This window comes from Spirosoma utsteinense (assembly GCF_014282275.1).
Classification (GTDB): domain Bacteria; phylum Bacteroidota; class Bacteroidia; order Cytophagales; family Spirosomataceae; genus Spirosoma; species Spirosoma utsteinense.
Window position 1 is genome coordinate 1 of record NZ_VFIA01000021.1, and the last position, 57,671, is coordinate 57,671.

General features: G+C 51.4%; 47 protein-coding genes, 1 tRNA gene and 2 pseudogenes (1 of these 50 running past the window's edge). 18 read left to right on the top strand and 32 right to left on the bottom strand.

Annotated elements, in window-relative coordinates:
- Nucleotides 1–105: 105 nt before the first annotated feature.
- The 4 genes from FH603_RS16650 to FH603_RS16665 form a co-directional block, all read right to left on the bottom strand.
- Entirely contained in the window at nucleotides 106–579 is a 474-nt protein-coding gene (locus FH603_RS16650) for a hypothetical protein (protein ID WP_186738674.1), read from the bottom strand.
- Between the two features lies 1 nt (nucleotide 580).
- On the bottom strand, nucleotides 581–2,578 hold the full coding sequence (locus FH603_RS16655; protein ID WP_186738675.1) for a hypothetical protein: 1,998 nt from the start codon (nucleotides 2,576–2,578) through the stop codon (nucleotides 581–583).
- Between the two features lie 139 nt (nucleotides 2,579–2,717).
- The gene (cas6, locus tag FH603_RS16660; protein ID WP_186738676.1) at nucleotides 2,718–3,566 is read right to left on the bottom strand and encodes a CRISPR-associated endoribonuclease Cas6; all 849 of its coding nucleotides are present in this window, start codon (nucleotides 3,564–3,566) and stop codon (nucleotides 2,718–2,720) included.
- An 89-nt stretch (nucleotides 3,567–3,655) separates the two neighbouring features.
- Nucleotides 3,656–4,306, bottom strand: a complete 651-nt coding sequence (locus FH603_RS16665; RefSeq protein WP_186738677.1) for a WYL domain-containing protein — start codon at nucleotides 4,304–4,306, stop codon at nucleotides 3,656–3,658.
- 39 nt (nucleotides 4,307–4,345) lie between these two features.
- Between FH603_RS16665 and FH603_RS16670 the strand changes: the two genes are divergently transcribed.
- Nucleotides 4,346–4,585, top strand: coding sequence for a hypothetical protein (locus FH603_RS16670; protein ID WP_186738678.1), 240 nt, complete (start codon nucleotides 4,346–4,348; stop codon nucleotides 4,583–4,585).
- 394 nt (nucleotides 4,586–4,979) lie between these two features.
- Here the strand turns inward: FH603_RS16670 and FH603_RS16675 are convergent, their stop codons facing one another.
- Together FH603_RS16675 and FH603_RS16680 are read right to left on the bottom strand one after the other, a co-directional pair.
- Nucleotides 4,980–5,627 carry a GDSL-type esterase/lipase family protein gene (locus tag FH603_RS16675; RefSeq protein ID WP_186738679.1) on the bottom strand — a complete coding sequence of 216 codons (648 nt, stop codon included), beginning with the start codon at nucleotides 5,625–5,627 and terminating at the stop codon, nucleotides 4,980–4,982.
- 174 nt (nucleotides 5,628–5,801) lie between these two features.
- Entirely contained in the window at nucleotides 5,802–7,118 is a 1,317-nt protein-coding gene (locus tag FH603_RS16680; RefSeq protein WP_186738680.1) for a UDP-N-acetylmuramoyl-tripeptide--D-alanyl-D-alanine ligase, read from the bottom strand.
- Between the two features lie 90 nt (nucleotides 7,119–7,208).
- Here FH603_RS16680 and FH603_RS16685 point away from each other — a divergent pair, with 90 nt between their 5' ends.
- Together FH603_RS16685 and FH603_RS16690 are read left to right on the top strand one after the other, a co-directional pair.
- The gene (locus tag FH603_RS16685) at nucleotides 7,209–9,452 is read left to right on the top strand and encodes a T9SS type A sorting domain-containing protein (RefSeq protein ID WP_186738681.1); all 2,244 of its coding nucleotides are present in this window, start codon (nucleotides 7,209–7,211) and stop codon (nucleotides 9,450–9,452) included.
- A gap of 113 nt (nucleotides 9,453–9,565) precedes the next feature.
- Nucleotides 9,566–9,928, top strand: a complete 363-nt coding sequence (locus FH603_RS16690; protein WP_186738682.1) for a hypothetical protein — start codon at nucleotides 9,566–9,568, stop codon at nucleotides 9,926–9,928.
- A gap of 42 nt (nucleotides 9,929–9,970) precedes the next feature.
- Here FH603_RS16690 and FH603_RS16695 read toward each other — a convergent pair whose 3' ends face one another.
- From FH603_RS16695 to FH603_RS16730, 8 genes are all read right to left on the bottom strand, one after another.
- Nucleotides 9,971–11,584 carry a sensor histidine kinase gene (locus tag FH603_RS16695; protein WP_186738683.1) on the bottom strand — a complete coding sequence of 538 codons (1,614 nt, stop codon included), beginning with the start codon at nucleotides 11,582–11,584 and terminating at the stop codon, nucleotides 9,971–9,973.
- 97 nt (nucleotides 11,585–11,681) lie between these two features.
- Nucleotides 11,682–13,244 (bottom strand): sensor histidine kinase, encoded by a 1,563-nt coding sequence (locus FH603_RS16700; protein WP_186738684.1) that lies wholly within the window; start codon nucleotides 13,242–13,244, stop codon nucleotides 11,682–11,684.
- Between the two features lie 861 nt (nucleotides 13,245–14,105).
- The gene (locus FH603_RS16705) at nucleotides 14,106–15,551 is read right to left on the bottom strand and encodes a TolC family protein (protein ID WP_186738685.1); all 1,446 of its coding nucleotides are present in this window, start codon (nucleotides 15,549–15,551) and stop codon (nucleotides 14,106–14,108) included.
- Nucleotides 15,544–18,747, bottom strand: coding sequence for an efflux RND transporter permease subunit (locus tag FH603_RS16710; protein ID WP_186738686.1), 3,204 nt, complete (start codon nucleotides 18,745–18,747; stop codon nucleotides 15,544–15,546). The genes FH603_RS16705 and FH603_RS16710 overlap by 8 nt, the downstream gene beginning before the upstream one ends.
- Before the next feature lie 24 nt (nucleotides 18,748–18,771).
- Nucleotides 18,772–19,854, bottom strand: coding sequence for an efflux RND transporter periplasmic adaptor subunit (locus FH603_RS16715; RefSeq protein WP_186738687.1), 1,083 nt, complete (start codon nucleotides 19,852–19,854; stop codon nucleotides 18,772–18,774).
- 56 nt (nucleotides 19,855–19,910) lie between these two features.
- A complete protein-coding gene (locus FH603_RS16720; protein WP_186738688.1) occupies nucleotides 19,911–20,201 on the bottom strand; it encodes a hypothetical protein in 291 nt (96 codons plus the stop codon).
- Between the two features lie 307 nt (nucleotides 20,202–20,508).
- On the bottom strand, nucleotides 20,509–21,864 hold the full coding sequence (locus FH603_RS16725) for a HAMP domain-containing sensor histidine kinase (RefSeq protein WP_186738689.1): 1,356 nt from the start codon (nucleotides 21,862–21,864) through the stop codon (nucleotides 20,509–20,511).
- Between the two features lie 101 nt (nucleotides 21,865–21,965).
- Nucleotides 21,966–22,637, bottom strand: a complete 672-nt coding sequence (locus FH603_RS16730; protein ID WP_186738690.1) for a response regulator transcription factor — start codon at nucleotides 22,635–22,637, stop codon at nucleotides 21,966–21,968.
- A gap of 272 nt (nucleotides 22,638–22,909) precedes the next feature.
- Here FH603_RS16730 and FH603_RS16735 point away from each other — a divergent pair, with 272 nt between their 5' ends.
- From FH603_RS16735 to FH603_RS16750, 4 genes are all read left to right on the top strand, one after another.
- Nucleotides 22,910–24,835 (top strand): tetratricopeptide repeat-containing sensor histidine kinase, encoded by a 1,926-nt coding sequence (locus FH603_RS16735; protein WP_235985482.1) that lies wholly within the window; start codon nucleotides 22,910–22,912, stop codon nucleotides 24,833–24,835.
- 37 nt (nucleotides 24,836–24,872) lie between these two features.
- Complete coding sequence (locus tag FH603_RS16740; RefSeq protein ID WP_186738692.1) at nucleotides 24,873–25,508, top strand: response regulator transcription factor; 636 nt, start codon at nucleotides 24,873–24,875, stop codon at nucleotides 25,506–25,508.
- A 136-nt stretch (nucleotides 25,509–25,644) separates the two neighbouring features.
- Nucleotides 25,645–26,496, top strand: a complete 852-nt coding sequence (locus tag FH603_RS16745; protein WP_186738693.1) for a DUF4190 domain-containing protein — start codon at nucleotides 25,645–25,647, stop codon at nucleotides 26,494–26,496.
- 81 nt (nucleotides 26,497–26,577) lie between these two features.
- Entirely contained in the window at nucleotides 26,578–27,009 is a 432-nt protein-coding gene (locus tag FH603_RS16750) for a putative periplasmic lipoprotein (protein WP_186738694.1), read from the top strand.
- Between the two features lie 307 nt (nucleotides 27,010–27,316).
- Here FH603_RS16750 and FH603_RS16755 read toward each other — a convergent pair whose 3' ends face one another.
- Nucleotides 27,317–27,502 (bottom strand): hypothetical protein, encoded by a 186-nt coding sequence (locus FH603_RS16755; protein WP_186738695.1) that lies wholly within the window; start codon nucleotides 27,500–27,502, stop codon nucleotides 27,317–27,319.
- A gap of 423 nt (nucleotides 27,503–27,925) precedes the next feature.
- The gene (locus FH603_RS16760; RefSeq protein WP_186738696.1) at nucleotides 27,926–29,485 is read right to left on the bottom strand and encodes a T9SS type A sorting domain-containing protein; all 1,560 of its coding nucleotides are present in this window, start codon (nucleotides 29,483–29,485) and stop codon (nucleotides 27,926–27,928) included.
- Between the two features lie 920 nt (nucleotides 29,486–30,405).
- Between FH603_RS16760 and FH603_RS16765 the strand changes: the two genes are divergently transcribed.
- On the top strand, nucleotides 30,406–32,133 hold the full coding sequence (locus FH603_RS16765) for an FG-GAP-like repeat-containing protein (protein ID WP_186738697.1): 1,728 nt from the start codon (nucleotides 30,406–30,408) through the stop codon (nucleotides 32,131–32,133).
- A 643-nt stretch (nucleotides 32,134–32,776) separates the two neighbouring features.
- Here FH603_RS16765 and FH603_RS16770 read toward each other — a convergent pair.
- Entirely contained in the window at nucleotides 32,777–32,953 is a 177-nt protein-coding gene (locus FH603_RS16770; protein ID WP_186738698.1) for a hypothetical protein, read from the bottom strand.
- 190 nt (nucleotides 32,954–33,143) lie between these two features.
- On the opposite strand from FH603_RS16770, the pseudogene FH603_RS29270 reads away from it, so the two are divergent.
- Nucleotides 33,144–33,350: pseudogene (locus FH603_RS29270) on the top strand (IS5 family transposase); the annotation flags it as partial.
- A 327-nt stretch (nucleotides 33,351–33,677) separates the two neighbouring features.
- Here FH603_RS29270 and FH603_RS16780 read toward each other — a convergent pair.
- Nucleotides 33,678–33,750, bottom strand: a tRNA-Thr gene (locus FH603_RS16780).
- A gap of 85 nt (nucleotides 33,751–33,835) precedes the next feature.
- Between FH603_RS16780 and FH603_RS16785 the strand changes: the two genes are divergently transcribed.
- The 6 genes and pseudogenes from FH603_RS16785 (at nucleotide 33,836) to FH603_RS16805 (ending at nucleotide 39,914) form a co-directional block, all read left to right on the top strand.
- Nucleotides 33,836–35,809, top strand: coding sequence for an ABC-F family ATP-binding cassette domain-containing protein (locus FH603_RS16785; RefSeq protein WP_186738699.1), 1,974 nt, complete (start codon nucleotides 33,836–33,838; stop codon nucleotides 35,807–35,809).
- Nucleotides 35,810–35,930: 121 nt separating this feature from the next.
- Nucleotides 35,931–37,178 (top strand): type IX secretion system plug protein, encoded by a 1,248-nt coding sequence (locus FH603_RS16790; protein WP_235985488.1) that lies wholly within the window; start codon nucleotides 35,931–35,933, stop codon nucleotides 37,176–37,178.
- Between the two features lie 204 nt (nucleotides 37,179–37,382).
- A pseudogene (locus FH603_RS29275) lies at nucleotides 37,383–38,380 on the top strand (carbamoyltransferase family protein); the annotation flags it as partial.
- Between the two features lie 282 nt (nucleotides 38,381–38,662).
- A complete protein-coding gene (locus FH603_RS29280; protein WP_425326520.1) occupies nucleotides 38,663–39,244 on the top strand; it encodes a carbamoyltransferase C-terminal domain-containing protein in 582 nt (193 codons plus the stop codon).
- Between the two features lie 130 nt (nucleotides 39,245–39,374).
- Nucleotides 39,375–39,524, top strand: coding sequence for a DUF5989 family protein (locus tag FH603_RS16800; RefSeq protein ID WP_186738700.1), 150 nt, complete (start codon nucleotides 39,375–39,377; stop codon nucleotides 39,522–39,524).
- 9 nt (nucleotides 39,525–39,533) lie between these two features.
- The gene (locus tag FH603_RS16805; protein ID WP_186738701.1) at nucleotides 39,534–39,914 is read left to right on the top strand and encodes an SxtJ family membrane protein; all 381 of its coding nucleotides are present in this window, start codon (nucleotides 39,534–39,536) and stop codon (nucleotides 39,912–39,914) included.
- Nucleotides 39,915–39,974: 60 nt separating this feature from the next.
- On the opposite strand, the gene FH603_RS16810 is transcribed toward FH603_RS16805, so the two are convergent.
- The 3 genes from FH603_RS16810 to FH603_RS16820 form a co-directional block, all read right to left on the bottom strand.
- On the bottom strand, nucleotides 39,975–41,147 hold the full coding sequence (locus FH603_RS16810) for an SGNH/GDSL hydrolase family protein (protein ID WP_186738702.1): 1,173 nt from the start codon (nucleotides 41,145–41,147) through the stop codon (nucleotides 39,975–39,977).
- Between the two features lie 380 nt (nucleotides 41,148–41,527).
- Nucleotides 41,528–42,628, bottom strand: a complete 1,101-nt coding sequence (ychF, locus tag FH603_RS16815; protein ID WP_186738703.1) for a redox-regulated ATPase YchF — start codon at nucleotides 42,626–42,628, stop codon at nucleotides 41,528–41,530.
- A 217-nt stretch (nucleotides 42,629–42,845) separates the two neighbouring features.
- Nucleotides 42,846–43,172, bottom strand: coding sequence for a DUF3276 family protein (locus FH603_RS16820; RefSeq protein WP_186738704.1), 327 nt, complete (start codon nucleotides 43,170–43,172; stop codon nucleotides 42,846–42,848).
- 270 nt (nucleotides 43,173–43,442) lie between these two features.
- Here FH603_RS16820 and FH603_RS16825 point away from each other — a divergent pair, with 270 nt between their 5' ends.
- Both FH603_RS16825 and FH603_RS16830 read left to right on the top strand, forming a co-directional pair.
- Nucleotides 43,443–43,883, top strand: a complete 441-nt coding sequence (locus FH603_RS16825) for a septal ring lytic transglycosylase RlpA family protein (protein ID WP_186738705.1) — start codon at nucleotides 43,443–43,445, stop codon at nucleotides 43,881–43,883.
- A 136-nt stretch (nucleotides 43,884–44,019) separates the two neighbouring features.
- Nucleotides 44,020–44,931 carry a DUF58 domain-containing protein gene (locus tag FH603_RS16830; protein ID WP_186738706.1) on the top strand — a complete coding sequence of 304 codons (912 nt, stop codon included), beginning with the start codon at nucleotides 44,020–44,022 and terminating at the stop codon, nucleotides 44,929–44,931.
- A 100-nt stretch (nucleotides 44,932–45,031) separates the two neighbouring features.
- On the opposite strand, the gene FH603_RS16835 is transcribed toward FH603_RS16830, so the two are convergent.
- A complete protein-coding gene (locus FH603_RS16835) occupies nucleotides 45,032–46,492 on the bottom strand; it encodes a TlpA family protein disulfide reductase (protein ID WP_186738707.1) in 1,461 nt (486 codons plus the stop codon).
- 98 nt (nucleotides 46,493–46,590) lie between these two features.
- Here FH603_RS16835 and FH603_RS16840 point away from each other — a divergent pair, with 98 nt between their 5' ends.
- The gene (locus tag FH603_RS16840; RefSeq protein ID WP_186738708.1) at nucleotides 46,591–47,370 is read left to right on the top strand and encodes a YdcF family protein; all 780 of its coding nucleotides are present in this window, start codon (nucleotides 46,591–46,593) and stop codon (nucleotides 47,368–47,370) included.
- A gap of 138 nt (nucleotides 47,371–47,508) precedes the next feature.
- Here FH603_RS16840 and pfkA read toward each other — a convergent pair whose 3' ends face one another.
- The 10 genes from pfkA to neuC form a co-directional block, all read right to left on the bottom strand.
- Nucleotides 47,509–48,483: a 6-phosphofructokinase gene (gene pfkA, locus FH603_RS16845; RefSeq protein ID WP_186738709.1), complete on the bottom strand. Its 975-nt coding sequence runs from the start codon at nucleotides 48,481–48,483 to the stop codon at nucleotides 47,509–47,511.
- Nucleotides 48,484–48,690: 207 nt separating this feature from the next.
- A complete protein-coding gene (locus FH603_RS16850; protein ID WP_186738710.1) occupies nucleotides 48,691–49,449 on the bottom strand; it encodes a glycosyltransferase family 2 protein in 759 nt (252 codons plus the stop codon).
- 55 nt (nucleotides 49,450–49,504) lie between these two features.
- Entirely contained in the window at nucleotides 49,505–50,758 is a 1,254-nt protein-coding gene (locus FH603_RS16855; protein ID WP_186738711.1) for a glycosyltransferase, read from the bottom strand.
- Nucleotides 50,755–51,561, bottom strand: a complete 807-nt coding sequence (locus FH603_RS16860; protein WP_186738712.1) for an FkbM family methyltransferase — start codon at nucleotides 51,559–51,561, stop codon at nucleotides 50,755–50,757. Before FH603_RS16860 ends, FH603_RS16855 begins: the two co-directional genes overlap by 4 nt.
- 77 nt (nucleotides 51,562–51,638) lie before the next feature.
- A complete protein-coding gene (locus FH603_RS16865) occupies nucleotides 51,639–52,481 on the bottom strand; it encodes a class I SAM-dependent methyltransferase (protein WP_186738713.1) in 843 nt (280 codons plus the stop codon).
- A gap of 131 nt (nucleotides 52,482–52,612) precedes the next feature.
- Nucleotides 52,613–54,112 (bottom strand): lipopolysaccharide biosynthesis protein, encoded by a 1,500-nt coding sequence (locus tag FH603_RS16870; RefSeq protein WP_186738715.1) that lies wholly within the window; start codon nucleotides 54,110–54,112, stop codon nucleotides 52,613–52,615.
- Between the two features lie 226 nt (nucleotides 54,113–54,338).
- A complete protein-coding gene (pseB, locus tag FH603_RS16875) occupies nucleotides 54,339–55,358 on the bottom strand; it encodes a UDP-N-acetylglucosamine 4,6-dehydratase (inverting) (RefSeq protein ID WP_186738717.1) in 1,020 nt (339 codons plus the stop codon).
- 119 nt (nucleotides 55,359–55,477) lie between these two features.
- Nucleotides 55,478–56,176, bottom strand: coding sequence for an acylneuraminate cytidylyltransferase family protein (locus FH603_RS16880; RefSeq protein ID WP_186738719.1), 699 nt, complete (start codon nucleotides 56,174–56,176; stop codon nucleotides 55,478–55,480).
- A complete protein-coding gene (locus tag FH603_RS16885) occupies nucleotides 56,173–57,216 on the bottom strand; it encodes a nucleotidyltransferase family protein (protein WP_186738721.1) in 1,044 nt (347 codons plus the stop codon). Before FH603_RS16885 ends, FH603_RS16880 begins: the two co-directional genes overlap by 4 nt.
- Nucleotides 57,200–57,671 carry the 3' end of a UDP-N-acetylglucosamine 2-epimerase gene (gene neuC, locus FH603_RS16890; protein ID WP_235985484.1) on the bottom strand. Its footprint extends 641 nt past the window's final position, so only the last 472 of its 1,113 coding nucleotides appear in the window; the start codon falls outside the window, past its right edge; it ends in the stop codon at nucleotides 57,200–57,202. Before neuC ends, FH603_RS16885 begins: the two co-directional genes overlap by 17 nt.

Consider the following 57,671-nt stretch of genomic DNA (forward strand, 5'->3'; position numbering starts at 1 on the left):
GCCGCCGTGCTGGAAGAGGTTCATTATTTACAGGCTGATCGCAAACGCATCCGTTGTTTTTTTCGCAAAAAGGAAATCGCTTTCTTCACAGACTAATTCACGGATCTATAACACGCGCTTCCCGCGAATACCTTTAAGAATAGAACATTTGAACGGCGATGTACGCTGAACACTTTCAGCTTTGGTCTTTGTAGGTGCTTCATCTTCGTCTTCCTCGTCACTTGCCGCAGATTTGTCATTTCCACCACTACGCATATAGCCGAACAAGTCGTCTTCAGGGTACGCAATTGGGTCGAGAAGCGTAGAAATTTTGTTTGTCGTTCCCTTTTTAGAGACACCGATAGCCTGTAGGTCGCTGGGCGTCCAGCTATTTTCTTCATTAGAGGTATTCCGGAGCCAGCGACGCCATGCTTGCGCCGATACATAGGGCACTTTTTCCCGTCGACCGTTGATCATTTCCTCAAATACTTTTGGAACAACTTTATTGCGATCTTCGCCAGCACCCAAGCCAGCACCATTCAAGAAAGCGGCCGTGCCGTCGATAACTAGAGCACCCGTAATGTTATTAAGCGTTGCCATATTAAACTGTTGTAGGGATAAGTGTTAATTGGTGATAGAATTGATTTAATAAATACTCTAGAACAAAGCGAGTAAATGAGTGATTGTATCGACCTGTATAATCGTACAAAATTTCTTCAGCAGAGAGTGATGGCGCAAAGGACTGACCTGTTAAATTGTTAATTGTTTTAGCCATGCTTTCGCTAACCGTATCTAGCCACTGCACAACCTGGAAGCTATCATGACGCATGGGAATCAGCACATGCTGTCGAAACTTCTCTTCATCCATTTTGCCTTTACTTCGTCCGTCACGATAATACATTATGTATTCATTAGCGAAATCGCGTAGTTTATTCAGATAAGCTGTTTGCTCAATACTCGGAGCAGGAAGCAGATTCGTGGTCTGAGTATCTAATCTTGGGAGTGGTTCATTAGAGTGGTAATTGAGATAAATACGTACGACGTCCCGTAAGCCATAGGCTGTTTGCCGGTTCTCCGAATCAAATAATAATGCGCAGATTATATCCAAATCATAGAACCTGCTACCCTCACGAATTAATAATGGCAACGGATTTACTTCCTGATATCGAGACCCTACCCAACGGCTGGAATAGTTGCGTTTATCTTCACCTATCACCTGAAAGAACAGATTAGCAGCTTGCCCAACAGCTTGAGTTGATACGTTGGGAATGATGGGCGTAGCTACGTCATCTTCGACCGATAACGTTGAATAATAGAAATGAACCATTCGATACATTCGACTAATGGTACTATCTATCGGAATTCTATCAGGAGAATTTAGGATTGAAATATGATGCGCCCAATGCCACTCCTTTCGGCTCGCGGCTCCTACTAATGCTTCATAAACCATGCTTTTGTATAGGGCATAATCGCTGGTTGGCGCATCCGTTTTGCTTAAAAACTTGTGTTGATTTTTATTCCATTCTTCTTTGCCTAGTAGGTAAGCAATATATTTGGCATAGCCGAGTCTTTCTCCATTTCCAATCAACTGTTGATAAGCTTCATAGAAACGAATAGATACACCCTCTGAGTTTTTGTTGGGATAAAGACCATAAAAATCAAGGTGCCCTTCCAAGCTTTCTAAAAAGTCAGACTGAAGTTTGGAGTTTTTCAGAATAGTTTCCAGCGTTGGGCGCAGGGAAGGATTTTTGTAGAGACTGCGGAGGTCATGAATAAGCTGATTTGGAATACGATCAATTTCACAACTAGCTCCGGTGCCTGAATTTGTAAAACACCACAGATTGAAAGCTGTGATGGCATCGTCGCGTTCTTTATCAGCAAGAATAGCTAACGCCCTAAGTAAATAATGACCTTTCGTAAAATCCTTGATATTATCGACTGGTGAGTTTGCCGAACCCGCTGTTATCTTGCTTTTTATCAACGAAACGTGGTCAGCAATTAACCGTTTGGATAAATCCTCGTTAGATGCGTCAATAAGGAGAATACCACCTTTGTAAAGTACCGCAGACAAAGGCAAAAACTGCATAATAGCTAAACAAGCCGGATGTACCGTAATCGCATACTTAGCCTGTGGTAATGCCTGAGCATCTGATCCCAAACCACCTAATAATGGAAACCAACACCTATTTACAGTTTTGTCTTTCCCGCCAATCTTACTAGCGGGAAAGCCCACCTTACGGAGTGTCTGTTCATAAAAAATTTCAAATGTTGTCTTAAATCGTAGCCCTGATAGTTCACAGGTATATGGACCTTCATTTTCTGCATTTGACAAAATACTGGTGATTAGTTGCTTGTAAATGGCCTCACCAAACTCTTTGTCATTGAACAATGGTCCATTCTTTGAGAAAAGCATTGTGTAGCTTTTCAGCCGCTTGTTCAGGCCTGTGAGCGTGTGCAATCCGTCTTGGTATGGATCATTGAACAGTTTAAGTAACGAATCAGCATCAACAGAACTAATTCGCTGCCCCGCCAACGCTTCGATTGTTTGCAGTGCGTTATTGAGCATGGCACTGCCGGTATAATCTCTAAAAATTGTCATCTATTTAGGGGAGGATAGTATGAATAGCTCTTTATGAATGAAGTTTATTTATTTTTGTCACTAAGCAAGTCGGCTCAAGTACTAAAACTCAGCTCAAGTTGGGGGTTGCATTAGCACGGTTTTGAGAGGGCTTGCTTTTTTATTTTACCCCTACACACCCAAACCCTTCGGCGTTATACCGCCCCACGCCCGCCAAAACAGCCAGTTCCAGTAACTCGCTCGGGCCGCTTAACTCAAACATGAAGCCGTAATAGCCTCGCACCTTTGTCTCCTCCCGCGATCCTTCCTTAATCGTTACTAATCTTGACTTGGGCTGAGCTGCCTGGCGGCCTGCATTCGCCAGTAGCCGGTAGGTTAGCGAACCGGCGTCTATACTATCGGCAGGAGCCTCGCCTGCTGGTACGGCTGTTTGTATGCTGCTGTATTTTGCTAGTACGTTCGAGACAAGCAACGGCCCAAACTGCTCGTCGGACGGATGCAGGTATTGATCCATTCCCCGCGCATCTTTCTCGGCAATTACCACCGGCGATAAGGTTCTGAGCTGCACTGTTTGGCTCCTGATCTCTACCGGTACGGCTTCTACGCGCTCAATAATGAACTCTGCCCGGCCTGGATTGGCCCGGCCTGGATTGGCCCGGTGTTTAGGCGAGGCAATCACACAGCGCTGGTCCTGAAACAGGCCCATGATGAAATGCTGGGCGGCTGTATCGACATAGAAACTAACTACCCACTCGATATGGGGCGAGTTGATCCACAGGCCACCCGCTTTCATATCCAGCCGCGCATTGGGCATGATCAGATCCGAAAAGGTGAACAGCTTAAACCGGCGGGTGCTCGAAAACTCATAGCCTTTCCCGTGCAGAAAGTCGGCGTATTGCTTATCGGCGTCGGCCAGTACGGCATAGATGAACGCACTGAGTCGATACGCGTAATTGAACGGAACCAGCGTCTGGCTGGCAACAGGGCGTAAGGTTAGTCGAAATTGCATACGTAGTTACGGGTGGATAGGCCAACGAAGCAGGCCGCTTACTGATTAATAAAACGAAGTACGAAAAGGTGAGTGACAACTTGTGTCGCTCAGAAAATGAACTCCGTCACCCGTTTCTGTAGATACGTTCGAAAGTCATCGCTACGCACAACGGCTACCTCTCCCGGCAGGCCCAGCACAAACCGGCCAATGCCCCGCCAGTCGCGTACGAGGCCCTGCCAGCCGTACCGGAAGGGCGATTCGCCGGGGCGCTCGTAGGTATTGGGCCGAGCGGCCGGGTACTCTTCAATAAGCAGACAGTAGGCCCGATGGGAGAGATGAAGGTCGACGGGAAGCCAGCATGGGCCGGTCCAGTCGAACAAGTCCTGAACCGTGTTGGAGGGGTACTGACCGGCGGGGTGGTCGGTCAGCGCGATGGCTTCGATGCGTTTGGTCTTGAATATCTTGACCGTATCGGAAGCTGGTTCGTAGGCTTCCAGCGTAGCGTAGCCGTCGGTAAAGGCGAGGGGTTCTACCAGGCGGTCGCTGATGGTGTTGGAGTTGGCGGAGTGATAGCGAAGCAGCCGAACCTGAACCCGGTCCCGAATACCCTCGGCCAGTTGACCCACCACCTGAGCCTGATGAATGTTGGTGAGGCCGTCGGCCAGGGGGAGGAGGGTGCTGCTGAGAAAGAGTTTTTGCCGTATGGCGGTCAGTAACGGATTCGACATGGCTACGCCCGTCAGCGCCTGCCGAATCAAATCGGATTCTTCTTCGGTGAGCGCACCGGACTGGGCCGAATGGTGCCCGGCCAGAAAATAGCGGTTGGTGGCGGGATGCGAATCGATGGAGTAGCCTACTTCTTCCAGAAAGTGAATTTAACGGTAGACCGATCGGTCGGTCAGATCCAGGGACTCGGCCAGTTGGCTGACGGTGCGGCCCGGCTGCTGGTTGAGGAGCCGGAAGAGTTTAAAAACGCGAAGAAGTTTAGCCTGTGGAATCAAGATCGTTCGGTGGGACAGCAGCATACGGGGAAATGAATATTGCCCTCATATGTACGTGTGCATTGATCTTGTAATGGTATTGCTTTCAGCAGGTAGATGCAAGCTTTAGTATACAATCATTTAGTAAACGGTAAATTAAAGGGGATTAGATAATACGGCACCTAAATATCACTATCAGGCGCTTCGCTGGCTCCATTTCGGGCAAGTCGATGTGTCAGGTCTTATGTATGATTATTGACGATAGACGATAACCACTACCAGGGGCTTTGCCCACTGGCAGGGTTATTCGCGCACCCTGCCAGTGGGCAAAGCCCCTGGTAGTGGTCACACTCTTGCCGGGCGGGTTGTCGGTCGCGGCAGCAAGCCCTATGCGTAGCCCTTGGTAGTGGTCATCGTCTGCGTAACGGGTATCGGCAGGACGGGTAGCTTTTTACTTCAGATACGGTTTCAGCACCGGTGCCCACAGCTGGTAGCCTTTTTCGTTCATGTGCAGGCTGTCTGGCCGGAAAATTTGGCTCAGGAGTTGACCGTTGGAACCAAGCATGGCCGGCCGGATATCGACGAACTGCGTATTGGATTTCCTAGCCAGGAACCGGCGAATGAGCCGGTTAGCTTCGTCCATGGCAGGCCAGAACTGCCGGCGTGATGGGCTGAGCTTGATGGACAGAAAGGTAAACGTTGTTTTAGGGGACTTTTTTCGGACGTACCGGAACAGATCGACGAAGCGGGCATAGGTTTGCCTGGCGGTCTGTTTGCCGGTGGCGATATCGTTTTCTCCGGCGTAGAGTACGATTTGTTTGGGCTGATAGCGAATGATGACCCGGTCGGCGAAGTGGCGCACATGACTGAGTTCGGAGCCGCCGAAGCCACGTTTCAGTACTACTTTTTCCGGGAAGTAGGACTGTAGATTATTCCAGTATACGATCGATGAGCTGCCGGTGAAGAGAATGGCATTGGCAGGGGGCGGGCTTTGCCGGTCCTGGTTTTCAAACGCCTGAATATCTTTTTCGAAGGGATAGGACTGGCCAAAGGCACGAACACCAATGGTAAGCAACACAAGGCAGGCAATGTATCTCATAACCTATGAAGAAGTTCTATTGCGTCGTTTACTCTGAACAGATTCAGAGTTACTAACAGAATGCTGTAGTATCCTGGACGGCCACGTCCGGGTGTAAATAGTTTTTTCTTGCCCGGACGTGGCCGTCCGGGATACTGTAGCATCCTGCCAGAAATCCTAAACAGGTTCTCTATTCTATAAGAACGGCACGACACTTTCGAGGCCCATTCCGCGCGATCCTTTGACCAGAATATGCGTATCGGTCATGGGGTGATCCATAAGCCAGTTGTGGAGCGAAAATTTGTCGGGAATATAATAGGCCTGCGGCAGTGACGTGAGCGCATGTTTCATATCCTGGCCGGCCAGGATCACCACGTCGAAGTGGCATCCGGCAATCAACTGACCCAGGGCCGCGTGTTCGGCTTCACTTTCGTTACCAAGTTCATACATATCGCCCAGAATCACCACTTTTTTCGTAGCGGGTGTGGCGGCAAACTGCCGGATAGCAGCCGTCATCGAACTTGGATTGGCGTTATAGGCGTCCAGTAAAATGGTGTTGGTGCCTTTTACGATCACCTGTGAGCGGTTGTTGGTAGGATTGTAGTCGGCAATGGCGCGATTGGCTTCGGCGGGCGAAACGCCAAAATACTGCCCAATGGCCAGGGCCGCCAGCATGTTCTCGAAGTTGTAGCGGCCGGGGAGGTGGGTGGTCACGTCCTGATCGTGGGCCGTATCGCGGTATACCACCACCGGCGACTCCTGAACGAGGTGAACAGGTTCGCCCGGGTAGAAAATAGCCTCGGCAAAAGTGGTTTCAGAACGGATCGTCTTTAGCCGTTCGCGGTACATGGCCGTCAGGGTTGTGTCGCGGGAGTTGATAAAAACGGTTTGGCCATGCTGCGCCAGGTAGTCATACAGTTCACCCTTTCCTTTGCGAACCCCGTCGATGCCACCAAACCCTTCGAGGTGGGCTTTTCCAACGTTCGTGATCAGGCCATGCGTGGGCTGGGCAATGGAGCAGAGGAGTTCGATTTCTTTCTGGTGGTTGGCGCCCATCTCGACAACGGCAATCTCATACTGTTCCGTGATGGCCAGCAGGGTTAGCGGTACCCCGATGTGATTGTTAAGGTTGCCAACGGTAGCATAGGTGCGGTAGTTTTTGCCCAGAACGGCCGCAATCAACTCTTTGGTCGTCGTTTTTCCGTTCGAACCCGTCAGGCCCACCACGGGAAACGTAAAGGTCTGGCGGTGGTGCCGGGCCAGCGCCTGCAAAGCCAGCAGCCCATCCGAAACGAGCAGGCAGCGTCCGCCCACGCCCCGGTCGGCCACATCAGGATCATCGACAAGGGCGTAGCGGGCACCGGAGGCCAGCGCCTGCTCGGCAAAGGTATTCCCATTGAAGGTGTCGCCTTTCAGGGCCACAAACAGGCAGTTGGGCGTAATCCGGCGCGTATCGGTCGACACGCCCGTACATTCCAGAAATTTAGAATAGAGTTGTTCGGTTGAAAGCATCACAAACGGGAATGTTCGTCGTTGTAAGAGTAGCGTTCCTGTCCGGTATCCTGTTGGGGCCGGATCGCTATTGGAACCCCTCAAAGATAGATGAAAAAGGCGTTTACGCTCATTGGCTGGCTGCTTGCCGTTGGTGTCTATGCCCAACAAACGGCGACAAGACCCTTTTCTTTTCAGTACGACCAGCGCCCGGCTGTTAGCCTGGAGGGCCGAACACTGCTCAATCCGTGGGCTGGCGGACTGAACGCGACCCAGTACTCGACCATGCGGCTCAACAGCGATGACCGCGATGATCTGGTCGTGTTCGATCGGACAACCGACAAAGTCAGTACGTTCGTCGCCATCGATAGTCCCACCGGCAAGGGGGTTGCCTGGCAGCACGCACCTGCTTACGAGGCCAATTTCCCGGTGGTCTACAACTGGCTGTTGCTGGTCGATTACGATGGCGATGGCCGAAAAGATCTGTTTACCCACGGATCGGGCAGTATGCGCGTCTTTCGCAACGAATCGCAGAATGGCCAGGTTGTGTTCCGGTCCGTAGCCGACCCGGTTATGACAGAAGGCTACAGCAGCCGACTGCCGCTTTACGTAGCCGGTACCGACTTGCCCGCCATTCTGGATTATGACGATGACGGCGATATCGACGTGCTGACATTCGACCCAACCGGCGACCAGGTGGCCTATAATCAGAACATGAGCGTCGAACGAACCGGCCGGAAAGATGGACTCGACTTTAAGCGTACCTCAGGTGTATGCTGGGGACATTTTAAGAAAAACTTCTGCAACGACTTCACCTTCGGGCTGGAATGTGGGGGCGAGTTAGGTCAGGCGGTTCCCGGCGCGAAGCTGGCCAGCCCGTCGCCCAACGCCCGTCCGCTGCATTCGGGCAACACGCTGACCGTACTCGATACCGATGGCGATGGCAACAAAGACCTGCTGTTCGGGTTCGTCACCTGCTCCAATCTGGCCCGCGTTCGCAGCGGTGGTCCCAACACCAGCAACGCCAATTTTACGGCCTTCGACAGCCTATTTCCGGCCCGTAATCCCATCGTGTTTCCTGCTTTTCCGGCTACCTTTCTGGAGGATGTCGACGGCGACGGTAAGAAAGATCTGCTGGCATCGCCCAACATGACGGCCAACGAGAACCAGGCTTTCGATTTCCGGGCGTCGGGCTGGTTGTATACGAATACGGGCACCAGCCAGGCCCCTACCTTTCAACTGGTTCAAAAGGATTTTTTGCAACACGACATGCTCGATCTGGGCGAGGGGGCGGCCCCGGCGCTGGCCGACCTCGACGGAGATGGCGATGTGGATTTGCTGATTGGGTATGCGGGTGCCCGAACCGCTACCTGGTACCGGGCGGGTCTCTGGCAGTTCGAAAACAAAGGCACAACCCAGGCTCCGTCGTTCGTACTCGTCACGACCGATTACCTGGGCCTGACCGCATCCATAGCGCTGACCAATGTGCTGCCTGCTTTTGTGGATGTCGATGCCAACGGTAGCCTGGACCTCGTCCTTACGGCAAACGGCACCGAAATGCGGGTTTTTCTCAATACGGCCCCCAAAGGCGCGGCTGTTCAATACAATGCGGCAACGGCTATTCGCTGGCCTACCCCCGACCGGATGATTCCGGGCGATCTGCCCACTGTGACCGATGTAGACCGCGATGGTAAACCCGACGTGCTGTTGGGTAAAAGTGATGGTACGATCCATTACCTGCGCAATGCGGGAACGGTTGCCAGTCCTACGTTTCAACTGCAGAACCAAAGTTTCGGGGGTTTCCCGCTCGACCGCTTCACGGGTGCCCGATCGCTGGTTATTGCCGACCTGAACGGTGATCAGAAAAACGAATTGCTGGTGGCAACCAACAGTGGCCAGCTGCGGGTCTATCAGTTTCCTAACCCGATCGATCAGTCGCTGGTGCTGCTCGATTCGCTGACAGCTACGGGGGTACCGGGCAAAGGACTTGTCGCCGGTATGGCCGATCTCGATGGCGACCAACTGCCCGACCTTATGGTAGGCAGCGTAACGGGGGGGCTTCGCTACCTTAGAAACACGTCCCAGAAAGTGGTTATTACGAGCGTGACAGAAGAGCCTGCCGGACCCTGGGTATTTCCTAATCCAACGGAACGGTACATGACCGTCCGTGCGCCCCATACCGGTCGTATCGAACTGCTCTCGCTTTCGGGACAGCAGATGCTGAGCGGCCAGGTGGTTCAGGCCGATACAGAAACGACCATCGACCTGGGCAACCTGCCTGACGGCACTTACCTGCTAAGGTTATCGGCCGACAACCGGCCAGCGCAGGTGCAAAAGGTAGTTGTCTGGAAATAGTATTTTCCTGAAACACTTCCCTGGGACTGGCGTTTTACAGACGGTAAGCGAATGGACCGTGTCAAGTCTTTTTGTCTGCCGTTTATAGACTAACATAGCAGAAACCCAACGTCATGGAAAATAACAATAACGCCGATCAGCAGCCCGCCGACCAGTCGGGTGGACCACTGGAGGGGATGTCGCCCCAGAACACCAATATGCCCGAAAACAATGACGAGATGGATTCGATCGTGTATGCGGGTCTGGGCGTCAACAACGAACCCGATGTCATGAACCCGGGCGATGACGAAGCGACGGACACGCTTCTATACACAGATACGGCCACCGCTATGCACGCAACAGACGGTGTATCCAACGACGAAGACCTGGACGATATACCCGAAGATTTGCTAAGCGACGATTTGTCGGATGATGAACTCGATAACGAAATCACGGAACTCGCCCAAGAGGAAGACGAAAGTAACGAGCGGTATTGACGGTGCGTCGGAAGGAGGTGATTGGATACGATTGGTGTTCGATCAATAACTATCCATCAAGCTTTCCAGTGACAGGGGAGCGGTCTCGTCGGGGAGGTAGATCGTAAAGGTAGCGCCCTGACCCAACTGGCTGTGGGCATTCAGGTAACCGTTGTGGTTTTCGATCACCTTCTGTACAATGGCCAGCCCAATCCCTGTGCCCAGGTATTCGCTGCGGGTGTGTAACCGCTGGAAGATGGTAAAGATACGGTCGAGGTATTTCTCATCGAAGCCAATCCCATTGTCGCTGATGCTGATAGCGAAAAAGGGCCGGTTCTGGTCAGATGCAGTTACTTCCTGGCCGGGTAGTGTACTGATTTCATGACCCGGCAAACGCTGGCAGTCGATCCGGATATGCGGCCGGGGAGGGGTTTCGCCGTCTCCATTTTCAGGGCCTTTTACGAATTTCAGAGCGTTGCTTACCAGGTTCTGCAAGAGCTGCTGTAACTGCGTTTCGTCACCCAAAACAAAGGGGAGCGACGTCACCTCAAGGTCAGCCTGTTTCTCCTCAATAGCAGTTTCCAGGTCGCTTAAGACCAGCTGAAGGAGACGCTGCAGGTCGACCTGCTGGAAGGGTTGCTTCTGCGACGAGAGCCGTGAGAATGCCAGCAGGTCATGGATAAGGGTGTTCATGCGGCTGGCGGCTGTCTGCATCCGCCTGACCAGACCCAGGCTGTAGGTACTCAGTCCCCCTTCGGGCTGCTGACTCAGCATTTCTCCGAATGACTGGATCTTGCGTAATGGCTCCTGTAGGTCATGGCTTGCTACATAGGCAAACCGTTCCAGGTTTTGATTCGAGCGTTGTAGATCGTCGACTGTTTTCTGAAGTTCCTGCTGACTCTGCCTGATGGCTGTCGTATCAACGAACGTCGTCAGTACACCATCGCCCAGTTTGCTGAACAGGATATCGTACCAGCCTTTCAGTCCATCGAAGGTAAACTGGCTGTCGATTCGCTGGGTTTCGCCGGTTTCGATCGTGTAGGCATACTGAGCCAGGACGTCCGACTCCCGACTGTCGGCGAACTGGGTCAGGAGCGTGCTGCCTATAAGCTGGGGTAGTGGTATGCCCGTAATACGGGCAGCCGCTTCGTTGGCCAGCCGGATGCGCAGGTCATACAACTCGCCGGGTCCTGTAGCCGTTGGCTCTCTGCGCATGGCTTCATAGGCGATCATCCCGTTGATCGATCCATTCAGGACACTTTCAATCAGATGCGACTGACGTTTGATCGTTGTAATGTCGGACAGTGAAGCGGCAATGCCGTCGTTGTAGGGTTGAAGCGAGAGCGTGAACCAGCCATCATGGGGTTGGTTCACGGCCCGGTAACTGATTTCTGTTTCGAAAGGCTCGCCGGTATCGACCACATGACGGGCATGATCCCAGATCTGGGTCGATAATGTATGCGGGAAAAGATCTTCTGGTGTTTGCCCCTGCATGGCCAGCTCGTCCAACCCTACCAGTGCTTCGGCTTTTCGATTAGCCAGCGTTAACCGAAATGCCTGGATGCTTCCGGTTGCCGTCCGTAAACAACGGAACAGCAAAATGCCGTTTCCGGATAAATTGAGCGCTGCCCGTAATTGAGCCGGATCATCGGTAGGCATGCCAGATAAGCCTTTCATAAGTCACTTCGTTGAGCCACGGTACTAACTTATTGGAAAGTTAGCCGATAGACCAGTCATTTGCAACTTGTTCGAAAGGGTGTAACTGTATTTTTACTTAGTGGGTTGGGAGCCAGACCGTGAACGTAGCGCCATGACCTGGTTTGCTGCGCACTGTAATCGTACCACTGTGATTTTCCGTGATTTTCCGGGCCAAGGCCAGGCCAATACCCGTGCCGTCATATTTGCCGCGACCGTGTAGCCGTTGAAAGATGGTAAAAATACGATCTGTGTATTTCTCGTCGAACCCAATACCATCATCCTCAATAGATACCGCCACATACCGGCGTCCTGTCTCGGCAAGTGTCAGCGGGAGGTCATCACTCGCAGCCACCGTGGCCGATATATCGATTCGGGGTGCTTTGCCGGCCTGGTGGAATTTCAGCGCGTTGTTGATGAGGCAGAAAAATAATTGACGCAACTGAGCGGCATTGCCGATTATGGCCGGGAGCGAATCGACTTCAATGACGGCGTGCTTCTCTTCGATCAACGGTTGCAGATCGTCGAGCGACTCGGTTAGTGCCCGGCTCAGCAGTACCAGCCCAAACTCCTCCTGCCGGGTTGTCACGCGGGAGTAAGCCAGTAAATCTTTCACCAGTCCCTGCATCCGTTGTGCCGATCCCTGCATCCGCCTGACAATGTCGCTAATATCCTGGTCGGCGCTATCACCCAGTCGGCTTGTGAGCAGGTCGCCAAAAGACTGGATCTTCCGTAGCGGCTCCTGTAGATCGTGCGACGAGACATAGGCAAACTGCTCCAGATTCTGATTTGTTTGCCGCAGTTCACGGTTTGACCGCTCCAGTTGCTGTTGGGCTTGCTTAAGGTCGGAAATGTCGAGGAAGGTCAGGATAAGACCGTCGTTGAGCTTGTTAACGGCAAACCAGTACCAGCCTGTCAATCCATCCTGCTGATAATCGATGTCGTACGTGATGGGTACACCTGTGTTGACCGTTTCCTGGTAGCGCTCGAAGATAGTTTGTGTTTTGTTGCCCGGAAAGGGCATCCGATGCGTTGCCGGCAGCAGCTTGAGCAAGGTGGTCTTCGATACGTCTTCTGCCGACATAGTTGGCAGCAGGTTGCCAGCCCGGTTAGACAATAGGAACCGGAAATCGATGATGCTGCCGTTCGCGCTGCGCACCGCTTCCAGTACCCAAATGCCATTCAGCGAGTTATAGACAACTTCCCGAAGCAGTTCAGCCTGTTGGCGTTCGGCGAGCAGGCGTACCTTCTGATCCGTTATTTCCATGAATGAAATAACGATTCCGCGCTCTTCCCACCGGTCGATGGTTACATCGAACCAGCCCGTATAGCCTTTGGTTGTCGTGTAGTGAATTTCCTGCCGGTATACCTGACCCGTCAGTACGACTTCGGCCGCGTGTTGCCAGATACCGTGAGCCAGTGCGTTTGGAAACAGCGTGGTGGCTAGCTTCCCCTGAATTTCCTGAGCACTGTGTGTCGTGAAATGCTCATACCGCTGGTTGATCAGTAAATACCGGAAATCGACGATAGTCCCTGCGTCATCGCGTACGGTTTCGCAAAGGGCTATGGCGTTGGCTGAATACTGAAGGGCTGTCTCGAACAGTGATTGATCGGTCAGCGATACAGGTGAACCGGCGTTCATAAATGCCAGAAAGTAAAAAAAGACGTTACGGTAGGTATCGATTAACGGGCTAACCGCTGAGCGTAATCATAAAAGTACGTAAAAGAATGTAGGTAGGAAAAGAAGTACATAAACTATTTAATTAATTTTTTAGGTATAAATGTACATATACTCATGATGTTAGTTTATGGTTTTTACTAAATACAAATACGTAAAAGACCCAAAAGTTAATAGTAAGTAAAGTCGATCAGGTAGGTAGATATGCTTGATTTGCTAGTTGGTCACACTTGCCATCGTATCACTCCGAATACAAAAAGGCCAGACTAACAACCTTGTTAGCCTGGCCTTTTTTTGTATTGCTGGTAGAAAGAAACTACGCTTTGGTTCGGGTTCTTTTCGTCTGCCCTGATTGAATAACCTTCCACGCTTTAACTTTTAGCGCGTGGTGTAGCTCTTTATCTCTCGGAATAAACGTGGTACTGCGGTCACCGTTGTTTTTAACTTTCAGCTCCCAGTAATTGCTATCTGAGGTGTCAGGTATCTCTGTGTATTGACTCATAGCGTATACTTTATGTTGATTTGTTTCTTGATCAGCAGCCCTTCTGTCGCAGCAGAATGGCGCTGCTTAAGGGAGCAACAAATAAAATTCAAAAAGGCTCCCATTCGCTTAATTTCCAGTAGCCTACAGACCAACTGAATTGCTTAGGCAGTGGCTTCACGAGTTACGTTCAATACATAAATTCAGACGGCTTTACCAACAATGATCGGGCGGGTTTTACGGGATGGTTCCTGAAATGACCGCCCCGTAAAACCCGCCCGATACACGCCTGAGTGAAAATCAGTCAGTCTGTTCTCAACTGGTTTTCTGATAGGTTAATGGCGTCATTTCCAGCCACCACCCAGGGCCCGGTACGTATTGACCATGGCGTTGAGTTGCTGCACCTTCGTTTCGACCAGGTCGAACCGTGATTCCAGCGCATCGCGCTGGGTCAGCAGGACTTCCATATAGTCGGCCCGGGCCGATTTGAAGAGCGTATTGGAAATATTGGTCGACTGGATGAGGGCTTCCACCTGCCGGGCTTTCAGATCGTAGCTCTTTTGCAGGTTATTGATGTTGGCGACCTGGTTAGCCACTTCAACATAAGCATTCAGAATGGTCCGTTCGTAATTGTAAACGGCCTGAATCTGCCTTGCATTGGCGCTGTAATAGATGGCTTTAATGGAATTCCTGTTGACCAATGGCCGAACAAAGCCGCCAACCAGCGAATACAGAAATGATTCGGGACTCAGTAAAAGAGTTGGCTTGTACGAATTAAAACCTACGGCTGCCGAAAGGTCCAGCGACGGAAGAAAGTTAGCTCTGGCCACCTGAACATCCAGTTTGGCGGCTTCCAGTTCGCGCTCGGCCCGCCGGATATCAGGCCGGTTTTGCAATAGCTGCGAGGGGATACCGGCATGCATGATTTCGGGCACTATCGTATTGACGTCCTGCGCTGTTCGCGACACAGGCTGCGGAAACCGACCCACCAGGAAATTGATATGGTTCTCTGTTTCTGTAATGCGCTGCTGAATATCGAATTGAAGACTTTGGGTACGCAGTACCTGCGCTTCAAACCGACGTACGGCTAACTCCGTCACCTTGGCCGATTCTTTTTCTATCCGGACAATGGACAAGGCATTGGTCTGGATGTCAATGTTTCGCTTGACTATATCCAGCTGCGTATCGAGACCCTGCAACTCGTAATACGAGTTGGCGATTTCGGCAACCAGGTTCGTGACGGTAAAGTTTTTCCCTTCTATGGAGGACAAATACCGGAGGGCGGCTGCCCGTTTGGCGTTGTGCAGCTTATTCCAGATATCGACCTGCCAGGAGGCATTGGCCGATAACAGAAAATCGGGCAGGGGGTTGGGAAAATTATGGCCGGGCCTGATTTCCGTACTCTCCTCAATGGCACCGGGTCGGGTGTAGCGCCCTACCTTGTCGACACCGGCACCGGCCTGCAACCCCACAAACGGCAGATACTCCCCGGTTCGGGCTCTTATCTCGTTCTGGGCCACCTGAATTTCCTGCAACGTAATGTTCAACTCCTGGTTGTTTCCCAGGGCCGTATCGATCAGGGCTGTCAGGTGGGGGTCGGTGAAAAATTCCCGCCACCCGGCCTTACCCGTATTGAGCGTATCGTCACCCGTGTTGTAACGGGCAGGAACGTTTCTGTTTTCTATTCTTCCAACCAATGCCGGGGTTTTGCATGACGTTATCGCTAACATCATGCAGGCTACCGGTAGGCCGACGCGGCCCAGGCAAGTATATATGCGTTTTTTAAACATGGCTCGTACTTTCTTCTGTTACAGGAAATTCGTCCAGCTGATGGACCAGACTGTCGGACAACGAATCGGACTCTTCATCTTTGATCATCTGGCGACCATCGGCCAGACTGCCAAATATGTAGTACAGTCCGGGGATGATGATGACCCCGAAAATGGTTCCGAATAGCATACCCCCCAGGGCAGAAGCCCCAATGGTACGGTTACCGATAGCGCCCGCTCCCGATGCAGTGATGAGCGGTATCAGACCAGCCACGAAGGCGAAGGAAGTCATCAGGATAGGACGGAAACGAACCCGGGCTCCTTCAATGGCTGCGTTCAGGATCGTTTCGCCCTGCTGTCGCTTCTGAACGGCAAACTCCACGATCAGTACGGCGTTTTTACCCAACAGACCAATCAGCATGATGAGTCCGATCTGGGCGTAGATGTTGTTCTCCAGCCCCATCATCTTCAACACCAGGAACGAACCAAAGACCCCAACCGGCAGTGATAACACGACGGCCAGTGGAATGATGAAGCTTTCGTACTGGGCAGCCAATACAAAGTAGACGAACGACAACACGATCAGGAACACGAAAAGAGCCTCATTGCCCCGGCTCGCTTCGTCGTACGAAAGGCCTTCGAAAGCGATGTCATAGCCCTTTGGCAACGTTTTGGCAGATACTTCCCGGATGGCCTGAATGGCGTCGGCGGTGGTGTATCCCTTGGCGGGCTGGCCCTGAATGGCGGCTGAGTTGTACAAATTGAAGCGGGTAATCTCGTTTGGTCCCTGCCCTTTCTTCAGGTGCATAAAGGCCGAGTAAGGCACCATTTCACCTGCGTCGTTTTTGACAAACAGCTTCAACAGATCGGTTGGAAGCCGCCGGAAGCTGGGGTCCGACTGCACGTACACTTTAAAGAACTGGTTGTACTTGATAAACCCTTGTTCGTAGGTACTACCGATCATGATGTTCAGGTTGTCCATCGCTTTACCTATAGACACGCCCTTTTGCATGGCCAGCTTATTGTCGATCTCCAGGTCGTACTGCGGGTAGTTCGCGGCAAAGAAGGTAAACAGGCCAGTAAGCTCTTTACGCTTGCCCAGATTCTCCATGAACTGCTTGTTGATCTTGTCGAACTCGCTATAGTCCGTATCGGTCGTTTTGTCCAGCAAACGCATCGAGAAACCGCCCGACGTACCAAAGCCGGGGATAGCCGGTGGCTCGAAGAACTCGACCGTCGCGCCGAGGTTTCTCGATTTCTCCTCCAGCTCTTCCATGATCTCCTTCACGTTCTTATCGCGATCTCCCCAGCTTTTCAGGTTGATCAGACAGGTACCGGCGTTAGAACCCCGTCCTTCGGTCATGATCTCGTAACCAGCCAGCGACGATACCGATTCGATACCCGGAACCTCTTCACAAATCTTCTGGAGCCGCCGGGACACCTCGTTCGTTTTTTCAAGCGTCGAGCCCGGGGGCGTCTGGATAATGGCATAGATCGTACTCTGGTCTTCGTTCGGAATAAAGCCGGCAGGCAGAATTTTATTCACGACAACGATTCCCGCGCAGAAACCAATCAGGATGGCGAACGTAACGAAACGGCGGCTGACAATTAATCTCAGCAAGCCCACGTACCAGCCCGTCATTTTATCGAATCCCCGGTTGAAGCTGTCGAGCGCCCGGGTCAGTACGTTTTTCTTGGGCGGATGTCCATGATGGTTTTTCAGCAACATGGCACACAGTACGGGCGTCAGCGTCAGGGCGATCAGGGCCGAAATTACAATGGAACTGGCCATAGTGATGGAGAACTGCCGGTAGAAAGTACCCACCGGGCCCGACATGAAGGAGATCGGCAGGAATACTGATACCATCACCAGCGTAATGGCGATAATAGCGCCACTGATCTCGCCAAGCACTTTCTGAACGGCCCGGAACGGCGTTAAATGCGGCTCTTCTTCCATCTTGGCGTGTACCGCTTCCACCACCACGATAGCATCATCGACCACGATACCGATAGCCAGTACCAGCGCGAAGAGGGTAATTAAGTTGATGGACAGTCCAAACGCCTGAATCACAAAGAATGCGCCGATCAGGGATACCGGAACCGCCAGGATCGGAATCAGCGTAGAGCGCCAGTCGCCCAGGAATAGGAACACAACCAGAGCTACCAAGATGAAGGCGTCGCGTAGCGTATCAATTACCTGCTCGATCGACGCATCCAGGAAGTTGGATACGTCATAGCTGATTTTATAGTTTACCCCCGGCGGGAAAGACTCCTTCATCACATCGAGCTTCTTCTTCACTTCGGCAATAACATCACTGGCGTTACTGCCATAGTTTTGCCTCAGGACAATAGCGGCCGACGGGCTGCCGTCCAGGTTGGAATAGATATCGAAGAATTCGCTTCCCAACTCGACCCGGGCAATGTCTTTCAGGTGGATGCTTTCACCGGCGGCATTGGCCCGTACAATGATTCCTTCGTACTCTTCCGGCTTGTTATACCGCCCTTTATAGGTAAGCACATATTCCAGCGACTGAGCGGCTATACCGGAGCTTTGACCAATCCGGCCCGGCCGACCAATGATACTCTGCTCACCGATCGCCTTCATGACTTCTTCGGTCGAGATGTTGTAGGCCCGCATCCGTTCGGGGTTGAGCCAAACGCGCATCGCATAGCGACGGCTACCCAGAATCTGCGCCCTGGCTACCCCTTTGGTCCGCTGAATTTCAGGGATCATTTTAACGGTAGCGTAGTTAAACAGGAATTTTTCGTCAATGCTCTTTTCCTTGGAATAGAGGTTGACATACATCAGCATACTGGGCTGAACGGGCGAAATAATAACCCCTTCGCGCTGCACCAGTTCGGGCAGTAGGGGCATAACCTGGTCTACCCTTGTTTTCACCCGGATAACGGCCGTGTTGGGGTCTGTACCCGGCTCGAAGATGATACGCAGGGTAGCCTCACCGGCACTGGTTGCATCGGTCGCGATATAGCGCATATCCTGAACCCCGTTGATCGCCTGCTCCAGGGTAATCAGTGTGGATTTGACCAGTACATCAGCACTGGCACCAGGGTAGGCAATGAATATATTTACGGTTGTCGGCGCAATGTCAGGAAACTGAGAGATTGGTAAGCTTCTGATAGACAGTATACCTACAAAGACGATCATGATCGAAATCACGATCGCGAATACAGGTCTACGTATGAATTTATTGAACATGTCTTCGACTTTTTAGACTGTTGATTACTCGGCGTATAGACTCAGATTCGAGATGACAGAGGCAGGCTGCACGTAGTTGACGCGGATTTTTTCATTTTCCTTCACCTGACGCAAGCCTTCCAGCAGGATTCTGTCGCCCTTGGTCAAACCGGACTGAACAACGAAAATGTGCGGCATCTCGGCGGCTATGCCTATTTCCCTCGACCGAACCACGTTGTTCTTATCGACGACATAGACATACTTCTTTTCCAGTACTTCGAAGGTGGCTTTCTGCGGGATGATCAGGGCATTTTTCAGCGGTACCGTCATACGAACACTACCCGTTTCGCCGTGGCGCAGGAGCGCTTTGGGATTGGGAAAAGTAGCCCGGAAAGCGATGTTGCCGGTTTCGTTGTTGAAGTCGGCTTCAATGGTTTGAACTTCGCCGGGATGCTCGAACAGTTCGTTGTTTGCCATCACCAGGTTTACGTGCTTCATGTTGTCGTCGTGGTGGGTCTTGTAGTCGAGGTATTCGGCTTCCGGCACGTTGAAATACACCCACATCTGGCTGTTATCCGACAGGGTAGTCAACAAATCTCCCTCATCGAGGAGGCTTCCCAATCGTACCTGAAAGTGGTCCATGATCCCACTGAAGGGGGCGCGTATCTCGGTAAACTGCAAGTGCGTTTTAGCCAGTGTTACGTCGGCGTTTGCCTTGTCGAATTTGGCGCTGGCCAGCGCCAGTTCGTTTTTCGATACGATGTTGCTATCGGCCAGCCGCTTGGTATTCTGGAGTTCGATACCTACGTAGTTGGCTTCAGCCTGCGATTTTTGCAGTTCGGCATTGTAGAGCACGGGCATGATCTGGAACATAAGCTGCCCTTTTTTTACGTACTGCCCTTCGTCCACAAAAATCTTTTGCAGGTAGCCTCTTTCTAAAGCTCTTACTTCAATGTGCTGGATTGAATGGACCTGACATACATAATCTTTTGTTGCCAGTGTGTCTTTCTGCAACGGACTTGTAACCAGGAATTTGATTTCCTCTTCTTTCTTTTCTTCTGCTTTGGTTGAACAGCCTGTAACGTACAACAGGGCACACAAGCTCATCAGGATGTGAATTCTTTTCATAACATTCCTATGTTTTACACGAACCTATTTGATAATTTTTGTGGGATGGGAGGATACTACCGTGAAGACATGTGGTGAACGATAACCGCCTGACCCGGAGGGGCGTTAGGCGTTTGCTCCAACCGGCTGATCAGACTGTCTTTCTGCTCGTTGGCCCGTTTGCAATCGGAGAGTTGCTGTTGCCAGGCCAGGAGATTGACCGGATGAACGGTATAGCCGAGCTCATAGTCATTAAGGCCCAGCCGATGGCTTTGCTCATATACCAGGAAGCCATTGAACCCTAGTGAAAGGGCTAATGCCAGTCCAAAACTATAGAGTAAGATCGATGGAGAATTCCGGCGTTGCATGCTTGTGTTCGTAATGCTTCGACACAAAGCAAGCCCGGTAACATTAAAACCGTGTGAGAGGGAAATTAGAACACATTAAAATTGTCCAAACCTCTATTTTAACTATTTTCTGGTTTTCTGTATAAAATGCTGTTAATAAGTAATTTAACTGGCTGTTTGCCCAGAACCCGGACTTAATGGATAGTATGTTATAGTAAAATAGTCACAATTTATGCTGTTAAGAGCCAAATTTAAAAGGTGTTAAAATCCGCATTTTCCTGTTATTCTAGTAGTACGGAGCGTTTTTCTGAGACACAATCAAACCCATTTACAGCTGACTCGGCAACTGAATAGTAACGGTTGTTCCCTGGTTTACATGGGAGGTAATGTGCAGGGTCCCCTGGTGTAAGTCAATAATTTTCTGCGTTACGGCCAGACCAATACCATAACCGGGCACGCCGGCTACATTTTCTCCCCGGTAGAGCGGATCAAGAATATGAGCGGCATCTGCTTCAGAAATACCCCGCCCCCGGTCGGTGACGATGACGCTGATCAGTTCCTGTTGCACCTGCAATTGTACCGCTACCGCTTCGTCGGAATATTTACAGGCATTGTCTAGCACGTTTAGAAACGCAGTCGTTAGCAGCGTTGCATTGCCCTTCACCGTGAACAACTGTTCGTCGTCGGTCGAAAACTGAAGCGGTAGATTCCGGCCTGGATACTTGGACTGCACTTGCCCGATGGCGGTAAGCAGGCAATCGTCTACCTGAACAACGGTCAGGGCCACGGCTCCGTCGGTAACTTTAGCCAGACCAAGCAGCCCATTGGTCAGGGAAATCACTTTTTTCAGCTCTTCGACGGCAATTTCCATACTGTCGCGCCAGTCAGCTGGATTCCGGTCATACCGCAGGGACGTTTCCAGGGTGCCCAGGGTGTTGGTGAGCGGGGTGCGGAGTTCGTGGGACGCATGGGAGACAAAGCTGCGCTGGGAGACGAACGCATCCTCCAGCCGGAAAAGCATCTGGTTGAACGTCATGGCAAGCTGGGCAATTTCATCCCGCTGATTGCCTTCATTCACCCGTTTGTAGAGATGCGTGGCCGTAATCTGCTCCACTTCGTCTACAATCTGCGAGATGGGGTTCAGTACCCGACCGGAAAAATACCACCCGGCCAGTACGATTAGGGCAAAACCCAGCAGGTTAGCCAGCAGCATGATTTGTTGCAGGGTGCCTAATTTGGCAAAGCCAATGCGGTCGTAGCCGGAGGCAAAGATGTAAAACAGCTGTCCCCGATCCCGAAATGGGATTACGATAGATTCGAGATGGCCACTTTTAAACTCAAACAGTGGATCGGCGGCCAGCAGCGGTATCTTTTCTTTGTAATACTCCGATTCCTTCAGGGTCCGGTTAGTAAATACCAGCTTGTGCCGGTTATCGTAAATGCTGATCTGCTCCTCCACGATCGTAAGCAGATCGGTGCGTACCATGTTTCTGAAGAAATCATCGTGCAGGTGCCGCCGGGAAATCAGCACCCGTCCGGCCACGCGGGCTTTCGACTCCAGCCGACTGTAAAATTCCTCCTGTCGGTATAAGGAGTAGAAGTACCACACCAGCAGTGACAGCGTGAGTTGAATAGCTGTTGCCAGCAATGTGAAAATGAGGGTCAGGCGATTGCGAATGAGCACGAAAGTATATCGAGGTTTTTACGTAAGGTGGCCTTCAGGCCGCCTGTTTGTTTATGAAACGCGGAATGAAGGCCACCTTACCGTTACAAATCACCACGTTCTTAATCTTCCCGCAGAACATACCCCATTCCAACAATGGTATGTAACAGCTTGGGCGAAAAACCTTTATCGATCTTCTTGCGTAAGTAGCTGATATACACGTCGATTACATTGCTGTTGTTATCGAAATTGAGGCTCCAGACCCGTTCGCCGATGTCTACCCGCGAAATGATCTTTCCTTTATTGAGCATCATATATTCTACCAGGGCGTATTCGCGGGTGGTCAGGTCAATGCGTTTATCCGCGCGTGTTACGGTTTTACTATCCAGATTCAGTTCCAGATCGGCCAGCCGTAGTATTTGCTTGGGCTTGGAGCCGTTCCGGCGCGTCAACGCCCTGATCCGTAGCAGTAACTCCTGAAATTCAAATGGTTTGGCCAGGTAATCGTCGGCCCCGGCATTGAAGCCATCCGACTTGTCGGCCATACTATCCAGCGCGGTTAGTATCAATACGGGAAGGCTCTCGTTTTCTGAGCGGATCAACCGGCACAGATCAAAGCCATTCATCTGCGGCAGATTGACATCCAGGATGATGATATCATAAATATCCCGACGAAACAGCGAGAGGCCGGTGCGCCCATCATAAGCCACTTCAACTTCGTAGCCTTCGGCCGACATACCTTTGCGGATAAAAGAAGCTAACCGCTCTTCGTCTTCAACTAAAAGGATTTTCATGAAACGTGGCTGTTAAGTAGTGTACTGGGTTGCTAAACGCGTTGTGCAACGTCGGTGTCAGGCGGGAGATCGTTACTTTCGGCCATGTGGCGGTTGAATTCTTCCCGGGTTCATCAGGCAGGTATCACAAAATTAAGCATTGCATCGCTTCTGCTCTCACGTTCGATAGCTACTACCCGTCTAAACCGATAGTCTTTATATTTGTCAAGGAACCCTTCGCGCGCTTTCACATACGTATGCTGGTAAACCGACTTCTGATTTTAGTGTTTTTTTTGAGTGGGATTGACAGCACCAGCCTGGGCCAGTCTGTACCCAACCCTACCGACACCAGTTATATAATGACGCTTCTCAGGAAAGCAGAAGCCGTCGAACTTCAGCGGCCTCAAAAGGCGCTGGACGATTACCAGAAAGCACTGGCCTTCTCTGCCGAAATTGACTACTCGAAAGGATATTTCGAGAGTATCCGCCTGACAACGTATTTGCTCGACCTGCTGGGTCGTCATGAAGAATCATACAAATTAGCGGCAACAGGTTTGCAGCGCGCGCTGCGTGATACCTCACAACAGTACCGGAGTATCTGCTATTTTGCGATGGCACAATCGGCTAAAGAACAGGGTAAAAACAAAGAGGCCATTCGGCACTTTAAGCAGGCTGCTCCCTTCATGCTGGCCCATAAGAATCGTAAAAAGGCAGCGGCACTTTACCAGAACCTGGGGCTTATGTATGAAGCCGAACGATTATATCCCCAGGCACTGACGTATTTCAACCGGGCTATTACCAACGATCGGATAGCCCGTAGTTCGAATCAGGAGCTTGCTGTGGACTACCATAGCCTGGCCTCCGTTTACATGAAACAGAACCGGCTGGAACTGGCGCTGTCTTACTTCCGGAAAACAAAATCCCTGCTCGATCCCGACAAAGACATTCATTTCATGGCCGCGCTATACGGTAACCTGGCCAACCTGCATAAAGAACTCGCCCGCCCGGATTCATCACTCTATTACTACGAAAGTGCCTTGCGGATGAATCGTTTGCTGGACAACCCGTTGCAGCAGCTTCATCTATTGGCCGGGAAGGCCGAGACCTACAACGAAATGAAGCAGTATGGGTTAGCCAAATCCTTGCTGGACAAGGCCTACGCCCTGGCCCGACAGCACCACGTGGGACTATCCGAATTCAGGAACATATACCGTGAATACGCGAACGCAAATCTGGGCTTACACAACTATAAAGCCGCTATTCCCTGGTATGATAAGTACATGGAAACGAAAGATTCGCTGTCGACCCTGGAGGCTAAAACACTTCTGGAAGACTACGAACTGAAGCTGCGACAGGCCGAAGCGGGACAAAAACTGGCCCGGAAACAGGTTCAGATCGATCAGCTGGAGCAGGCGCGTCAACGCCAGAATTTATGGATATGGATAGCGGCCCTGATCGGGTTTCTGGTGGTGGCCGGACTGGTATTTGCCTATTTGTACTCCCGCCAGCGCCAGCGTGCGTCGGCCAGTGCGCTGCTGGCTGCCGAACGCGAACATGCGCTGGCTGTCGTGCAGTCGGAGCTACAGGGACAGCAGAAGGAACGGCTGCGGATTGCCAAAGAAATGCACGACGATCTTGGTGCATCGCTAACAGCTATCGGCCTGTTAAGCGAAGTGGTTAAAACACGCATGGGAGCGGCAACCACGCCCGAAATTGAAAAGATTTCCAGCATTTCGACCGAGATGGTCACCGCCATGAACGAAATTATCTGGTCATTGAATAACAGGAATGATAACCTCAACGGGCTGATCGCCTACACGCGGGCGTATGCCAGCGAGTTCATCGACAACACAAACCTGCACCTGCAGACCCACGTTCAGGAGTGGCCCCAGGAAATTGCCATTCGGGGCGCTGACCGCAGAAATGTATTTCTGACCGTGAAGGAAGCGCTCCATAACGTGGTTAAGCATGCTCAGGCAACACAGGTGTCGCTGACGATTCGACCCCAGACCGATCGGTTGATCATTGAAGTCAGTGACGACGGGAACGGGTTTGTTGCCAACGAACGAACCCGGCTGCGAAATGGGCTGAGCAACATGCATAACCGCATGGGGGAGTCGGGCGGAAACTGCGAAATTGACTCGTCGGCCCGGGGTACGACCGTAAAAATTACGTATCCCTATCCACACGGGTCAACCGCCAAAATACTACAAACGTAGTATAGTATCACTAGGAAAAAAGGGTCAATATTGCCGGATGAAAACCGTCATTACTGTAGCCATTGTGGAAGATAAAGAGCCCATCCGGCAATCGTTGGCTATTCTGGTCGATGGGGCGGAAGGCTACAGTTGCCAGGCCACGTTCGAGAATGCGGAGGCCGCGCTCGATTACTTACCAACTCACGCGGTCGACGTTGTGCTGATGGATATTGATCTACCCGGCATGAACGGGATCGACTGCGTTCGGCATCTGAAAGCTCTTTGTCCTTATACCCAGTTCATGATGTGTACCATGTATGACGAAGACGAAACCGTTTTCGACGCGCTCAAGGCCGGTGCCAATGCGTATATCCTCAAACGCAGTCCTCCGCATAAGCTTCTGGAAGCCATTACTGAACTGCACGAAGGGGGTGCGCCCATGAGCAGCACCATTGCCCGGAAGATTGCCAGTTCATTCTATACGAGCCAGGCCGTTTCGCCCGAATTAGAGGCACTGTCGTCACGTGAGCGCGAAATTCTGGACCGGCTGGCAAAAGGACATAGCCACAAGGAAGTCGCCAACGAACTGTTCATCAGCCCGACTACGGTGCGGAAACACATCTTCAATATCTACGGTAAGCTACAGGTCCATTCCAGGGTAGAAGCGATCAATAAGTACCTGGGACGGAAGTGAAGCGCGCAGGAAAGAGTCGTTCGGCGTTTGTTTTTGCGTTGAAAATCATACAAATGGCGTATTGTCGGCCCTGAAGCTGGCCGGTAGTTTTGCCCTGGTGATTACTGTCAATCACCGCCAAAACTACCCGTCGGTTATGAAACCCTTCTATTTATTTTCATCGGTAACGCTGTTCGGGGCAACTGCCAGGAAAGTAATTCAGGCTACAGCTCTTTTATTCCTGTTTGCCATGGTCTCCCTTGGCGGCTTGTCATCCTGCCAGCGTACATCCCAGGCTTATTTTGCGCCGACTCACCATCCGGCTCCTCAACGGATAGCAACCAGCAAACCCGGTATTGATCCATCAATCACGGCTTCGCTCGATGACGACGTTCCGTTGCCGACGAAACCCGGCTGGCTGGAAACGGAGTCCCCAGGCCCGGAGCCTGTGTCTGAAGTTACCCGCAGTATGCCTGTGCTTCAGCATCATAGCAAGCGGGCGGTAGCCCGTAGAGCAGTTCCCCCTGCCTGTGACCAGATCGTGTTACGCAATGGGGATGTCATTGAGGCAAAGATAAAAGAGGTTGGGGTCCAGGAGATCAAGTATAAAAAATGTGACCGCCCCGACGGCCCGGATTACACCATATCCAAGCGCGACGTGCTTAGCATCAAGTACTCAACGGGCGATGTCGAACGCTTTAACGCAGCTCCTGCTACGTCCAGTAATTCGTCGGGTAGCCGGGCCTCCTACGATAGCCCCACGAACGGGCAGGCTGACGGCCCCCGAACCGATCCGTTCGCTATCGTTGCCGTTGCTACTGGCGGGCTTGCCATCCTGACGGGTTACGGCGCTTTCCTGCTGGGCGCAGCGGCCATCGTGTTTGGGGCACTGAGCTTATCCCGCATCCGCAAAGAACCAGGGCGCTTTAAGGGAAGAGGCCTGGCTATCGGCGGTATGGTTGCCGGTCTGGTGTCGGCTGGTCTTATTCTGCTGTACATCCTGCTGTAAAACAGGTTATAAGCCGACTATCTGAGGCTCGTCGGCATCATCAACCAAACGGTCCTTTCGTCTACAATCCCTGTTCAGCTTATGAAAAATATATGGATTGCCCTGGTCCTGTTATTAACGGTGAGTGCGTGTCTGCCCGATAAAAAAGGCAAGAAAGATCCTGAACCCGATTTGAGTGGGCGGTATGCGATTAGTCGGTTAGTTGTTGATAATGCAACGCCCCCTCTGAACCTCAGTCTTCCCGCAGATCTCAGTGATGGCCGACGCCTTTCAGCCGTTGTCGTCGTCAGTAAGTTGAGTGATACGCAAATCCGGTTTCATATCGATACTGACGTTGACGGACGCGTAGAAGTCGGCTCAAATGCAGACGTCACTATCCAAAAAGCGAGCGGGCGTGATTACGACCTTATAAAGAATGGCAATCGGAATCGGGTTGGTTTCATCAATGGGACCGACTTCTCTATTGATGTTACCCAGGCTGGCAAACGCACCGCTATCATAGCCAAGAAATAGGGTAGCGGTGAAGCTGACGTGAGGGGGGCTCAGGTTAAATTTCCCAAGTTGCGTCGATCAACACGTAAAAAAGAGAAAAAGGGTTAATCAGTTAGTAGCGGTAGGCTCCGAGACTGATTAACCCTTTTTGTAAAATGAGCCTCCTATAGGACTTGAACTTTACTTTTAAGTATTTGATAATCAATTATTTTAAAAGTAGTAAAAGTCTGGGGGACGAATAAGGGGACGAATGATCCAACAGGGGACGAAAGATTTAAAGTATCTTCTTCTAGCAGGTTTGCCTTAACTCCACTGCTCTAACTTTGTGTTAGATCGAGCGGCCTTTACGGGTCTGCTCTGGTTTGGTCAGAACCGGGTGGGTGGTTCCCCCGGCCCTCTTTTTTGCCCGGTATCGGTCGCGCCGTAGGGTGTTGCGGTGGTCGCGCCGTTGTTGCTCATAAACCTGCACCTTTTCCAGTAGCACCTGAAAAGCCCTTTTTACCAACGTTGCCATATTGGGTTGTCCTTTCTTACGCCCCGGTTGGGTGGCTGGTTGGTTGAGCTAAATCGGGTGTTGATTCCATCTTTCCAGATGTTGTGTCGCATCGTCCTGATTTTGTCGAATTAAATAACCGTTACTTTTTGTCTTTTCTCTCCGTTGGTCCCACGTTCACCTCTGATAATAACCGTTACTTCATGTAACCATTTCATCTACTGCCCCAAAATCAGTCTGAGTTTGATACCGATTTTTTTGCTAAACTCAACGGTTCCCCTGTAGTGAAGTGGGCAAAAAATGACCTACCCCGGCCTATACCCCCCTGTAGTTTTGGCGGTAGGCGTGTATGATTGGGTAGCGGTTCACCAGACAAAATACCTCAGCTAATTGACCCGCCCCTCCGTGTAAACCTATGCATGACACCGGGATTTCTAAGTACCATCATTTAATTACTTTCACCGTCTGACGTTGCGTGGGCGTACTGACCCGCAACAGATATATTCCTGAAGGGGAACCTGTTCGCAGGGTAGCACGCTGATGGGAGGTGGCTGAACTGATGACTGTTTCACTTACCTTATTGCCCTGCTCGTTGAACAGTTGCAGCTGTAGGGACTGATCCTGCGCACCAAGTATTTCGATTTCAAGAGTCTCATTAAAGACCGGATTACCTAGCACCTTTATTTGCAAGTCTTCACTTGGTTCCGGGGCCACTCCCATGCGAAAACTACCCAATGGACACACTGCCCGAATGTTCCACTCATAAGTGACCTCCTGGCCATTTTGCCGAGCTTTGAGGGTAATAGGTGGAGCGTCAGCTGCTGTGCGTGTCTCCGTATCCACGAATTGGTTTGGCGTGAGTGTCCAGCCGGTAATGCCAATGGCAGCAAATTCAATCAACGAATTGTCCCCACCAGTTGTCTTAAACGTGAATGCCCCGCTCCCACAATCGTATTCGGGAGCTATTAGACGCAATGCATCTGAATTACCAACAGGGCACACAGTCCGAATTTCCCAGATGTAGAAAACCTCTTTGCCGTTCTGTCGCGCCCGCAACGTGATCGGTTGAGCATCGGGGGCGGTACGTGTTTCGAAGTCAACGAGTTGGTTTGGGTCAGTAGTCCAGCCGGTAATGCCAGGTGCCGCGTAATACTCAATTTGTGTGCTATCGCCACCAGCGGTATTAAAGTGAAAGGAACCCGTCAGACAGTCATAAGTTGGCGGAGTTAAGGTGAGCGGTGAATCCATAGGCGGGCGGTTAGACAGAACGGTAATCTTAAAGGTATCGGCAATTGAATAAGCCGCTGTGAAGGCACCTTGACTAGTAGCAATAATGGCTACTCTATAAACACCAACCGTAGTCGGTAGTCCAGTTATAAATGCGGAGGCAGTATCTCCGGCCGTACCCGGTGGTAAGCCTGAGTGACCCCTAAACATCATTCCTGGTGGAATACCATAGGCATTGTAACTGAACCGCGCTCGATAATCATAGCCAATATTATTTGATCTGAAGTATTTACCTACGTTGAGGACTGGGTTCGATTCACCCACTACCAGTGTTGTGTCTGGTAGTGGACTTCTCAAGACAGGCAGAAGGAAGGCGTTTGAGGGCGAGCAATACCTATGTATGTCAAAGGCAAGACTGTACGTAGTGTCGCCACTTTGGATTGCCTGGATGATTATAGGACCAGAATTAGGATTATTGCGTCTTGCCTCATCCACAATTCCGGTGTTGCTGCTGGGCGTAGCAAGGGTGACGCCGGTAGCTGAGTAAGAAATAGGGGTGCCGTCTCCCCCAAAGGTATTGAAGATGATAAAACCCGTTGTGCACAGATAAGTCGGCTGGTTTAACTGGAGTTTGCCTATTGCCTGGGCCATCACAGAACATGATGCAGACAACGTAATCCAGATAAGAAAGTACCGCTGTATTATAAATAAGTAGTTATGTTTCATACAGTTGCTGTTTTCATCCAAAGGATAAATTTGCGCCTGATTACTCAACATGACAACTTGTTATCTATATATGAAAGTAGGCTGCCCCCTGTAATTTTGGTGGTGACTGCGAATGACTAGGTAGCGGTTCATGTAGTCAGGTAAATGCAAAGATGTAGACCGCCCTCCCCCGGTATGGGTAGTTAATCAGTTCGTGGCAGTTCATTGCCTATTCGATGGGTGTTCGTGCCTTACTCGTTTGCCATGGCTACCTTAGGTTTGTAGCCATTGGGCTCTATTGACTGCATTCATATGATAAGGGGATAACCCCCCTTGGTATATTCGCACGAGTGAAGACAAGGGAGGTTCTACGGTTCATGTTTGACCTCATTGGCAAGAGTGCATATACCCTGCCCGGTCTATGCCTTGTCAACAAGTCTCTGCCTATCGTGCGCCCGTGCGTGACTGAGGCCCAAAATTCCTAGCGCGGTGTAAATGCTGTTTTAGGGGTCGCTATAGGTCAGTGATCAATTATACCTAGCGCGTGCGTACGAAAAACTGTGATTGCGCTGGATTGGCCTTTTGTATGCGCGCCCGCGCGTGACTGAGGCAAGAAACGAGGGGTTTGCTGTAAACGCCCCTTTGGTCAAGCATGAAAAACTCTCAACACGCCCGCGCGTGACTGAGGCAAAGAATTACAGAAAGGTGAGGACAAGACTATTTCGGTACTACACCCGCGTATGATCGTAGATTAATCTACGCGCCCGCGTGTAGTGATAAGAAAAATCTTCATTGGCCTTAAATCGGCAATTTCAACTGTGTCCCTCTTCGAAAGTCAATAATACGTCTACAAAAGTATTTTGCCCGAATTTTGAATATAGTGCGCGGATCGACGAAGCTAAAAAATGTTAAGGCAGGTCACCTTTAGTTACTCATACGCGTTTACTGTACATTTGACTTTGGTGTAATTCTTTTAAACTTCCATCCCTTCTATGAATCTTTTTTTACCCTTCCGACCCTTTGGTCGACGAAATCACTATTTGTCCGGTAAGCCACTCAGCATTGGTGTAGCACCTTGCATATGGCTTACATGTTTGTTCTTAATCGGACTTAGTAGCGTAGGGTGGGGGCAGTGTTTCAACACAACAACACTACCCACTGAAAGTGGTTCTCCCTCTTCAATCGCGGTGGGTGACTTCAATGGTGATGGCCGGGCTGACCTAGCCGTTTCCAACTATATCCGAAACTATGTTGGGGTGCTGCTGGGAAAAGGTAATGGCGAATTTGTGTCATCGTATATTTATCCTGTCGGTTCCGATCCTTATGGGGTCGTAGCGGGCGACTTCAATGGAGACGGCCAGGATGACCTAGCCGTAGCAAACTTAAGATCTAACACAGTTACGATTCTGCTGCGCAATGGCGAGTATTTTGAATCTGCTCCTAGCCTTGCCGTTGGTCCTGCTCCTTATAAGGTCGCACTGGGCGATTTCAATGGCGATGGTAAGGTTGACCTGGCTGTGACAAACTTATATGCTAACCACATCTCAGTGCTGCTGGGCAAGGGTAATGGAGAATTTGAAACCGCTACTAACTATACTGTCGGCGATTTTCCCTATTCGGTTGCGGTGAGCGATTTCAATGGTGATGGCCGGGTTGACCTAGTCGTAGCAAATGGTAATTCAAACAACGTTTCGGTGCTGTTGGGCAACGGTAGTGGCGAATTTGGAACCGCCACAAACTTTGCCGTTGGTATGCAGCCCACTTTCGTAGTGGTGGGCGACATGAACACCGACGGTAAAGCTGACTTGGCTGTCACTAACTATGCTTCAAACAGCCTCTCGGTGCTGTTGGGCAATGGTAATGGCGGATTTGGAACCGCCACAAACTTTGCCATTGGTAAAAACCCTAGTTCGGTCGCACTGGGTGACTTCAATGGCGATGGTAAAGCTGACTTGGCTGTTACTAACTATGCTTCAAACAACCTCTCGGTGCTGTTGGGCAATGGTAGTGGCGAATTTGGAACCGCCACAAACTTTGCCGTTGGTACTGGTCCAAGTGGAGTAGTAGTGGGTGACTTCAATGGCGATAGCCGACCTGACCTAGCCGTCTCCAACTATAACTCAGGCAATGTCTCGGTGCTGGTCAACGTTGACTGCTCCTTTGCCATCATGGGCGTGACACCGGTGAGTTGTGCGACAGTAACAGCCACGGAACGCCAACTGACCTTTGCCCCTCAATACGCTGGTACAACCGGCCAGCCCATCAGTTTCTCGGTCGTCAATGAGATGCTGCCCACAACGAGCCCCGGCCCCTACACCCTGAATTTGTACACCGATAACCCTACTATTACGCTCAAAGCCACTCAAAGTGGTACGCCGGGCGAGGCAAGTTTTCAGTACAACTGGCTGGCCGTTTGTAGTGGGAACGGCTCTCCTAGGCTGAGTGTGAGCCGGGAACCGACAGCTAGACTACAGGTGAAGCTGCTAGGTAACCCAGTAAATCATGTTGTTGAGGTGGAAGTAACAGGTAGTGAAAACAAGGCGTTATACCTATCCTTAACTGACATAAAGGGGCGCATTGTTGAACAAAGACGTACGGAGCGAGCGGGTGCCAGTGAGCACTATCGGTTTGATCTATCGAGTTTGCCCACAGGCACTTTGCTGTTGCGGGCTAGCAACCAAGCTCATTCACAAACCGTCAGGGTCTTGAAACAAAATTAATGTCCGTATTATTCTAACACCGGACAGGCCCTGCCTACAAGTCAGAGCCTGTCCGGTGTTAGAAACTATAAAAACACTTAGTTCATTATCAAGGCTGCCTATGATGTTGGCTGTTCGCCTATTTGTAAATTGGACAAAGTATTAAATCCGCACTTCGTAAGGCGTCCCTCGCCAGTGATCGAGTGCGGCCTGTTGTTCAGCCGTCAATCGTAGTGTTGGGCCTAAATCGAATAAGGCTGGCTGACGGTGAATCTTTAGGACTGCACGTCGTAAGTTGTTGCGGGGGTTGCTGTCGGTGTTACGTACGTTATGGGCAGTTCTCCTGTAATCGTCCTCTCTTGAACCTTTAACGTATTGTCTGAATTGCCCGTTTAACCTCATCAATAAGGCATCGTCATTGCGTAGCATTGTAGCGGATACGAACTTTCTAACGCCCCGCCCGGCCTTTGATGTCGAGGGAATAGGTACGCCCGTTATTGGACAAGTAGCCGCCCCCGGTTGGGTACTGGTGGAGGTAAAGAGCGTGTCACGTTTTAACCCTAAATACAAGGGGTTAATTTGTGACATTTCAGGGGTTAAGGGGTCGGTTAATTTGTGACATTTTTTAGGGGAGTTTATTACTGCTCTATTACTGCTATTGCCCTCATTTCTCACTGCTCTTCCACTTGGTCAGGTGGTCATTGATTCGGGTTCTTAGGTGGTCGTCAATGGTGGTCAATTGCGCCCACTTCAGCCCAATGAGCGTGGCTGTTTGCGTCTGCCAGTTCCCGCGTTCGTGTCGGTCGATTATTGCCCGGTACTGACGTTCGTAGCGGTTCAATCGTTGGCGGTAGGCATCAGCCTTTTTTTCGGTTAGTCCTTTAGGAGACTGCCAGAACTTAGAGCGTGTTTAGAAATTGAGAAAGGTTGAGAGTCGTGTCAACTTTGTGGTCGCCAAACTACAGAGTCATGACCAAACAGTGGAAGCCACTACCGACCCTCAATGGGCCGCAATCGCTTCGGAGACCCGGTTTGAGAAGGCTTCACGCCCTGAAACAGCCCGTGGTTTCGTACCTGTAGCCAAACGTTGGGTGGTAGAAAGGACTATCGCTTGGACGAATTTCTTTCGGCGGATTGTCAAAGATTACGAGTATGCCGTATCATCTTCGGTGAATTGGTTGTATTTGGCTAACATTCAAATCATGTTGCAACGGATTGACGCTTATTGCCAAACATAATTTCCCGACACGCTCTTAGGATTTCAGTAAGTTGATCATATATCACTGCACAAATATTGTTCGCAGTGTGGTACTTTTTAAACAGAGGCACTTTGTGGTTTTCGTCGATATACAACATAGTGAAAGTGCAATGGGGTAAGTCGCAAGAAAATTTATTGGCAAAGTCATTTGCCAGCAAGAGATACAGAGATCAAATTTATGGGCCTTTTACCTTGACTTCGATTTAGAACGACAAACGATCTGTCAGGATCAGGCATATCGCCAAGACACATTGCACAGAGCATAAAAAAAGCACTTAACGATTATGCTAAGTGCTTGATTTTCAGGAGCCTCCTATAGGACTTGAACCTACGACCCCTTCATTACGAATGAAGTGCTCTACCAACTGAGCTAAGGAGGCTTTTTAAGGTGTTTGCGGGTGCAAAGATAGTAATCCGGAATTTAATAATGCAAGTATCCGTTCTCTTTTCGGTAAATTTGCGTCCATGATTTCCATTACAAACCTCTCTTATTATCTCGGCAGCCGGGCTCTTTACGAAAACGCGTCGCTGCATATCAAGCCCAGCCAGAAAATCGGCCTCATTGGCCTCAATGGGACCGGCAAGTCGACGCTGCTTCGCATCATCGATGGCGAATACCAGATCGACGGTGGCACTATCTCCAAAGCGGGCGACGTAACCATTGGCTTCCTGAATCAGGACCTGTTGTCCTATCAGACCGACGAGTCAATTCTGTCGGTAGCCATGCAGGCCTTTGCGCGGCAGAACGAATTACAGCATCAGATCGAGGAGTTGCTTCATGAAATGGAAACCAACTACCGCGATGAACTGGTCGATCAACTGGGTAAAGTACAGGAAGAATTCGATGCCCTCGACGGGTATACCATTCAATCCAAGGCCGAAGAGATTCTGGAAGGTCTTGGTTTCTCGACCGATGATCTGCACCGTCCCCTGAAACTGTTTTCCGGTGGCTGGCGGATGCGCGTCATGCTGGCTAAACTGCTGTTGCAGAAGCCGTCGCTGCTAATGCTCGATGAGCCGACCAACCACCTTGACTTACCGTCGATTCAGTGGGTGGAGAAATATATTCAGACCTACGAAGGTGCCGTTATCGTGGTATCCCACGACCGCGACTTCCTGGACAACTGCGTAGACGTAACGGTTGAAGTAGCCAATTCGAAACTGAACGTCTACGCGGGTAACTATTCGTTCTATCTGGAAGAAAAAGCCCTGCGCAACGAGATCCAGAAAGGAGCGTTCGAGAACCAGCAGGCCAAAATCCGGCAGACCGAACGCTTTATCGAACGCTTTAAGGCGCAGGCTACCAAAGCTAAACAGGCACAGAGCCGGGTGAAACAACTGGCCCGGCTGGATCGGATCGATGATGTGCTCGACGAAAACGCACGCGTCAATTTCCGTTTCAACTTCTCGACCCAGCCCGGTCGGCATGTGCTGCACCTGGAAAATATAACCAAGGCCTTCGGCGAAAAGCGTATCCTGACCAAGACCCAGGGCACCCTCGAACGGGGCGACCACGTAGCGCTGATCGGTGCTAACGGACGGGGCAAGTCGACGCTGCTGCGGATTATTGCCGGCAGCGAACCCATCAATGGCGAGCGACGGCTGGGCCACAACGTGTCATTCAGCTTTTATGCCCAGCACCAGCTCGAATCACTCCGTCTGGAAGATAGCCTGATCGAAGAGCTGAAAACGGCCAACCCAAGCAAGTCGGAAGCCGAACTGCGTACCGTACTCGGTTGCTTCCTGTTTACGGGCGACGACGCGTTCAAGAAAATCCGGGTCTTGTCGGGGGGCGAAAAGTCGCGGGTGGCGCTGGCAAAAGTGCTGCTTTCGCAGGCTAACTTCCTGCTGCTCGATGAGCCGACCAACCACCTTGACATGCAGTCGGTGAATATCCTGATCCAGGCGTTGCAGCAATATGAAGGTACCTATATCGTTGTTTCCCACGACCGGTATTTCGTTTCGCAGATAGCCAATAAAATCTGGTATATCGAAGACGAGCAACTGAAAGAGTACCCCGGCACGTATGACGAGTATGAGTGGTGGCAGGAGGAGCGCAAAGAGCAGGGTATAACCCCGGCCAAGCCTGTTGAAGCCCCTAAAATGCAGCCTGCAACCGCGCCGTCGACGAACGGAAACGCGGCAAAGTCCGGTTCGAACGGACGGGCGTCGGACGAAGAACGGAGAGAATGGCAGAAGACCCTGAAAACGCTGACCCGTCAGGCCGAAGAAACCGAAACGAAGATTAGCCAGCTGGAAAGCCAGAAAAAGAAGCTGGAAGCGGAACTGGCAGACCCTTCTACCTATGGTGACAGCCGTAAAATGCAGGCCAAGAACGACGAGTACAAGAGCCTGTCGCTACAACTCGACCATCTTCAGAGCCAGTGGGAAACCGCTATGCTGGAAGCCGAAGAACTGGAAGCGAGAATCAAGGTATAAACAGTAAGGTATAAACCGGTCGCTTCGGCGGTGAACGTACAGGATGGATAATGGAAAGTCGATGTTGGTGCTGATGCGTAGTTGCCTGCTTCTACTGTTCGTTATCCATCAGGTTTCGTCTATGGCCCAGCCATCGCCGGATCTTCAGCCTGTCGACCGGATCTACGACCCGCAGGTGCAGACGGTGTTGCTGTTTCCGCAGGTGGGCACCAATCCCAATGATCCGGCCCTGACGTTGAACCCGCCGGTAATTTCCCTCGATGAACAGATTACGCTCCAGCTTGAGTTCGATGATCTGACGGCCAACTACCGCTCGTTTCGCGCCCGGCTCATCCACTGCAATGCCGACTGGAAGAAATCGGTACTGAACGACATCGAGTTCACCTACGAATACAACGATAACCCGATCACCGATTATCAGGTCTCTATCAACACCAAGATTCCGTTTTACCACTATCGCTTTACGCTGCCCCGCGTGAAGCTGCCGGGCAATTACCTGCTTGTGGTTTATGATGAGCGAAAGCGGGAAAATATTATCCTGACGCGTCGGTTCTCTACCTATCAGAACCGGCTGAACGTTGCCGCTGCGGTAGGCTTTTCGGTCGATCCGGCCCGGCAGTTTTCCGATCAGCAGATCAACCTGACCATCGATTATAAGGGGTATCAGGTTATTTCGCCCCAGGATGATTTCCGCGTAGTGATCCGCCAGAACTACCGCGACGACCGCACAATTATTGGCTTACGCCCGAGCAACGTACGGGCCTTCGATCAGGTGCTGGAATACCGCGTGGCAGATTTGAGCAATACGATGCCGGGTGGCAATGAATTCCGTTTTTTCGATATACGAACGGTCCTCTCCCGCGCTAACTACATCGACCGCATCGACCGTCCCGCCGACCGCAACATTGCCTACGTGCAGGTCGATCAGCCCCGCAGCCGGGGTGTCTACATCCAGAGCGACGACTTCAATGGGCAGTACGTGATCGACCATCGGGAAACGGGAAACGGCGCTACCAACGGCGATTATGTGGAGACGGTATTCACCCTCAAGACAGCTGACATTCCGGGTGCCGACGTATACGTCAACGGTGCGTTCAACCTCTGGCAACTGAACGACCGGAACCGCATGGCTTTCGACCCGGCGCTGGGCGTATATCGGGCAGCGATTCTGCTTAAACAGGGGGTGTATAACTACGATTACACGGTGTTGACGACTGGCTCGCCACCCCGGGTCGATGAATCGTATATCGAAGGCAGTTATTCTTCGGCCGAAAACGACTACGAAATTTTCGTCTATCACCGCCCCCCAGCCGCCCGCGCCGACCAGTTGGTGGCTTATCGACGGGTGGGGGTGAACAAGCGCCGGTAATAACCTATTCATATTTTCTTCCTGGCGAGATATACTACTCTACGCTAGTAGTGCGTCTATGTTAAGAATAGGTCGATAGGGTGGTATTGGTTAATTTTAGGCGATTTTTGAGTTTTTTTTGTGCGTAAGCCTGAATTAAGCTCCATAACTGCCACACCTATCCACAGGCCGTGACAACCGATCCAGGTTACGGTAGTACTATTTATGAAGATACTCGGAATTTCCGCTTTTTATCATGATTCAGCGGCAGCATTGGTCATTGATGGCCAGATTGTGGCTGCTGCTCAGGAGGAGCGTTTTACAAGAAAAAAGCATGACCCATCTTTTCCTGCGAATGCCGTAACGTACTGTCTCCATTATGGGGGCTACGCTTGAAAGACCTTGATGCGGTGGTTTTTTATGATAAGCCACTGCTTAAGTTCGAACGACTCCTGGAAACGTATTATGCCTTTGCTCCCAAAGGAGTGCGTTCGTTTCTGACCGCCATTCCAGTCTGGCTCAAAGAGAAAATGTTTCTCAAGCGGTTACTTCGTCAGGAGTTGACCCAGTTGTATGGCGACGAAGCAAAAAAAGTGAAAATGCTCTTCCCTGAGCATCACTTCTCCCACGCGGCCAGCGCTTTTTATCCCTCACCTTTTGAGCGGGCGGCTGTGCTGACGATCGATGGGGTGGGCGAGTGGGCAACGGCTTCCATCTGCCTGGGCGAAGGCAATCAGTTAACAATCCTTAAAGAGCTTCGATTTCCGCACTCGCTGGGCCTGCTCTATTCGGCCTTTACTTATTTCCTGGGCTTCCGGGTCAACTCCGGCGAGTACAAACTGATGGGGCTGGCACCATACGGCAATCCGGATTCGCCACAGGTAGCGCATTATATTGACCTAATCAAGCGTGAACTGATATCGATTAAAGAGGATGGGTCGCTTTGGCTCAATCAGGATTACTTTAGTTATGCCACTGGTCTGCGTATGGTGGACGAAGACAAATGGGAGCAGTTGTTGGGGATTAAACTCCGTAAACCTGAGGATGAACTGCTCGAAGCGCACTGCAATCTGGGTCTGGCTATTCAGTGTATAACGGAAGAAGTCGTTATCAACATGGCCAGGGAAGCCAAACGGTTAACGGGCGCAACGGCGCTTTGTCTGGCGGGGGGCGTAGCCCTGAACTGCGTAGCCAATGGCAAAATTCAGGTAGCGGGTGTCTTCGATGACATGTTTATCCAGCCAGCCGCCGGAGATGCGGGTGGGGCTCTGGGCGCAGCGCTGGCGGCTTATCATACCTACTTTGGAAAGCCGCGCCGGCTAACAGATAAGCGGGATGGCATGAATGGCTCGTATCTGGGACCTACAATAACCGATGAGGACATCCAGGTTACAGTTCGTAAATACAATGCGCATACTACGTACTACCCTGATTTTAACGACCTCAGTACCGAGAGTGCCCGCCTTCTGGCCGAAGGCAATGTTATTGGCTGGGTACAGGGACGCATGGAATTTGGGCCCAGGGCGTTGGGTGGCCGCAGTATTCTGGGCGATCCGCGTAACCCGGAGATGCAGAAAAAACTGAATGTGAAGATCAAGTACCGCGAATCGTTCCGGCCGTTTGCCCCCTCGGTATTAGCCGAACGCTGCGCTGAGTACTTCGATTATGAGGGTACATCGCCTTATATGCTGTTGGTTCATCCCGTAAAAGCGAGCCGACTGCATAGCCTGCCCGCCAATTACCATCAACTCTCCCTGCGGGATAAACTCTACGTGCTCCGGTCCGACCTGCCTTCCATTACGCATATCGACTTTTCTGCCCGTATCCAAACGGTTCATCAGGATACGAACTCCCGGTACTACAATTTGATCGAGTCCTTTCGGCAACTAACCGGTTACGGCGTGATTGTCAATACCAGCTTCAATGTCCGTGGTGAACCCATTGTCTGCACACCCGAGGATGCCTATCGCTGTTTTATGCGTACCGAAATGGATTACCTGGCCATTGGCAACCATTTATTTGCCAAGCAGGACCAACCCGTTTGGCCGGAAAAAGATAACTGGAAAGAAGAGTTTGTTCTTGACTAATGGGGCTACTGATTTCCGGGCGTTTTCCCGGTATATCGTACGCACGTAGCCCTTTGTTTGCCTTTGTAGCCTTATTAGGTTAGCTTTTTGACTAAAAACGTTTGTACTACCTCCTTAAACTAACTAAAAAATGGAATCGATTAAAGACTTGTGGCTGTTCATGAAAGAGCGCAAAAAATGGTGGCTGGCCCCTATCATATTAATCATGCTGTTGCTCGGCCTGCTGATTGTTGTTGGCGGTGGATCGGCTATTGCTCCGTTCATATACACTCTGTTTTAAGGCGGCTTTATGAAAAAGCGTCTACCGGAGCTGGATGTCTACAAGGCCAATCTAGCCATATCGACAGGACTTCTCGTTCTTTATACTTTCGTATACCCTAATCGTTATCTGCTCTACGCGGGTACCGCTGTTGGGGTAATCACCTTATTCTTGCCTGCCCTGGCTTACTGGATTAGCTGGTGCTGGTACAAACTGGCTGAGGGATTAGGCTACATAAACTCCCGTATTTTGTTAACCCTGGTATTCTTTGGGTTTTTACTACCTATAGCTTTACTGTACCGATTCTTCAACCGGGATATACTTTCACTGAAGAGTGGACGTGCCGACAAGTCGCTTTTCAAGGTCCGGAACCATACCTATTCTGCTGATGACTTGAAGAACGTCTGGTAGCTACAGATTTAAACCAATAGGGTTAGGGTAGTCTACATGAGCAGGCTATCCCACCCATTTTTAGTTAGTTAACAGGGATCTATACTGCCGGTTTTGTAAAAGTAGATCGGACACAAACTGCTCCCCTTTTTTCGACCAGTGCCCGTCGCAGGTGACGAACAAATCGGCTACGTTGCCTTTGTAGGCCAGAAAGTGGGGCAGAAGCGGTACAAACAAAATATGATGCTGGTCGCAAAATTTCCGCAGCCGGCCGTCCAACTGGTTTTTATGACCGTTCCGAATGGCTTCAATGTCATTCTGGATAGGTATCGACAGCAGCACTACTTTCCTGCCTTTGGCTTCCGCCACGATCTGTTCGAGTGAGTAACGCATCGCTAAAAAATTGGCCTCCGGAAATTGCTCGTATTGAGTTAAACGTCCTTTCGTAATCAGCCATCGCGCCGACAAAGTCTGAACGATCTTGAAAATTCCGGAATTGAGAAGGATATCAGCTTTTAATCGGTCTGCTATGGGTAACTGACTATATACGGAATCGACCACACTGAGCAAGCCACCCGTTGTTCGATTGTTCCGCGAAATGGACTGTTCAATAGCAGTAAGTGAATACTTCAACGAATAAGCGGGATAGGTGCCTTGCCAGTAAGGCCGATAGATGGGCCATTCGACCAGCTTATACGCTTGGTCGGGAGTATAATCCTGGAAGTCGTTGGCCGGCAGCAAACCTATCAGGACAACGTCGTGCTCAAACCGCTTTGCAATGTTTTTGTAAACCAAATAATAGTTGATGGGACTGCTGCCGTTAACGGCAAAGTTCAGATGTTCATGGCCCGTTCCTGCTTCCAGACGGTTCGATAACCGGTACTGGGCGTTAACCAGCATGCCTTCCATGAATGAATCGCCAAGTATAGCCACCCGTTTCTGGCTTGAGTCTCTCTTTTGAATGCTTCGTTCCCGGTCGCTGGCCCCTACCGAGTTTGAATGCCAAGGTATGGAGTTACCCATACAATCGTGGGCGGTGTGACTTGCGTTAGCTACCCGCCAGCGTCCGGCTTCTTTGCTGAAATCGCCCCAGAACATGGGCTTCCGGTTAGCAACGTCCGGACTTATATAGAAACGCCTGTATGTCATCTCGATCTTACCAAACACCTCCATCCCGATCAGAATGTGGGCACCTGTTTCCAGCAAGAGCAGCAGGAGAACGGTAGCGCTGACGGACAGCGCGCTGTTCTGCATAAACTTATAGCGTGAGGTCAGTCCCCGATACAACAAAAAGAAGATCAGACAACTAACAAAAACGGCGACGAGGATATTTCGGAACGCGAATCCGTTTACCAACTGATCAGTCTTTGAATAATACGTATCGTAAGTTGCAAGAGATAGATAAAGAATACAGATAAAGAGACAGATGGCGCTATAAGTAGGAACTCCTCTCAAAATGTGGGAGCGTTTCACGTCTGATGTATTTAAATTCACAAAAACAGTATATTAAATTACGGTGTACATAGCTAAATCGGTGTAGATTTATCCTATTCTGGCTACGTGATCATGGGAACGAAAAAGAGCGAGCTTCCGCCCGCTCCGTTAACCAGGCGCTCTAGTGCTGAAAGAAAGCCCTACGCGCTGTGCAGGAATTCCATGATGTCGCCGTCCTGAACGACGTATTCCTTGCCTTCAACGGCCAGCTTACCCGCTTCGCGGACAGCCGCTTCTGTTTTGAACTGGGAGAAGTCGGGGAGTTTCATGACCTGTGCCCGGATGAACTTACGCTCAAAATCGGAGTGGATGACGCCAGCGGCCTGGGGTGCTTTCCAACCCCGGTGAATCGTCCAGGCACGGACCTCCTTTACACCCGCCGTGAAATAAGTAATCAGACCCAGCAGGCGATACGACGCTTTGATGAGTTTGTTCAGGCCGGATTCGGTCAGGCTGTACTCGCCCAGAAACAGCTCCCGCTCTTCAGGATCTTCCATCTCGGCAATCTGCGACTCGATGCCCGCGCTGATCACGATCACTTCGGCCCCCTCGTCTTTAACGGCTTCCTTGAGCGCGTCGGAGTAGGCATTGCCATTGGGCAGCGATCCTTCGTCGACGTTGGCTACGTAAATAACCGGCTTCACCGTCAGCAGAGAAATGTCACTGATAGCCGCTTCACGATCTTCGGCCGATACGTCGACCGTCCGGGCGCTTTTGCCGGCTTCCAGCGCTGTCTTGAACAGCTTCAGCACCTCAAGTTCCGATTTCGCTTTGGCATCGCCCACGCGGGCTGCTTTGTCGATCCGCTGAATTTTCTTGTCGACTGCTTCCAGATCTTTCAGTTGCAGTTCGGCGTCGATGATTTCTTTATCTGAGACAGGATTGACCTTGCCTTCGACGTGAACGATGTTATCGTCTTCGAAGCAGCGGATGACGTGAACAATGGCGTCGACCTCACGAATGTTGGCCAGGAATTTATTGCCCAGACCTGCACCCTGGCTGGCACCTTTTACCAGTCCGGCAATATCTACGAATTCGATAATGGTCGGCACCACCCGCTGTGGTTTCACCAGGCCTTCGAGGGCATCCAGGCGTTCGTCGGGGACGGTAACGACACCCACGTTTGGTTCTATAGTACAGAATGGGTAATTGGCCGCTTCGGCCTTACCGCTCGATATTGCATTAAACAGCGTCGATTTGCCAACGTTTGGCAACCCTACGATACCACATTGTAAGCCCATGTAAATAAGTTGATAAGTCAGAAAGTTAGTAAGTCGGTAAGCGCTGAACGCATCAGTTGCTAACTGACTGATCTACTGGTTTGACTCACTAACTGATTTGCAAATTTACAATAAAAAAAGCCTCCGACGTGGAGTCGAAAGCATAAGCGGTTGATTATTGAAAGGGGCTGTTGTCCAGGGCCGGACCGATGAGTAGCGTTCTTACATAGTCTATGGATTATTCCCATTTGAGTTCACTGGCGAAATCGGTCTGTTCATCGCGTTCGGGGCGCACGAACTGGCTGAAATCTACGTCGGGTAGCAGCTCTGTTTTTACGTGATCGACAGTTTCCTGCAAGGCCTCGATGAATTTGTGAAAGTCTTCTTTGTAAAGAAACAGTTTTTGTTTTTCATAGGTAAATCCCTCGCCCTGCGGTAACCGCCGACTTTCGGTAATGGTAATATAATAGTCGTTGGCGCGGGTCGATTTTACGTCGAAGAAATAAGTCCGTTTGCCCGCCCGAACCCGTTTGGAATAGATTTTCTCCCGTTCTCGTTCGTCCACAATCAGTGAGGTTTAGTGTGTTAGTAGATGCTAAAGTACGGGCATTCGTATAAGAACAAAAAGATTTGGCAAACTATATTTCGTAGCGAAATACCTACAAAAAACACCATTGTTGTGGAGGCCGTTCTACAGATTTTTGGCTAATGCCTTGGTAATAAGACCTGTCTTCTGTATATTTGTTTTTAAGGAATTGCACTTTTTGGGGGTGAGGCTGTAGACATGGTCTACTGAGTTTGCTTCATCTGTTCTTATCATCTAACGAAAAGCTGTATGAGTTTAATCATGTCCCTTATGTTGTTTTTTGGCAACATGAAACCGACGGAGGCTCTCCCAAGCCTCATACAGAAAGGCAAAGCGTCTTTTTATTCTAAAAAGTTTACGGGTCGTAAGACCGCTTACGGTGAACGCGTCAGCCCAGACGCTCTCGAAGGTGCCCATCTTCGTTTACCGCTAAACACACTAGTTGAAGTTACGAATCTCGATAACAACCGCTCCGTAATTGTACGAATCAATGATCGGGGGCCATTTACCAAAGGCCGTGTTATCGATCTTACCCATGCCGCTGCCCATGCGCTGGGGATGATCTCGAAGGGCGTTGCCAACGTATCGCTTCGGGTTGTCGGTAAAGGTCGCGCCATCGCTATGGCACCCCTGACAAACCCATTCTCTATTCCTGTTGCTTACCAGCCAATGCTGGAACCTGTATTGTAAGCTACCTACCACGGACTTCAGTCCGTAGTACGTAACCGTCGCCCGATACTCCTCTGTGCAATTCCTGCCGGAGTATCGGGCGATCTTTTTGCGGTCTTCTCTTGGCAAAGTCCGAAACTTTACCAAAGTTTATAGAATGAAACAACCGCTGAATTTAAGCCAGGTACGGTCTTACGGTAATGTCGAATTTCTGGCTCGTCAGATGGTCGAAGGCTTTATTACAGGGCTGCATAAATCGCCCTTCCACGGATTCTCGGTTGAGTTTGCCGAGCACCGGCTCTATAATACCGGCGAAACCACACGGCATATCGACTGGAAAGTATTTGGCAAGACCGAAAAGCTGTTCGTGAAGCGCTATGAGGAGGAAACCAACCTACGGTGCCACCTGCTCATCGATACGTCGTCGTCGATGTATTACCCGGAGGCCAATTACGGGAAGATGACGTTTAGCGTCATGGCGGCTGCCTGTCTGGCTTATATGCTACAGCGCCAGAAAGATGCCGTTAGCCTGACAACCTTTGCCGATGTGATCGATCTGCAAACGCCCGTGAAATCGACGCCGTCGCACGTTCATAAACTGTTCACACAGCTGGACCTGTTGATGCTCCAGCCGAAGCCGTTGCGAAAAACAGCCGCTGCCGACGTGATCCATCAGGTTGCCGAAAAAATTAACAAGCGGTCACTGGTCATAATTTTCAGCGATATGTTTGAGAACAGTGAGAAAAGCGATGCCCTTTTCTCCGCGCTGCAACACCTGCGGCATAACCTGCATGAGGTACTGGTGTTTCACGTCACGGATAAAAAGACCGAAGAAGACTTTTCCTTCGACGAGCGGCCGTATGAGTTCATCGACCTGGAAACCGGGGAGAAAGTGAAACTTCAGCCGGGGCAGGTGCGCGATACCTATCAGCAGGCAGTGAAGACGTACTTTCAGGAGTTGAAGATGCGGTGTGGCCAATACAAAATCGACTTCATCGAAGCCGATATCGCGCAGGGGTTCGATCAGATTCTGACATCCTATCTGGTGAAACGAACGAAGATGAGATAAGAGGGGAGGAAAGGGAGTAGGGGAGGAAAGGGAGGAAAAGAATGCCATTACGCAACTCCTTCCTCCCTTTCTTCCCCCTACTCCTTTTAATTCCCCTCTATTACTTCGCTTTCACCGTGGCTACCGACGTTTTTTGGGCTGCCTGCTGCTTTTTGTGGAAGAGTACAAAATCCTCCAACTGCTCAACAGGAAGTTTGCGGGCTATGATTTTTTTGTTTTTGTCGAGTACATAAAGAGTGGGCGTGGTCCAGACGTCGTATTGCTGCCGGTAGTTGGTCCGTGACGCATAATCGTAGCCATTGAGCGCCTTTTGCAGTTTGAACTCGCGAATGAATTTCTTCCACTCGTCGGGGCTGTCTTCCACAGGGATCGCCAGCACTTCAACACCCTTCCCCTTGTAGTCATCAATAAACTTCTTGAGCTTGGGCGCACTGTCGCGGCAATGGCCGCAGTGTGGCGCATAGAAGTAAACGATCGTATAGTCGGACTTGATGGCCGACAATGCAATTGGTCGGCGGAGCGTATCGCTCACGGTGGGCGATACGAGTATTTTACCAACCAGCGTCGGCTTGAGGGTAGCAACGCGTTCGCCGATTTTCCGGACGGTAGCCGTATCGCTCACGGGCATGACGCCGGTAGCGTAATATTTCTCGAACATGTGAACGTATAAGCCATCGGTTCCCATCACCTTGGGTTGCTCATACTGGCTGGTGATGTACCAGATCGTATAGGCTTTTACCTCTTTGCTCTTACCGGTCACTGCCTTCCCGACCAGGAAATCGGCTTCTTTTATCAGAGAATCCGCATTTTGTACCGTGAGCTCTTTCAGGTACCGGTCCAGTTTGCGCTGTAGGATAGGCGACCGCACAAATCGGTCATCGGCAAAGTCGTAGTCATCCCAGAAATGGCTTTTGAAGTAGTTGAACACCCACACGGAGTCTGGTCGTCCATTGGCGGCTTTTGGGGCGGGCGGTACATTGGGTTCTGCCGACGCCTTTAGTAACTTAACCGCGAAGGTGTTGCTGTTGTCCTTGAAAAATTGCTCCCGCTGGCTTTGCGCCTTTTTTTGCAGAATAGACATCTGCTCATTGAACATGGCAGTCGATGTGGCATCGGTACGCAGCTTTCTCTGCACGTTTAGTGCCTGCGCGTCTTCCATAAGCTGGCCGAGTTGCTGCTGGTAGCCGTAGAACAGTTCATTTTCGGCCGAGCCGGTGACTTTCATTTTTTTGATAACACTGCCTGTATCGGTCTCGAAGGAGAATGCCTGATCATTGTCCATCAACAGTTCGATGTTGCCGATTTTAGGCGAAACAACGAGGTACAAACCAGTTGGAAGCTGCTTTGCTCCTTCGAACATAAAATTTCCGGCCCCATCGACACGGGCTGTATCCTGGGGTATGTATTGGGTAGCGCCAAAATAGTGAGCCAGTACGAGCGTCGTGTCTTTCAGCCCATTGACGCGGCCGGTTATTTTGAAACTTTTGGTAGAGGGCGATTGCGCCCAGGCGAATGAGATTAGTAATAAACCGGCAAGGGCGGTCAAGAAGGGTTTTTTCATACAGGGAGGCACGTATATTCGTGGCAGCGTGGTGACAAATTTACGGATTTAGCCTAAGCTAACTGTCTACAAAACGTTTGCCATGTTCCTCATAGTCTATGTTTTATTTCTTTTCTAAAACGCTTTATTATCTGTTAACGCCCGCTGGCTGGCTGGTCGGTGCGCTGCTGCTGGCTTTACTGACGAAAAATGCACGCCGTCGTCGTTTGCTGGTCGGCGCTGGCCTTGCTACATTCTGGCTTTTCGGTAACCCGGCTCTGGTCAATGAACTGGCTTTACAGTGGGAGTATGCCCCTTCGCGTGTATCCGCCGACTCGGGCCGTACGATTGCGGTGGTGTTGACGGGGGGAATGGCCAACATCGGAAAAGATGTTCCGGGCGAGCGCTTTCTGTTGGGTCGGGAAGCCGACCGGGCTGGCCAGGCCCTGTATCTGTACAAAACCGGAGCGGTGCAGAAGATCCTGATTAGCGGTGGTCCCGGCGATTTACCCTTTCAACGAAAAAACGTCATTGACGAAGGAAAAATGACCACGACGTTTTTGATCGCGTCGGGCGTTAGGCCCGCCGATATTGTGCTGGAAGGGAAGTCGAGGAATACGCATGAGAATGCGCAGTTTTCGGCCCGGATGCTTCACGATCGGTTCGGTACCAATCGCTGTGTCCTGGTTACCTCGGCGTCGCACATGCGCCGGGCTGTGGCTTGTTTTCAGAAAGAAAGCGTAGTAGTGAAGCCTTTTCCCGGCGGTTTTCTAAGCAGTCGCCGGGCCTTCGAACCCGGCGATTTCATCCTACCCCATGAGCAAACCTTCGCCGACTCCTTCTACCTGACAAGAGAGATCGTGGGGTACCTCGTGTATTGGGTAGTAGGGTATGTGTGATTGGAAGTCGTAAAAGTCGTAAGTCGTAGAAGTCGTAAGTGGCTGACGCGAAAGCAACACACGCTTCAGCCACTTACGACTTCTACGACTTCTACGACTTACGACTTCTACGACTCTTACGACTTCTACAACTAAAAATCACACCGACAAGATCTTGACCATCCGAAGCAAATCCTCATTGATGGGCTTGGGCAATCGGATGGTGTCTTTGAAAGGGGTGTAGACAAGTTCGTTGTTGACAACACCCGCCATGACGTTTTTCTCGCCGTTCATCAGGCCTTCCAGCGCACCCAGACCCAGCCGACTAGCCAGTATCCGGTCGTAAGCCGTTGGAATGCCTCCGCGCTGAATATGGCCCAGCGTTGTAACACGCATGTCTATATCAGACTGGACCTGCGCCCTGATCTTTTCGGCTATTTCGTTCGCATTCCCTTCTTCCTCCCCTTCAGCAACGATAATGATAGAAGAGGCTTTTTGACGACTCCAGCCCGCTTTCAGCGTTTCGACTACTTCTGAAATAGGCGTTAGTACCTCCGGGACCATAACTAATTCGGCACCACCCGCAATTCCTGACTGAATGGCGATATAACCCGAATCACGGCCCATGACTTCAATGAAAAAGATACGGTCGTGCGAGTCGGCAGTATCCCGAATTTTGTCAATGGCTTCAAGCGCCGTGTTGACGGCCGTATCGAAGCCAATAGTATAATCGGTGCCATACAGATCATTATCGATGGTGCCGGGAGCGCCTACAGTAGGGATGCCGTACTCATCGAAAAATAGCGTGGCACCCGTAAAGGTACCGTTACCACCAATGGCTACTAACCCTTCGATGCCAAATTTCTGAAGCTGGTCGTACGCTTTCGAACGACCTTCGGGCGTCATGAACTCTTTACTACGGGCCGATTTAAGTATGGTTCCTCCGCGTTGCACGATGTTGCTCACCGAATGCGAAGACATCTGAAAAATGTCGCCGTTTATCATTCCGTTATACCCCCGGCGGATACCAAATACCTCAATACCATGATAGACCGCCCCCCGGACAACTGCCCGGATGCAGGCGTTCATACCAGGTGCATCACCACCCGAGGTAAAAACAGCAATTCTTTTCATTGGTTAAGTCTATTTTTTATCTAAAAAGCACAAGAAGACGGGGCCTTACGGGAATAAACCCCGCAAATTTATCTGCATTTCCCAATCAAAAGGTAGTGAACGGTCAATTATCCCTGTCGATTCAAACAAATTTAAAAACAAGGGTAACCCGCAAACGAAGAAATGACCTTTTATCCGCTACCCCGATGGTAGAAGCAGGTAACGAATTCATCCTTTTTTGAACAGCCAGGCCCGCCAGATAATCCGTCCGTGATTGATGGCCGTGGGGACCAGTCCGAAATGATCGGCCAATACCTTAAACCGGTCTGTCAGGGATCGGCGATGCTGTTGAACCGACACCCCGCCCAGGAGATAGCGGCACAGGATAAAAGGCAGAAATTCGATAAGTCGGGCTGCTTTCAAACACCGGATTTCCCAATCCAGGTCAGCACTGAGGTTATCGGTCGGGTAATCGGGGGCAATGGTCCGCTTCGCTACAAAGGCCTGATGGCACACCTTCATACCCAGCGCCATGTCTTGCCAGATTAGGTTGTGGGGGAGGGTATGGGGGGTTATGGCACTTCTCAAACCAACCGCAACCGGCCCCTGCCCGCTGTCATCACGAACGAACAGCGCATCGCTGTAATACACGTCGGCCGAGGTTATCCTGATCTTTTCCAGCAGTCGGGGCAGCGTTTGTGGGTCATACAGTTCATCCCCTGCATTCATGAACCAGACGTATCGCCCCTGCGCCCGGTGCAGTCCTTTGTTCATGGCATCGTACAGGCCCTTGTCTGGTTCTGAAATCCACTGCGTAATGTGATCGCCATAACGCCGGATTATAGCGAGCGTACCATCCGTTGACCCTCCGTCGATCACCAGGTATTCGTAATCCGTTGCCTGTTGCGCCACGATACTCTGGATCGTACGCTCCAGAAACCGTTCCGCATTGTAGGTGATAGTAATGATAGATACAGTTGGCGGCATAAGGCTGAAAAGTAAACGGGTAAGCGATCAAACGTACTAAATCAGTCCCGACAGCTTAATTTTCACTCAGCAAGGATTGATATAACTCGATATGTTGCCGGGCTATATGAACTTCGGAAAAACGGCCTTCGGCCGATCGGCGCGCCTGCTGACGTAGTAGCCCCGGTTCAGGATGGGTGAGTATGAAGGCGAGTCCATCGGCCAGTTCCTGGGCCGACCCAACAGCTGCCAGGTAGCCATTCTGCTGATGGTCGATCATTTCGGGAATCCCGCCCGTACGAAAGCCGACCACGGGTGTTCCGCAGGATAAGGCTTCTACGATGGTGTTTGGCAAGTTGTCTTCCAGCGAGGGGACAACCATAGCCGTAGCTGCGTTGTAAGCCGCCACAATGTCATCTTCGTGGGTCAGGATACCCAACTGCCGGATGGGGTAGGGCAGTTCGTTGAACAGGTACGAGCGCCCCTTGCCAAAGACCAGAATTTCAGGTTTGAGATCAGGAAATTGCTGATGCAGCAACGTCAATGCTTCGGCAAAAAAGGAAAAGCCTTTTCGGCTGTCCGTCACATTCGCGCTACCAAAAAGCAAACGCGGTACGGTCGTATCAGGCGTAGCATGGGGCGTGAACACCTGCTGATCGAGTGTGTTGTGAATCACCTGATGCGGAAAACCACCCAGTAAGGTGCTGCGCTCAGCCTGGTCGGCCAGCCATCGACTTGGGTGAACCAGATGGAGTGGCGCGTTGGCATAAGCCCACTGCTTGCGGTCGAATCGGCGGGCCGACAAGTCATTGTCGCCCGGTTTTTTCAGATAGGGGCAATGATGGCAATGGGTCAGGAAATGATCGCAGCCACCGGTATAATGACAGCCCCCCGTAAACGCCCACTGATCGTGCAGCGTCCAGACAACCGGTTTGCCCAAGTCGAACAGCGACCGAAGTCCGCTCAGCGACAGGAAGCCGAAGCTGGTCCAGTGGAGGTGGATAACGTCGGCCTGCTGAATGGCGGGGTGGAAATTGAGGCCGGTACCGAACACCGCCGGAGAGAAATGAAAACGAACCGACGGGTCGCGCTCGAACGGCAGAAAGTAAAGCCGTTCAGCCACGAACCGACCAAAGGCAGTTTGTTCGGCCAGAAAATTATTAGCCAGGAACGTCACGTCCGGAGCGGGCTGGTGTCGTTCCTGCCGGGCCGACGTGCCAACGAGGAGTGTCGTCTGAACCCCATGCTTTTGTAACGCCCGGTGCAGTCGGCCGGTGGCTACGGCGGCCCCACCAAATTGCTGATATGTGCTGAGGATAACGACATTCACGGGCGGTAGGCGGAAATATTGAGTTGCAGATCCATAAGATCGTTGCCCCGGTAACGATGGTTGACCAGCGGCCGCACCCGTGACTGGTTGCTGTCGATATAATACCGGAATCCGTGGTTCTCCAGCAAACGCGTGATCAGGCCGAGCGTTTGCGGATGACCGATATAGGCGTGGTATTCGATGAACAGGTTGCGGACGTGGGCCAGGGCGTCGGCACAATCCACCAGCACGTCGGTCTCCGCGCCTTCGATGTCGATCTTGAGCATGTCGATGCGCGTTTCGCGAAGCAGGTAATCGCGTAGCCGAACGGAGGGTACCAGCCGGCGCCCTGTTTCGGAAAACATAGACGCGCCATCGGCTTCACCACTGCCAAAATCAAGCCCTTCGTCGTTGATCCAGACGGCTTTGTTTACCACATCGATATCATTGATCCCGTTGGCTTTCAGGTTCTGTGCCAGCACGGCCCCGATGGCCGGATCGGCTTCAAAGGCGATGATCCGGGCCTGCGGATACGTTTGCCGGAAGTAAGCCAGGCTGGTGCCGATATTGGCCCCACAGTCGAGAATGACCGGTTTGGCGATGTCGGTCGTGAACCGGTACGACTCGTCGGTAAATATCTCTTTGAACTGCCAGACAAATGACAGCGCGTCGGGTACCTGAAAGCGGTACCCTAAAAACGGAATTACGCCCGACTGGTGACGTGGCCGACCGGCATACCGAAAAAATAACCACAGCAGCCGCCGGCCGTTAGGCGTTTGCAGCGATCGGTAGGCGTTGGTGAACAGGTATTTAAATAACCACATAGAAAGGAGGAGGGAGGAAAGGGAGGAGGGAGAAAGGGGATACCTGCTGGCCCATTACCACCTCCCCACGATCTTCGTTAGTACGAAAAGCCGATACCTGCGCCGGGGTACCAGTGGTCTTTCGGGATTTCTTTGAAAAAGACAAATTTGCGCCCTACTTCGAGCGACAGCCGGGCCAGCGCACTTGTTTCATGGGCATTGTCGCTGAGCAGCAGGCCGCCGGTACCAAGTTTTGGCAGTACCACCCGGTACTCGTCTTCCTCGTAGGTGGCCGAGTGGTCGCTATCATTGATAAACAGGTCGATGGGCTGGTTAAACGCACGCAGGCTCGTGATCGAGTCGCCATAAAGTACCTCACCCACCTCGCCATAAGGCCCGTCGAGCAGGTAGCCCGCCTTGGTGGCAATATCGGTACCATAATAGCGGCCGGGGTTGCCTTCTTCCCGGTTTCGCAGCAGCGCCGAACAGAGCAGCACCGCACCCAGGCCTTTGTCAACACCTGTTTCAATGACAACCGCCGGTTTGCGAAGCCGCACCAGTGCATACCAGCCCAGCCGCCGGCCAAACTCTACGCGCAAATCGGCTACACGTCGGTACGACGATGTTTTGGTTTTTTCGAGAATGTGGTTTCGCAGCGTCTCGTCCGTTTGCGCTTCCCAGATGTATTGCTGCACCAGCTGGGGCGACACGTTGGCCACTACGGCTACTGTATGCGCTAAATACAACAGATTGTCGTCGGTCAGCTCATAGGTGAAGTTGGTATCCTCGCGCGACTCAAGTCCCCAGCGCAGAATCTGGCTGTAGCGGTGGTTATACACTCCGCTGGCCATCTTTAACCGGGGCAGGAAGTTGACGACAGGCGACTTCCGCACTTTGTACAGCGTATCGAGTCCAAATACTTTAATAAGAAGTTTTCGCATCAATCAGCCCACATCTTCTGTCGTGGGAGTTTAGTAGAAACAAATAGGTTCGCTATTGGTGATTGGTGATTGGTTGTTGGTGATCAGTTACCCACAGCTGAAGCTGTGGGCTGTGTGGGTTGGTCGATCATTTAACCGCGTATCTTTTTTGCCCGTTGCCAAACGCTGTTCAGCAGATCGGTCGCGTCGGGTGAAATGTTCAGGACATAGAGCAGGCCCAGAAAAAGGACTGTTATCAGGCTCGAACGAACGATCACATCGCTGCCTGTCTGCCACATCGACCCACTGTAATGGGGCACTTGTTCGCTTAGAAACCAGACCAGCGCAGTTACGACAAGTACGGCCCCGTTCCGCCACGAAAAAGGCTGCATCCGAAAAGCCACCCATACCAGTAAGGTGCGGATAAAGTTGTACGAAAAAGTAGCCAGCACCGCCCCAATAGCTGCTCCGTTGATGCCATACCGTGGCAAGAGGTACCTATTGGCCAGGATCGTGATGATGATTAGACCAATAAAAAGTACCGAGTCCAGCGCATAGAAGCGGGACGTAGATAGAATAAGGCCGTTCACACCCGTTGCCATATCGATGATTTTGCTCAGTCCCAGCCACAAAATAACGAAATAACCCGCTTCGTAGCCTGCCGGGAGCACAGTAAACAGGCTGGGTAGGTTAACCGCTACGCCTACGAATACCAGACACCCGGCAATAAGCTGGTTGAGACAGCTCTTTCGGTAAATCATCAGGATATTGGCCCGGTCGTTTACTTTCCACGATTCGGCGATGAGCGTTGCGGCTACTTTGTAAAGCGCCGTGGCCGGTAAGGCAATGACAGCCGCAAAGTAAGAAGCCGTGCTGTATACCCCTGTGGCATCCAGACCCAGCGTGTTGCTGATCATGCCCTTGTCGATGGTTACGATGATCTGCGTCGATAAGGCAGTCGTTAAGCTCAAACTGGCGTACCTGATCAAATCCCGGCGTAGCTGGGGCGTAACCGACAGATACCGTCGATCGAAGAACAGGTTTCCATCGCGGACAACACTGGCTACCATCAGCAATGTTGGAATTAGAAAGGCCAGTAACCATACGCCCAGGAATTGATCGAAGGTGAGCCAGCCCAGCCAGTAAAAACCGCCTACTGCCAGAATCAGAACCCGCTGCACGAACTGTTGCAGCAACGTACCCGTAACCGGGTCGTAGAGTAGCTTGGCGTAGTTGTCGAAGACGGCGAAATAAACCGTAAACAGGGTCAGTGGCAACAGGAGGTGGTAATATTCGACGAACAGGGGTGACTGCGTGCCATACTGCGCCACTACCCACGGCTTGCCCAGCCATAGCAGTAATACGCAGAGACCAAAACCGACGAGGGTCGTTACGCTGCTGATGATCAGGTAGCCGTTATGCTGCCGCTCGTTGTTGCGAAAGTAGGGAAAGTAGCGCCCGCCTGCGTTGTTCAGTCCCAGACTCGAAGCCTGTACCAGCACCTGCGACACGGCAATCAACAGCGCCATCAGTCCAATCTGCGCTTTGCTGAACAAGTTGGGAAAGAAGACGCCCTGGGTTAAAAAACCTACGCCTACACCCGCATAGGCGTAAATGGAACTCTGTATGGTCTGCCGTTTAATGATACCCACGTACTGAACGAGTAAAAGAGCAAACCTGTCAACGAAAGGCGTCAGCCAGCTCGTTCGTTCACTCTCCAATTAGGTTTGCTAGCGAATAGATCAAGTTAGTCTGGCCCTCATGTTTCATGACACTTGGCCGCCAACTGTAGGCATCTACCCGGCTTAGCACCTCAAATTTACGGCTTTCAGGTGAGAACTGCACTGACCCTTCAGGCACCAGCCGCCCGCTCCGGCTTCAGAGGATGTCGAAGCAGGGATCGACATGCGTGCGAATCTGTTCGCGCAGTTGCTCCACACTCAGCCAGTCGGTGTTGGTAGCGGAGTTGTAGCGGAAACCGGCCTCCAGTCGGCGACCATTAAACGCCTTGATATAGGCCGCTACGTTCCAGCCAGGTGAGGAGGGGAGAATAATGTAGTAATTGTCCGTTTCGATGGTGTTATTGGCATCGATCTCGGAAATCATTTCTTCGTAGAGCCGTTCGCCGGGTCTGGTGCCAACCAGTTTGTGCTCGCAGTCGGGGCCAATGGCTTCGGCCACGTCGATCAGGCGATAGGAAGGAAGCTTCGGAACAAAAATCTCTCCACCCCAGGCGTTTTCCAGCGCGTAGAAAATCAGTTCGATACCCGCTTCGGGCGAGATGCTGAACCGGGTCATTCCGGGGTGGGTAATGGGCAGAATACCGTCTTTCCGTTTTTCCATGAAAAACGGCACCACAGACCCCCTCGACCCAATCAGGTTACCACAGCGGACGACCGAAAAGCAGGTATCCCGGTCGACGGCCTGGTTATTGGCCGCCATAAAGAGTTTGTCGGCGCACAGTTTGGTAGCGCCATATAGACTGATGGGAGCTGAGGCTTTGTCGGTAGAAAGGGCTACGACTCGTTTGACCTTGTTGTCGAGAGCCGCGTTTATGACGTTGTCGGCACCCAGAATATTCGTTTTAATGAACTCCATTGGGTTGTCTTCGGCCGTGGGAGCCTGCTTCAGGGCAGCCGTATGAATAATAATGTCGACACCTGCGCAGGCCCGGCGGAGCCGTTCTTTATCCCGGACATCGCCGATGATGAACCGGATCGATGGGTACTGCAATCTGGGGTAAGTCTGCGCCATATCGAATTGCTTCAACTCATCGCGGGAGTAGACGATTACCCGTTTTACGGCCGGAAAGCGCTGGTAAACCATCTCGACGAATTTTTTGCCAAAGGAGCCAGTACCGCCCGTAACGAGAATGGATTTGCCGGTTAAGTCAAGCATGCATAAGTGGAGAAACGGCACATGTAGGCCTGATCATACAGACGTCTCAGCCGGTACTTCGTAACGGTTTGCGTAAAATCGGGCAGGTACGGTATAAAAAATGGCCACGAGCCAAGGCCTTACTGACCGGGTTTTGGCGATCGGTTCGCGGCCAGGAATTCGGCAAAAGCCCAGTCGAGCGGGGTGTCCAGATCGACCGAGTCTTCAGCGCTCATGACGTACTTTTTTACTTTGCCGAACTGGCTGAGCGGCTTTTGCAGGAGCGACGCCGTATTGATTATATAAACGGCTCCGTTGTAGGCGTAAACCGCCGGGCAATCCTGCCGACGGGTAAAGTTGCTTTCCTTCGACCGGTTCAAATAACCATCACCATTCTCCTCGAAGAGGTTGTAGTAGGGGTTGTTCGCCGATTCTGTTACGGATACCACCATATCAAGACCGTCGGTATACAGCGCCAGAGCTTCCCGCACGTGCTGAGCCGTCCGGAACGGGGAAGTTGGCTGAAGCAACACCAGCGTGTCGTACAGCCGATTCTGCTGCCGGTAAAAATCGAGGGCATGCAGCATCACTTCATAACTCCCCGACTGGTCGGTGGCCAGCGAATCGGGCCGTTTGAATGGTACGGACAGGCCATAGGCTTCGGCAGCCCGGATAATGTCGTCCGCATCGGTAGAGAGGCAGATATCTTCGTCCGGAGCCAGTTCCCGCGCCGTATCGATGGCGTAGTACAACAGCGGCTTCCCCACAAACGGCCTGGTGTTCTTGCCCGGTATACCCTTTGAGCCGCCCCGCGCCGTAATCAGGAACAGGGGTTTCATAAGGTGATGTGGTTGATATCGACGCAGGCTTTCTGGTAATCTTCGTGCCGGCCAATGTCGAGCCAGTAGCCCAGCATGGGAAAATACGTAACGGTATGTCCTTCGGCAATGAGCTTTTCGAGCAGATCCGTGGCGTTATAGACGCCTTCCGGAATCAGATCGACCATGCTCCGTTTCATCAGGTAAATGCCCGCGTTGATGTAATACGTGTAGGTTGGTTTTTCCTTCAGCGACCGGATGGCACCCTCGTTGGTTTCGAGAACGGCGTAGGGAATGTTGACCTGATACGGCACCGTCGCCACCGACATATCGGCGTTCTGCTGGCGGAAGGCTTCGTAGAAATCTTCGAAGTCGATGTTGGTCAGCAGGTCGGAGTTCATCAGCAGAATGGTGTCATTCTGATAATTATCCGTCAGCCGCATCGACCCGATGGTGCCCAGCGGTTCATCTTCGCGGGTATACTGAATGCTTATCCCTTTGGCCGATCCGTCACCAAAATAGTCTTCCAGCTGCTCGCCCAGGTAGCGCGTGGTAATGTGAATGTGGTTGATACCGTAGCGCGTGAGCCGGTCAACGTTATGTTCGATAATCGGCTTGTCGCCAACTTTCAGCAGCGGTTTGGGTGTGTCGCGCGTGAGGGGCATGAGCCGTTCGCCCTTGCCGCCCGCCATAATAACGGCATCGACCGGCAACAGCGCTTTCGTCTTGGCCAGGTTGACAATGCGGATGATACGTCCGTCGTCGTCCAGCTCCGGAATCAGCTGTAGCAGCTGCGCCCGAAAGCGCCGGATGGTTTCGGTATTGTATTCGTTTTGCCGCAGGAACCGGAAGTTCGGGTTCATAAACTGGCTCACCGGTTCGCTGATGGGTTTTCCGTCGATCAACCCCCGCCGGATGTCGCCGTCGGTGAGCGTGCCAAACAGTCTGCCGGTGTCGTCGGTCACGAAAAGCGTGAGGTACTGCCCAAGGCTGCTGATCTGCTCCAGCGCGCGGGCAACGGGTACATCCTGCCGGACGATATGTTTACTGTAGTCTGCCACGAACCTGTTTTAGAATAGAAACGATTTGTTGGGCGGTGGTGCCGTTGCCGTACGCATCGATGGGAGCGAGGGCTTCGGCCGTTTCGATACGCTGCACCGCTTCCAGAATACGATCGGTCTGGACCGGGCAGTTGATGATGTTGGGCGTTAAGAGCCGCCCTTCCTGCCGACTGCCCAGGTTGATCACGTATTTCGGAAAAAAGCTGGCCTCGACAAACCCGCTCGACGTATTGCCCAGCATAAACCGGCAGTATTTCATGCACGAAAGGTAGCCGATTGTGCCGAATGATTCGATACCCACCGCGTTCGGGTGCCGGTCGATGAACGCCAGCAGCTGCTCCCGCACGTAGTTGCCCATGGTATCGGCGTTGGGCATGGTGATGATCAGCTGGTAGTCCGGCAGTTGGTCCAGCGCACCGATGAGTTCCGCTACGTGAGCCTTGTTCTTTTCGAAT

Excerpts from the sequence above, each read along its gene's own strand:
- FH603_RS16650 (WP_186738674.1), bottom strand. The coding sequence starts at position 579 with ATGGCAACGCTTAATAACATTACGGGTGCTCTAGTTATCGACGGCACG.
- FH603_RS16655 (WP_186738675.1), bottom strand. The coding sequence starts at position 2,578 with ATGACAATTTTTAGAGATTATACCGGCAGTGCCATGCTCAATAACGCA.
- cas6 (WP_186738676.1), bottom strand. The coding sequence starts at position 3,566 with ATGCAATTTCGACTAACCTTACGCCCTGTTGCCAGCCAGACGCTGGTT.
- FH603_RS16670 (WP_186738678.1), top strand. The coding sequence starts at position 4,346 with ATGGTGCCCGGCCAGAAAATAGCGGTTGGTGGCGGGATGCGAATCGAT.
- FH603_RS16675 (WP_186738679.1), bottom strand. The coding sequence starts at position 5,627 with ATGAGATACATTGCCTGCCTTGTGTTGCTTACCATTGGTGTTCGTGCC.
- FH603_RS16680 (WP_186738680.1), bottom strand. The coding sequence starts at position 7,118 with ATGCTTTCAACCGAACAACTCTATTCTAAATTTCTGGAATGTACGGGC.
- FH603_RS16685 (WP_186738681.1), top strand. The coding sequence starts at position 7,209 with ATGAAAAAGGCGTTTACGCTCATTGGCTGGCTGCTTGCCGTTGGTGTC.
- FH603_RS16690 (WP_186738682.1), top strand. The coding sequence starts at position 9,566 with ATGGAAAATAACAATAACGCCGATCAGCAGCCCGCCGACCAGTCGGGT.
- FH603_RS16695 (WP_186738683.1), bottom strand. The coding sequence starts at position 11,584 with ATGAAAGGCTTATCTGGCATGCCTACCGATGATCCGGCTCAATTACGG.
- FH603_RS16700 (WP_186738684.1), bottom strand. The coding sequence starts at position 13,244 with ATGAACGCCGGTTCACCTGTATCGCTGACCGATCAATCACTGTTCGAG.
- FH603_RS16705 (WP_186738685.1), bottom strand. The coding sequence starts at position 15,551 with ATGTTTAAAAAACGCATATATACTTGCCTGGGCCGCGTCGGCCTACCG.
- FH603_RS16710 (WP_186738686.1), bottom strand. The coding sequence starts at position 18,747 with ATGTTCAATAAATTCATACGTAGACCTGTATTCGCGATCGTGATTTCG.
- FH603_RS16715 (WP_186738687.1), bottom strand. The coding sequence starts at position 19,854 with ATGAAAAGAATTCACATCCTGATGAGCTTGTGTGCCCTGTTGTACGTT.
- FH603_RS16720 (WP_186738688.1), bottom strand. The coding sequence starts at position 20,201 with ATGCAACGCCGGAATTCTCCATCGATCTTACTCTATAGTTTTGGACTG.
- FH603_RS16730 (WP_186738690.1), bottom strand. The coding sequence starts at position 22,637 with ATGAAAATCCTTTTAGTTGAAGACGAAGAGCGGTTAGCTTCTTTTATC.
- FH603_RS16740 (WP_186738692.1), top strand. The coding sequence starts at position 24,873 with ATGAAAACCGTCATTACTGTAGCCATTGTGGAAGATAAAGAGCCCATC.
- FH603_RS16745 (WP_186738693.1), top strand. The coding sequence starts at position 25,645 with ATGAAACCCTTCTATTTATTTTCATCGGTAACGCTGTTCGGGGCAACT.
- FH603_RS16750 (WP_186738694.1), top strand. The coding sequence starts at position 26,578 with ATGAAAAATATATGGATTGCCCTGGTCCTGTTATTAACGGTGAGTGCG.
- FH603_RS16755 (WP_186738695.1), bottom strand. The coding sequence starts at position 27,502 with ATGGCAACGTTGGTAAAAAGGGCTTTTCAGGTGCTACTGGAAAAGGTG.
- FH603_RS16760 (WP_186738696.1), bottom strand. The coding sequence starts at position 29,485 with ATGTTGAGTAATCAGGCGCAAATTTATCCTTTGGATGAAAACAGCAAC.
- FH603_RS16765 (WP_186738697.1), top strand. The coding sequence starts at position 30,406 with ATGAATCTTTTTTTACCCTTCCGACCCTTTGGTCGACGAAATCACTAT.
- FH603_RS16785 (WP_186738699.1), top strand. The coding sequence starts at position 33,836 with ATGATTTCCATTACAAACCTCTCTTATTATCTCGGCAGCCGGGCTCTT.
- FH603_RS16790 (WP_235985488.1), top strand. The coding sequence starts at position 35,931 with ATGGCCCAGCCATCGCCGGATCTTCAGCCTGTCGACCGGATCTACGAC.
- FH603_RS29280 (WP_425326520.1), top strand. The coding sequence starts at position 38,663 with ATGGAATTTGGGCCCAGGGCGTTGGGTGGCCGCAGTATTCTGGGCGAT.
- FH603_RS16800 (WP_186738700.1), top strand. The coding sequence starts at position 39,375 with ATGGAATCGATTAAAGACTTGTGGCTGTTCATGAAAGAGCGCAAAAAA.
- FH603_RS16805 (WP_186738701.1), top strand. The coding sequence starts at position 39,534 with ATGAAAAAGCGTCTACCGGAGCTGGATGTCTACAAGGCCAATCTAGCC.
- FH603_RS16810 (WP_186738702.1), bottom strand. The coding sequence starts at position 41,147 with ATGCAGAACAGCGCGCTGTCCGTCAGCGCTACCGTTCTCCTGCTGCTC.
- ychF (WP_186738703.1), bottom strand. The coding sequence starts at position 42,628 with ATGGGCTTACAATGTGGTATCGTAGGGTTGCCAAACGTTGGCAAATCG.
- FH603_RS16825 (WP_186738705.1), top strand. The coding sequence starts at position 43,443 with ATGAGTTTAATCATGTCCCTTATGTTGTTTTTTGGCAACATGAAACCG.
- FH603_RS16830 (WP_186738706.1), top strand. The coding sequence starts at position 44,020 with ATGAAACAACCGCTGAATTTAAGCCAGGTACGGTCTTACGGTAATGTC.
- FH603_RS16835 (WP_186738707.1), bottom strand. The coding sequence starts at position 46,492 with ATGAAAAAACCCTTCTTGACCGCCCTTGCCGGTTTATTACTAATCTCA.
- FH603_RS16840 (WP_186738708.1), top strand. The coding sequence starts at position 46,591 with ATGTTTTATTTCTTTTCTAAAACGCTTTATTATCTGTTAACGCCCGCT.
- pfkA (WP_186738709.1), bottom strand. The coding sequence starts at position 48,483 with ATGAAAAGAATTGCTGTTTTTACCTCGGGTGGTGATGCACCTGGTATG.
- FH603_RS16850 (WP_186738710.1), bottom strand. The coding sequence starts at position 49,449 with ATGCCGCCAACTGTATCTATCATTACTATCACCTACAATGCGGAACGG.
- FH603_RS16860 (WP_186738712.1), bottom strand. The coding sequence starts at position 51,561 with ATGTGGTTATTTAAATACCTGTTCACCAACGCCTACCGATCGCTGCAA.
- FH603_RS16865 (WP_186738713.1), bottom strand. The coding sequence starts at position 52,481 with ATGCGAAAACTTCTTATTAAAGTATTTGGACTCGATACGCTGTACAAA.
- pseB (WP_186738717.1), bottom strand. The coding sequence starts at position 55,358 with ATGCTTGACTTAACCGGCAAATCCATTCTCGTTACGGGCGGTACTGGC.
- FH603_RS16880 (WP_186738719.1), bottom strand. The coding sequence starts at position 56,176 with ATGAAACCCCTGTTCCTGATTACGGCGCGGGGCGGCTCAAAGGGTATA.